Source organism: Pectobacterium odoriferum (assembly GCF_009931295.1).
Classification (GTDB): Bacteria; Pseudomonadota; Gammaproteobacteria; order Enterobacterales; family Enterobacteriaceae; genus Pectobacterium; species Pectobacterium odoriferum.
Genome location: NZ_CP034938.1, coordinates 1326445 through 1384115, shown reverse-complemented (window position 1 = coordinate 1384115; position 57671 = coordinate 1326445). Strand labels below are relative to the sequence as shown.

The 57671-nt window shown below is 51.1% G+C and carries 53 protein-coding genes (2 of these 53 only partly in view); 21 read left to right on the top strand and 32 right to left on the bottom strand.

Going from position 1 to position 57671, the window contains the following annotated elements:
* The 4 genes from glnK to EO763_RS06075 all read right to left on the bottom strand — a co-directional run.
* Positions 1-147: the 5' portion of a P-II family nitrogen regulator gene (gene glnK / locus EO763_RS06090; RefSeq protein ID WP_002208627.1), read on the bottom strand. 192 nt of this gene lie to the left of the window's left edge; the window shows 147 of its 339 coding nt (coding positions 1-147); its start codon is at positions 145-147; its stop codon lies beyond the left edge, outside the window.
* 358 nt (positions 148-505) lie between these two features.
* Complete coding sequence (locus tag EO763_RS06085; RefSeq protein ID WP_161528407.1) at positions 506-2284, bottom strand: SmdB family multidrug efflux ABC transporter permease/ATP-binding protein; 1779 nt, start codon at positions 2282-2284, stop codon at positions 506-508.
* The gene (locus tag EO763_RS06080; protein ID WP_161528406.1) at positions 2277-4046 is read right to left on the bottom strand and encodes a SmdA family multidrug ABC transporter permease/ATP-binding protein; all 1770 of its coding nucleotides are present in this window, start codon (positions 4044-4046) and stop codon (positions 2277-2279) included. The genes EO763_RS06085 and EO763_RS06080 overlap by 8 nt, the downstream gene beginning before the upstream one ends.
* A 78-nt stretch (positions 4047-4124) precedes the next feature.
* Positions 4125-4586: an Lrp/AsnC family transcriptional regulator gene (locus EO763_RS06075; protein WP_010282169.1), complete on the bottom strand. Its 462-nt coding sequence runs from the start codon at positions 4584-4586 to the stop codon at positions 4125-4127.
* 267 nt (positions 4587-4853) lie between these two features.
* Between EO763_RS06075 and EO763_RS06070 the strand changes: the two genes are divergently transcribed.
* From EO763_RS06070 to queC, 3 genes are all read left to right on the top strand, one after another.
* Entirely contained in the window at positions 4854-5297 is a 444-nt protein-coding gene (locus EO763_RS06070; RefSeq protein ID WP_039490505.1) for a hypothetical protein, read from the top strand.
* Positions 5298-5453: 156 nt separating this feature from the next.
* Positions 5454-6530, top strand: a complete 1077-nt coding sequence (locus EO763_RS06065; RefSeq protein ID WP_161528405.1) for a PLP-dependent cysteine synthase family protein — start codon at positions 5454-5456, stop codon at positions 6528-6530.
* A gap of 99 nt (positions 6531-6629) precedes the next feature.
* Entirely contained in the window at positions 6630-7325 is a 696-nt protein-coding gene (queC, locus tag EO763_RS06060; protein WP_109224981.1) for a 7-cyano-7-deazaguanine synthase QueC, read from the top strand.
* Positions 7326-7421: 96 nt separating this feature from the next.
* Here queC and EO763_RS06055 read toward each other — a convergent pair whose 3' ends face one another.
* The 9 genes from EO763_RS06055 to bolA form a co-directional block, all read right to left on the bottom strand.
* A complete protein-coding gene (locus EO763_RS06055) occupies positions 7422-7820 on the bottom strand; it encodes an acyl-CoA thioesterase (protein ID WP_039490499.1) in 399 nt (132 codons plus the stop codon).
* A gap of 105 nt (positions 7821-7925) precedes the next feature.
* A complete protein-coding gene (locus EO763_RS06050) occupies positions 7926-8291 on the bottom strand; it encodes a helix-hairpin-helix domain-containing protein (RefSeq protein WP_125232436.1) in 366 nt (121 codons plus the stop codon).
* Positions 8292-8429: 138 nt separating this feature from the next.
* Positions 8430-10310, bottom strand: coding sequence for a peptidylprolyl isomerase (ppiD, locus tag EO763_RS06045; RefSeq protein WP_161528404.1), 1881 nt, complete (start codon positions 10308-10310; stop codon positions 8430-8432).
* 394 nt (positions 10311-10704) lie between these two features.
* Positions 10705-10977 (bottom strand): nucleoid-associated protein HU-beta, encoded by a 273-nt coding sequence (gene hupB, locus EO763_RS06040; protein ID WP_005976031.1) that lies wholly within the window; start codon positions 10975-10977, stop codon positions 10705-10707.
* A gap of 321 nt (positions 10978-11298) precedes the next feature.
* Positions 11299-13680, bottom strand: a complete 2382-nt coding sequence (lon, locus tag EO763_RS06035; protein WP_039472374.1) for an endopeptidase La — start codon at positions 13678-13680, stop codon at positions 11299-11301.
* A gap of 192 nt (positions 13681-13872) precedes the next feature.
* Positions 13873-15147, bottom strand: a complete 1275-nt coding sequence (clpX, locus tag EO763_RS06030; protein ID WP_161528403.1) for an ATP-dependent protease ATP-binding subunit ClpX — start codon at positions 15145-15147, stop codon at positions 13873-13875.
* 163 nt (positions 15148-15310) lie between these two features.
* On the bottom strand, positions 15311-15934 hold the full coding sequence (gene clpP, locus EO763_RS06025) for an ATP-dependent Clp endopeptidase proteolytic subunit ClpP (protein WP_010282141.1): 624 nt from the start codon (positions 15932-15934) through the stop codon (positions 15311-15313).
* 541 nt (positions 15935-16475) lie between these two features.
* Positions 16476-17780, bottom strand: a complete 1305-nt coding sequence (tig, locus tag EO763_RS06020) for a trigger factor (RefSeq protein ID WP_161528402.1) — start codon at positions 17778-17780, stop codon at positions 16476-16478.
* Between the two features lie 316 nt (positions 17781-18096).
* Positions 18097-18411: a transcriptional regulator BolA gene (gene bolA / locus EO763_RS06015; protein ID WP_161528401.1), complete on the bottom strand. Its 315-nt coding sequence runs from the start codon at positions 18409-18411 to the stop codon at positions 18097-18099.
* 380 nt (positions 18412-18791) lie between these two features.
* On the opposite strand from bolA, the gene EO763_RS06010 reads away from it, so the two are divergent.
* The 8 genes from EO763_RS06010 (at position 18792) to EO763_RS05975 (ending at position 27668) form a co-directional block, all read left to right on the top strand.
* Positions 18792-19370, top strand: coding sequence for a lipoprotein (locus EO763_RS06010; protein WP_010304166.1), 579 nt, complete (start codon positions 18792-18794; stop codon positions 19368-19370).
* Positions 19371-19429: 59 nt separating this feature from the next.
* Complete coding sequence (gene ampG / locus EO763_RS06005; RefSeq protein ID WP_161528400.1) at positions 19430-20917, top strand: muropeptide MFS transporter AmpG; 1488 nt, start codon at positions 19430-19432, stop codon at positions 20915-20917.
* A gap of 423 nt (positions 20918-21340) precedes the next feature.
* Positions 21341-22303 (top strand): cytochrome o ubiquinol oxidase subunit II, encoded by a 963-nt coding sequence (gene cyoA, locus EO763_RS06000; protein ID WP_039490487.1) that lies wholly within the window; start codon positions 21341-21343, stop codon positions 22301-22303.
* A gap of 4 nt (positions 22304-22307) precedes the next feature.
* Entirely contained in the window at positions 22308-24299 is a 1992-nt protein-coding gene (cyoB, locus tag EO763_RS05995; protein WP_161528399.1) for a cytochrome o ubiquinol oxidase subunit I, read from the top strand.
* Entirely contained in the window at positions 24289-24903 is a 615-nt protein-coding gene (locus EO763_RS05990; RefSeq protein ID WP_161528398.1) for a cytochrome o ubiquinol oxidase subunit III, read from the top strand. Before cyoB ends, EO763_RS05990 begins: the two co-directional genes overlap by 11 nt.
* Complete coding sequence (locus EO763_RS05985; RefSeq protein WP_010282099.1) at positions 24903-25235, top strand: cytochrome o ubiquinol oxidase subunit IV; 333 nt, start codon at positions 24903-24905, stop codon at positions 25233-25235. Before EO763_RS05990 ends, EO763_RS05985 begins: the two co-directional genes overlap by 1 nt.
* A gap of 14 nt (positions 25236-25249) precedes the next feature.
* On the top strand, positions 25250-26140 hold the full coding sequence (cyoE, locus tag EO763_RS05980; protein WP_161528397.1) for a heme o synthase: 891 nt from the start codon (positions 25250-25252) through the stop codon (positions 26138-26140).
* A gap of 163 nt (positions 26141-26303) precedes the next feature.
* Positions 26304-27668, top strand: coding sequence for an MFS transporter (locus EO763_RS05975; protein ID WP_161528396.1), 1365 nt, complete (start codon positions 26304-26306; stop codon positions 27666-27668).
* A 55-nt stretch (positions 27669-27723) separates the two neighbouring features.
* On the opposite strand, the gene EO763_RS05970 is transcribed toward EO763_RS05975, so the two are convergent.
* On the bottom strand, positions 27724-28215 hold the full coding sequence (locus EO763_RS05970; RefSeq protein WP_010299103.1) for a YajQ family cyclic di-GMP-binding protein: 492 nt from the start codon (positions 28213-28215) through the stop codon (positions 27724-27726).
* A 189-nt stretch (positions 28216-28404) separates the two neighbouring features.
* Between EO763_RS05970 and panE the strand changes: the two genes are divergently transcribed.
* Positions 28405-29313 (top strand): 2-dehydropantoate 2-reductase, encoded by a 909-nt coding sequence (panE, locus tag EO763_RS05965; protein ID WP_161528395.1) that lies wholly within the window; start codon positions 28405-28407, stop codon positions 29311-29313.
* Positions 29276-29866, top strand: a complete 591-nt coding sequence (gene yajL / locus EO763_RS05960) for a protein deglycase YajL (protein WP_161528394.1) — start codon at positions 29276-29278, stop codon at positions 29864-29866. Before panE ends, yajL begins: the two co-directional genes overlap by 38 nt.
* Positions 29867-29902: 36 nt before the next feature.
* On the opposite strand, the gene thiI is transcribed toward yajL, so the two are convergent.
* Positions 29903-31351 (bottom strand): tRNA uracil 4-sulfurtransferase ThiI, encoded by a 1449-nt coding sequence (gene thiI, locus EO763_RS05955; protein ID WP_039514067.1) that lies wholly within the window; start codon positions 31349-31351, stop codon positions 29903-29905.
* A gap of 252 nt (positions 31352-31603) precedes the next feature.
* Here thiI and xseB point away from each other — a divergent pair, with 252 nt between their 5' ends.
* From xseB to dxs, 3 genes are read left to right on the top strand one after another with little or no spacing between them, the layout of a single operon-like run.
* The gene (gene xseB, locus EO763_RS05950; RefSeq protein ID WP_010282080.1) at positions 31604-31852 is read left to right on the top strand and encodes an exodeoxyribonuclease VII small subunit; all 249 of its coding nucleotides are present in this window, start codon (positions 31604-31606) and stop codon (positions 31850-31852) included.
* The gene (gene ispA / locus EO763_RS05945) at positions 31849-32760 is read left to right on the top strand and encodes a (2E,6E)-farnesyl diphosphate synthase (RefSeq protein WP_161528393.1); all 912 of its coding nucleotides are present in this window, start codon (positions 31849-31851) and stop codon (positions 32758-32760) included. Before xseB ends, ispA begins: the two co-directional genes overlap by 4 nt.
* A gap of 18 nt (positions 32761-32778) precedes the next feature.
* The gene (gene dxs / locus EO763_RS05940) at positions 32779-34644 is read left to right on the top strand and encodes a 1-deoxy-D-xylulose-5-phosphate synthase (protein ID WP_161528392.1); all 1866 of its coding nucleotides are present in this window, start codon (positions 32779-32781) and stop codon (positions 34642-34644) included.
* A gap of 68 nt (positions 34645-34712) precedes the next feature.
* Here dxs and pgpA read toward each other — a convergent pair whose 3' ends face one another.
* From pgpA to nrdR, 6 genes are all read right to left on the bottom strand, one after another.
* Positions 34713-35249, bottom strand: coding sequence for a phosphatidylglycerophosphatase A (gene pgpA / locus EO763_RS05935; RefSeq protein WP_161528391.1), 537 nt, complete (start codon positions 35247-35249; stop codon positions 34713-34715).
* The gene (gene thiL, locus EO763_RS05930) at positions 35224-36204 is read right to left on the bottom strand and encodes a thiamine-phosphate kinase (protein ID WP_161528390.1); all 981 of its coding nucleotides are present in this window, start codon (positions 36202-36204) and stop codon (positions 35224-35226) included. The genes pgpA and thiL overlap by 26 nt, the downstream gene beginning before the upstream one ends.
* Positions 36205-36272: 68 nt before the next feature.
* Complete coding sequence (gene nusB / locus EO763_RS05925; RefSeq protein WP_010282066.1) at positions 36273-36692, bottom strand: transcription antitermination factor NusB; 420 nt, start codon at positions 36690-36692, stop codon at positions 36273-36275.
* 24 nt (positions 36693-36716) lie between these two features.
* Positions 36717-37193: a 6,7-dimethyl-8-ribityllumazine synthase gene (ribH, locus tag EO763_RS05920; RefSeq protein WP_044206528.1), complete on the bottom strand. Its 477-nt coding sequence runs from the start codon at positions 37191-37193 to the stop codon at positions 36717-36719.
* A gap of 111 nt (positions 37194-37304) precedes the next feature.
* Positions 37305-38441: a bifunctional diaminohydroxyphosphoribosylaminopyrimidine deaminase/5-amino-6-(5-phosphoribosylamino)uracil reductase RibD gene (gene ribD / locus EO763_RS05915; protein WP_161528389.1), complete on the bottom strand. Its 1137-nt coding sequence runs from the start codon at positions 38439-38441 to the stop codon at positions 37305-37307.
* Positions 38442-38476: 35 nt separating this feature from the next.
* Entirely contained in the window at positions 38477-38926 is a 450-nt protein-coding gene (nrdR, locus tag EO763_RS05910; RefSeq protein ID WP_005975999.1) for a transcriptional regulator NrdR, read from the bottom strand.
* Between the two features lie 217 nt (positions 38927-39143).
* Here nrdR and EO763_RS05905 point away from each other — a divergent pair, with 217 nt between their 5' ends.
* Entirely contained in the window at positions 39144-39713 is a 570-nt protein-coding gene (locus EO763_RS05905; RefSeq protein WP_161528388.1) for a SadB/YajI family lipoprotein, read from the top strand.
* Positions 39714-39785: 72 nt separating this feature from the next.
* On the opposite strand, the gene secF is transcribed toward EO763_RS05905, so the two are convergent.
* The 5 genes from secF to queA all read right to left on the bottom strand — a co-directional run bounded on the left by secF (position 39786) and on the right by queA (position 45413).
* Positions 39786-40697 carry a protein translocase subunit SecF gene (gene secF / locus EO763_RS05900; protein WP_048329214.1) on the bottom strand — a complete coding sequence of 304 codons (912 nt, stop codon included), beginning with the start codon at positions 40695-40697 and terminating at the stop codon, positions 39786-39788.
* Positions 40698-40769: 72 nt separating this feature from the next.
* The gene (gene secD, locus EO763_RS05895; RefSeq protein WP_161528387.1) at positions 40770-42617 is read right to left on the bottom strand and encodes a protein translocase subunit SecD; all 1848 of its coding nucleotides are present in this window, start codon (positions 42615-42617) and stop codon (positions 40770-40772) included.
* Positions 42618-42644: 27 nt separating this feature from the next.
* Positions 42645-42977, bottom strand: a complete 333-nt coding sequence (gene yajC / locus EO763_RS05890; RefSeq protein ID WP_010282033.1) for a preprotein translocase subunit YajC — start codon at positions 42975-42977, stop codon at positions 42645-42647.
* Between the two features lie 126 nt (positions 42978-43103).
* Entirely contained in the window at positions 43104-44249 is a 1146-nt protein-coding gene (gene tgt, locus EO763_RS05885) for a tRNA guanosine(34) transglycosylase Tgt (RefSeq protein WP_161528386.1), read from the bottom strand.
* A 96-nt stretch (positions 44250-44345) separates the two neighbouring features.
* A complete protein-coding gene (gene queA, locus EO763_RS05880; RefSeq protein ID WP_039490465.1) occupies positions 44346-45413 on the bottom strand; it encodes a tRNA preQ1(34) S-adenosylmethionine ribosyltransferase-isomerase QueA in 1068 nt (355 codons plus the stop codon).
* Positions 45414-45604: 191 nt separating this feature from the next.
* Between queA and EO763_RS05875 the strand changes: the two genes are divergently transcribed.
* From EO763_RS05875 to EO763_RS05865, 3 genes are all read left to right on the top strand, one after another.
* Positions 45605-46186: an acyl carrier protein phosphodiesterase gene (locus EO763_RS05875; protein ID WP_161528385.1), complete on the top strand. Its 582-nt coding sequence runs from the start codon at positions 45605-45607 to the stop codon at positions 46184-46186.
* A gap of 334 nt (positions 46187-46520) precedes the next feature.
* Complete coding sequence (locus EO763_RS05870; RefSeq protein ID WP_010299049.1) at positions 46521-47123, top strand: peroxiredoxin C; 603 nt, start codon at positions 46521-46523, stop codon at positions 47121-47123.
* A 233-nt stretch (positions 47124-47356) separates the two neighbouring features.
* Positions 47357-48631, top strand: a complete 1275-nt coding sequence (locus EO763_RS05865; protein ID WP_161528384.1) for a mechanosensitive ion channel family protein — start codon at positions 47357-47359, stop codon at positions 48629-48631.
* Between the two features lie 58 nt (positions 48632-48689).
* Here the strand turns inward: EO763_RS05865 and proY are convergent, their stop codons facing one another.
* The 6 genes from proY to phoB form a co-directional block, all read right to left on the bottom strand.
* Positions 48690-50066: a proline-specific permease ProY gene (proY, locus tag EO763_RS05860; RefSeq protein ID WP_010299043.1), complete on the bottom strand. Its 1377-nt coding sequence runs from the start codon at positions 50064-50066 to the stop codon at positions 48690-48692.
* Between the two features lie 140 nt (positions 50067-50206).
* Positions 50207-51526 carry a branched-chain amino acid transport system II carrier protein gene (brnQ, locus tag EO763_RS05855; RefSeq protein ID WP_161528383.1) on the bottom strand — a complete coding sequence of 440 codons (1320 nt, stop codon included), beginning with the start codon at positions 51524-51526 and terminating at the stop codon, positions 50207-50209.
* 604 nt (positions 51527-52130) lie between these two features.
* On the bottom strand, positions 52131-53237 hold the full coding sequence (locus tag EO763_RS05850) for a cobalamin-independent methionine synthase II family protein (protein WP_161528382.1): 1107 nt from the start codon (positions 53235-53237) through the stop codon (positions 52131-52133).
* A gap of 242 nt (positions 53238-53479) precedes the next feature.
* Positions 53480-54418, bottom strand: a complete 939-nt coding sequence (locus EO763_RS05845) for a PstS family phosphate ABC transporter substrate-binding protein (protein WP_039490460.1) — start codon at positions 54416-54418, stop codon at positions 53480-53482.
* Between the two features lie 15 nt (positions 54419-54433).
* The gene (gene phoR, locus EO763_RS05840) at positions 54434-55756 is read right to left on the bottom strand and encodes a phosphate regulon sensor histidine kinase PhoR (RefSeq protein ID WP_161528381.1); all 1323 of its coding nucleotides are present in this window, start codon (positions 55754-55756) and stop codon (positions 54434-54436) included.
* A 27-nt stretch (positions 55757-55783) separates the two neighbouring features.
* Entirely contained in the window at positions 55784-56473 is a 690-nt protein-coding gene (gene phoB, locus EO763_RS05835; RefSeq protein WP_005975981.1) for a phosphate response regulator transcription factor PhoB, read from the bottom strand.
* A 294-nt stretch (positions 56474-56767) separates the two neighbouring features.
* Here phoB and sbcD point away from each other — a divergent pair, with 294 nt between their 5' ends.
* Positions 56768-57671 carry the 5' portion of an exonuclease subunit SbcD gene (gene sbcD, locus EO763_RS05830; protein ID WP_161528380.1) on the top strand. The gene runs 323 nt beyond the window's last position, so only the first 904 of its 1227 coding nucleotides appear in the window; it begins with the start codon at positions 56768-56770; the stop codon falls past the right edge of the window.

Sequence of the window (57671 nt, the reverse complement as noted above, 5' to 3'; positions counted from 1 at the left end):
CGCGCCGCGATATAGCTCCGCGTGCCCTTTCTGACGACCAAATCCTTTCACCTCAGTGACGGTGAGTCCCTGGATGCCGACAGAAGATAACGCTTCACGTACATCTTCCAGCTTGAATGGTTTTATCACCACAGTAACCAGTTTCATTTATCTTCCCCCTAGCCATTACATTCAGGCTTTCGCCCGTCACTTGTTCGATTACATGCTCTATGAAGTAGGTCTACGTCATGACTAAAGCAAAGGGTGTGCCATAAATGATTTATCTGGCATAAATCAGGAAAGAGAACGCGATTAACGATAAGAAAGGGCAAAAAAAAACAGTATGGGAAAGAAATCCAGGAAGATTCGGGCAAGAATTGCACCAGCGTAGTGCATGAAGAGTGTTTTTAGTGCAACTCGGGGGAAACCAGAATCACGATGCTTATTGATGGTGCGAAGCCATGAATAGACTGTCAGTCTGCACCACACAAGGCGGTGCAGACCGGGATACTATCTCAGGTAAGTCTCAGTGCGCAGGGCAAGGCTCAGTGCTAATGGCTGCAAGATCCTCTCCGGCAAGTTGCAACTGATACATTTGATAATAGCGCCCCTGCTGTTGCAGCAGTTGATCATGTGTACCCCGTTCAACGGTTTGCCCATGATGGAGCACCATAATCGTGTCGGCCTCAACGATAGTGGAAAGCCGATGGGCGATGATAATCAAGGTCGTCTGTTCCCTGATAATGCGTAGCGCCTTTTGCACCGCCTGCTCTGTACCTGAATCAATATTCGCCGTCGCTTCATCGAGAATCAGGATCTTAGGCGTTTGCACCAGTACCCGTGCGATCGCCAACAGCTGCTTTTGTCCGGTAGACAGGTTATTCCCCTGCTCACCAATACGCGTATGCAATCCTTCAGGGAAAGCCCGAACCAGCTCGGCAAGCTGTACCACTTCCAACACGCGCCAGACGGCCTCTTCGCTGATATCGCGCCCCAGCGTCACATTCACAAACATGGATTCCGCCAGCACAACCGGATCCTGTTGCACCATTGCCACATTTTGGCGCAACACCGCATGAGAGAGCGTCGACAGCGAGCGGCCATCAAGCCGAATCTCGCCCTCATCCGGCGCGTAATACCCCATAAGCAAACTGGCTAGCGTACTTTTCCCACTGCCGGTATGCCCAACCAGCGCGACGAACCCACGCTCCGGGATCGTCAGAGAAATATTCTGTAGCACGCGTTTTTCTGTACCATATGAGAAAGAAACCTCATCAATATCGACGCGCCCAGTCGCCAGAGGACGCTCGTCATCGCCGTAGCACTGCTTTTTGCCATCCATCAGTTCAAAGATACGTTCACCGGCGACGACCGCCTGCTGCAACATGGATTGCTGGGTTGTCAGTTCAATCAATGGTTCATTCAGACGGCCCAAATAGTTGATAAACGCGTACAAGACCCCAACGCCCACCGACCCAATTGAGCTGAAACCGAATTGGATTAACAAGCCACACAGCACCATCGCGGCAAACAGGCTCAGCAGCGGCCGCAACAGGAAACCTTCCAGACGCAAGGCCTTCATCCGCGCTTCATAATGCTCATGGCTGGCGGCACCCAATTTTTTGCCAAAGCGAGCCTGCTGGCGAAACTGCTGAATGACGCCCATACCATTAATCACTTCGTTGAAACCATCATTAATGTCGGCCAGATAGCTCCGCACCTTGCGCACAATCGGCGTACTAAAACGATGGTACAGCACCATGACCGTCGCGACCGCAGGGAAAATCATCAGTGCAACCAGCGCCATCTCCCAGTTCAGGCTGAACATCGCCACCAGCATCGCCCCAACCAGCGCCGCACTACGTAATACCGTTGACACCACCATGACGTACAGGTCTTTTACCACCTCAGTGTCATTGGTGACGCGTGAAATCAGTTGCCCAACAGGTTGCGTATCAAATGTACTCAGTGGCTGGCGCAACGCCGCGTCCATCACATCAATACGCAGTTGCTGAACGACACCGACCGCGACCCGATTAAACAGCAGCGTCTGAAAATAGTGCAGCGAGGCCGCCAGAATTTGCAGCAGGATATAGGCCATTGCCAAGCCAGCCGCAATCGCCAGCGGAAACTGGCCTTTTGCTACCAAGTCGTCAATAAAATAGCTCACCAACACGGGGCCTGAGACTTCAGCGATTGCGGCAATCCACAGCATCAGGATGCCCTGTAGGAGCGGTTTTCGCCAGGGTGAACCATAGGCCAGGAGACGTTTCAGGGTTGGCCAAAACTGTTGAGGGCTATTCATTTTTCGTTCCTTCCAACTGCGGCACATCATCCAGCGCCGCCTCCAGCTGTTGATAACGGTACATATCCCGATACCAGCCAGGTTGTGCCGCCAGCGTCCGGTGTGTGCCACGCTGCACCGTTTGTCCTTGCTGCAACACCACGATTTCATTCGCTTCGGTTAGCGCTGACAGGCGATGTGCGCTGATGATCAGCGTCCGTTTTTCGCCCCACGTTTTAAGATTCTGTAAAATCTGGTGCTCCGTTCGCCCATCAACCGCAGACAGCGCATCATCCAGCACCAGAATTTCAGCATCCAGCAATAAAGCACGGGCAATCGCGATCCGCTGTTTTTGACCGCCTGATAACATCACGCCGCGCTCTCCGACTTCAGTCTGGTAACCCTGAGGCAAACGCAGAATGTCGTCATGAACGCTGGCAAGCCGTGCCGCCTGTTCAATCTCTTGTTGGGTAGCATCAGGCCGACCCAGTGCGATGTTTCGTGCCACCGTATCGGAAAACAAAAAGGGCATTTGCCCCACAACGGCAAAACGGCTTCGCAGTTCATCCAATCGAATGGCGTTCAATGGGCGATCGTGATAACGAATCTCTCCCGATTGGGTATCGAAATGACGCAATATCAACGCCAGCAGCGTACTTTTCCCCGATCCTGTCGGCCCACATAACCCCAGCATATTACCCGGTGCCAGCGTAAACTGAATATGTTGTAAAGCATCACGAGTATTATCCGGGTAGCGAAACGCGGAGATGTTCACGTCCAGCACGCCCCGCTCGGCAGGCAAGGATTCCTCACCGTCTTTCACCACGAGATCTTCCGCAAGCAGTTGTCGAATTCGGCTATATGCCGCGCTACCACGCTCAACAATATTAAACATCCAGGCCAGCGCCAGCATTGGCCAGATCATCAACCCCAGATACATGACGAAGCTGGTCAACAAACCTAACGTCAGCGAACCGTTAATCACCATCCAACTGCCGCCGCCAATCGCCAGCAAATTCGAAAGCCCGACGGCAATATAAATAGTGGGATCGAAGCGGGCATCAACGCGAGCGACGTGCATATTTTTGGCGCCGGCATCCGCCGCAACCTGCGCAAAACGCGCGGACTGATAGTTTTCCAGCCCAAAGGCTTTAATCATCCGAATGCTGGTCAAACCTTCCTGCGCCTGATCGTTAAGCGAGGAAAACGCCGCCTGTGCGGATTTAAAGCGGTTATGCAGTTGGGTGCCGTAGCGTTTGATGAAAATCGCCATGACCGGCATCGGAAGCAGCGCCAGCAGGGTCAGTTCCCAACTAATTTGCGTACACATGACAACCAGCACGGCGCAGCCCATCACCATTGAATCGACCAGCGTCAACACGCCTTCTCCGGCGGCAAAGACCACGCGATCGACATCGTTAGTCGCTCGCGCCATCAGATCGCCAGTACGGTGACGTTGGTAAAACGCCGGATGCTGGCGACTCAGTTGACGGTAAAAATCCTCTCGTAGCTCAACCGCCAACTGGTATGACGCACCAAACAGGAACACGCGCCACACATAGCGCAGCAGATAGACCATGACGGCAGTCAGCAGCATCACGCCAATCCACTTCATCATTTCGGCCATCGACATGCCGTGCTGCGTCACACCATCGACAATCACGCCGACCAGTTTAGGGGGTAACAATTGCAGAATGGCAATTGCAATCAATAGCGCAATAGCCCCCAGATAGCGCCGCCATTCGCGGCGAAAATACCAACTCAGTTGAGCAAACAGTCTCACGCGGTTTTCATTCCAATAGCCAGACGGGTCATGACAGACTCAGAAAGGTGATTATACAAAAGACGGATATACGATGAATCACAGGGATAAGGGCAATGCCGTGGTATGTTTGATTCGTTCCATAGCAAAACTAGATGTTACATCGACCAGCCCAGGAATACCATTCACCAACCGCTTATAGAAGTCATCATAGCTTTTCATATCAGCAACCTGAACTTGCATCAGGTAGTCGTACTCACCAGCCATGCGATAGAAAGCCAGCACCTCCGGCATGTCAGACACTACGCGGGTGAAGGTCTGATACCAGTCACGGTTGTGCTGCTGCGTCTTCAATAAGACAAACGCCGTCAGCCCTAACCCAAGACGTTCATTATCCAACAGCGCTACCCGAGCCCGGATGATCCCTTCCTCTTCCAGACGCTTCAGTCGTTTCCAGCATGGTGTAGATGTCAGATTAACCGCCTCGGCCAGCGTCTGTAGCGAAAGCGTGCAATCCTGTTGCAACATATTCAGCAGTGTGCGATCAATTTTATCCAGCATAGCGCTACCTCATGGAAAACTTTTCCCTACTTTCCCCCATTAAGAGAAAAAAGCAATATTCTTCCCGCCCCAAATTGCCTTCAATATTCGCTGACAACATCAGCAAACCACATCACCATTCGATAATGAAAAAACATAACAAATTGTATAGTATCGAATTTAATTGCCTTTCACGAAAGGTGATACGACAAACTGGCAGACTGATTTCTACAATTCATTATGTATCAGCCAGTGATATATTTTATGCCAACCAGGAGTGGCGAAACGATGACAAAAGATAAAAATAATAAATTCAGTATGATAGGTATGATTTTGGGCGCAATCGGATTAGTCGTTGCCGTATCCTATTTTTGGACTGGACCACTGACACCTGAAGTACCGATTGAAGAACGAATAGCAGAGAAGATTGTTTCCATCCGTGATACCACGTTGGATAGATTAATGGGAAAAGTTGCCCCCACACCACCACAGCAATCTTCATTCAATGAAGAGCGGTTAGTGATTGCAGCAACATCCGTATTAGGTTGCCTTGCGATAATTTTCGCTGTTTTCGGCTTCGCTCGCCGTGAATCCACCAGACCAAGCATGAGCGCAGCCATGCTCGGTATCGCCGTGATCGCATTCCCTTTTATCATTAGTGCCATCAATATGGCGTTCGCTTTAATGGCCCTCGTTGCGCTGGCAGCCGCCATCGCCATGTTTTTTGGGTAAGCATCCCTCAGCCCGGCAAATGGAAAATATTCCCCAAAAACCAGAAATAAAGAGTAAATAATTTCTTTAAATTGGTCATGAAGAGATAAAAAGATAACCTTTTTATCCTGAAAACTCGTTACTCTATTCGCATCACTGCCTAACCGAGTTTTTATCATGACCAATGCCTGGGTTAAAAATGCCATCAGCGCTATCGAAGCAGATTTTCAGCGCTCAGCTGATACGCATCTTATCCGACTGACCCTGCCGGACTACCCCGGTATCTATTTTTATCTCAAAGATGAAAGCACCCACCCCAGCGGTAGCCTGAAACATCGCCTGGCTCGTTCCTTATTTCTCTACGGGCTGTGCAACGGTTGGATTAAAGAAGGCACGCCAATTATCGAAGCGTCATCCGGCAGCACTGCCGTGTCAGAAGCCTATTTTGCACGTTTACTTGGCCTGCCATTTATCGCCGTCATGCCTTCCTGTACCGCAAAAAGAAAAATCGAGCAAATCGCTTTCTATGGCGGGCGCTGCCATTTTGTTGAACAGGCAGGACAAATCTATGCCGCATCCGAACAGCTCGCACAAGAGATGAACGGCCATTATATGGATCAGTTCACCTACGCGGAGCGCGCCACCGACTGGCGCGGCAACAACAATATTGCCGACAGCATTTACCGCCAAATGGCACGTGAACCGCATACCGTACCGGATTACATCGTGATGAGCGCAGGAACTGGCGGTACGTCAGCCACGCTCGGACGCTACATTCGCTATCAGGGGCTGGATACGCAACTAGTCGTCGTCGATCCAGAACACTCCGTCTTCTACGATTGTTACCAACAGCGGGATCGCTCCATCACTGGCCCATGCGGTAGCCGAATAGAAGGTATTGGTCGTCCTCGTGCTGAGCCTTCTTTTATTCCTGACGTCATTGATAGCATGATCAAAGTACCGGATGCCGCCAGCATCGCAACGCTGTACTGGCTGGAAAGCGTGTTAGGCCGTAAAGCAGGAGCCTCTACCGGTACCAACGTCTGGGGTATGCTGCAACTGGCCAAGGAGATGGTGAACCGGGGTCAAAAAGGCGCGATTGTGACCCTGCTATGCGACAGCGGCGAACGCTATCTGGACACCTACTACAACAGCAGTTGGGTAGAAAAAAATATCGGCGACATAAGCCCCTACCTTGATGCCCTGAACACCCCAAAAATATCACCTCTCATACCGGAACTCAGCCCGGTGTAAGGCTGGTGTATTCAGCGCACAGCCGCAGCGCTGAATACGGGCTATTTTTCAGGTAACATAGCGGCTTTACATCACACCCCGCATTAAGGTGAATGAAGAATGAAGCGTGCTGTTGTCGTTTTTAGCGGTGGACAAGATTCCACAACCTGCCTGATTCAGGCTCTGCAAGATTATGATGACGTCCACTGCATCACCTTCGATTATGGGCAACGTCACCGTGCTGAAATTGATGTCGCTCGGGAACTCAGCCAGAAACTGGGGGCAACGGCGCATAAGGTTCTGGACGTCGGTTTACTGAATGAACTCGCCACCAGCAGCCTGACGCGTGACAGTATTCCAGTCCCCGATTACGACGCCAATGCACAGGGCATCCCCAACACCTTTGTTCCAGGAAGAAATATTCTCTTCCTGACGCTCGCCTCTATCTACGCCTATCAGGTTGGTGCGGAAGCCGTCATTACCGGCGTGTGTGAGACCGATTTTTCCGGTTACCCAGATTGTCGCGATGAATTCGTCAAGGCACTGAATCAGGCTATTGTTTTAGGTATTGCCCGCGATATCCGTTTTGAAACCCCGCTGATGTGGCTTAATAAGGCCGAAACCTGGGCGCTGGCGGATCATTACCAGCAACTCGATACCGTTCGTTACCACACGCTAACCTGCTATAACGGCATCAAGGGTGATGGGTGTGGTCAGTGTGCCGCCTGCCATTTACGAGCAAACGGGCTTGCGCAGTATCAAAATGATTCCGTGGCTGTCATGGCATCGCTGAAGCAGAAAGCAGGATTACGCTGATATTTCACGCCACCATTCAGAAACCGACACGCAGAAACATCACACAATCTAAAAACAGCAGGCCACGCCTTACAGGTAGTGGCCTGTTGCTTCATATTAACGGCGAATCTCGTTTAAGTGTTCCAGTAGTTCTCCCTCCAATGGCAGTGCTTTTTGCGTTGATAAATCGATGCAGACAAACGTCAGCGTGGCATCCGCCACATCGCTTTCATCAGACACTCGGGTTATTTTCTGACTGATCACGCCACTTTTCGTATTCATCTGTAGCAGTTCGCTATCAATACGCAGCACGTCACCGAGAACGGCAGGCTTGCGATAGTTGATATTGATGTTCACCACAACGAAAGCAATCTTGTTGCTATGCATCCAGCCAAAAGCAGGCAATGTTTCCAGCCATTGCCAACGCGCCTCTTCCAAAAACTCCAGATAGCGCGCGTTATTAACGTGCTGATAAACATCAATGTGATAACCACGAACGGTAATGAAAGTCTGCATGGCGGTAATACTCCTGTGACAACACCAACAACTGGTATGACCTGATAATTAGCCTAGCAGAGGTTCGCAGCCCAGAGGAAGTGCTCGACTGGGCTGCGACTGATATCACAGTTTTAAACGAGAGAGATTTCGCTCAACCAACGCCGCCCCAATTCCTGGGACCTCTGTTAATTGATCGATCTGGGTAAAAGGACCATTTTGCTCACGATAGTTAACGATCGCTTCCGCTTTTTTAAGGCCGACACCGTTCATTATTTCCGCCAAATCAGCAGCGTTTGCTGCATTAATGCTTACCTTATCCTCGTCACCATCAGGAAGCGTTGCTTTTTCCGCTTTCTGATCTGCTGGCCCAGACTTTACCGCTGTTGCCGTACTGTCGGCAGCTTTAGGTGCCGCCTGACCCAGTAATGGCAACCCAGACAAACTCATTCCGATGATTAAGCACAGTGCTTTTATTCCTGATTTTTTCATGCTGTTTCCTCCTTGTGTGTGACAGCACGGCTACCTTGCCGCAGACCCATCAACACCGCAAACAGCAGAATTTAAATGTGGAAAAGGCCGCGAAAGCGGCCTTTTGTTGTTGCAACGATTTGCAAATTTTTGCGGAGCTTATTGCTGTTCTTGCGCCGCATTGCCCATCTTGATTTTCGCTTCACTACGCAAGCTGGACAGCAGAGAATCAAACAGCGCGCCCAGAGAACCTTGCTGAACCTGGCTGGCAAACTGTGTTTTCTGCTCATCGTTTAGCTGATGTGGCGTCACACTATCCAGCGCGACCAGCACAACATTACCGGTTTGATCCTGAGTAATCGCATAAGATGGCTTATCTTTCTCTGGATGTGGCATAGCAAAGATTGCTTCGGCCGTTGCATCACCCTGAGAGATAGAAGACATCGTTTTTGCTTCACCAAAACTCAGACCTGCCGTTTTAAGCGCATCGTCTTTACCTTGCTTCAGCTCAGCCAGAATTTTTTCAGCATCTACACGAGTCTGCTGTTCAGCCTTCTGACGTTTCAACACCTCAACGATCTCAGTACGCACCTGATCCAGAGGGCGAGTACTTTCAGGCTTGTGCTCAGTGATACGCAGAACGAAAGCACGATCGCCGTCGACGTTAATCACATCGGAGTTGTTGCCCGCAGCACCGTTTTCGCCCAACAGCGCACCGCTAAAGATAGCCTGCGTTACTGGCTGGAAGTTCAGCGCGGCAGGAACCTGCTCACGAGTAAACCAGTCAGTCTGCGTTACTTTCACACCGGCGGCTTCTTCTGCTGAAGCCAGAGACTCGTTGTCGTTGCTGGCTGCTTCGCTAACTTTTTGTTGCAGCGCATAGAACCCATCCTGCGCTTTTTCATGCTTCACTTTATCAGCGATTTCAGCACGCACTTCGCTCAACGGTTTGATCTGCTGCGGCTGAACATCATCCAGGCGCACAATCAAATAACCAACAGAGGATTTAATCGCTTCGGAAATCTGACCTTTCTCTGTCAGTTTTGCCTGTTTAAGCTCATCAATCATGCTGTTTTCGTCCATCCAACCCAGATCGCCACCGTTGCGACGCGAGATGATGTCCGTTGATTTTTCTTTCGCCAGCGCAGAAAAATCACCACCTTGCTTCAGCGAATCCAGAACAGACGTTGCATCGGCCTCATTCTTCACCTGAATAACGCTGAATTTTTTGCGCTCAGGTTGGGAATAGTCGCTCTTGTTCTGTTCGTAGAAATCGTTGATGGCAGCATCGTCTACTTTCACGCCGTCCATGATGCTTGCCGCATCCAGCGTGATATAGCTGACTTTGAATTCTTCTGGTGCGATGAAATTCCCTTTGTTTTGATCGTAATAACTCTGGACTTCATCGTCAGCAACCGTCTGAGCTTTCGCCTTGGCAGCAATATCAATGGTTGCGACACGGACAACGCGATCTTGTGCAGCCAGTTTCACCAGATTATCGATCTCCTGCGGCAGCAGAAACGCTGTATTGCCAAAACCGCGAATCAGCTGCTGTGAAGTCAGTTGCTTACGCAGCATCAAAGCATACATATCCGGCGTTACGCCAAGGCGACGAACCTGATCCAGATACTTTTCATTATCAAAACGGTTGTTTGTCTGAAACGAAGGAACGTCAAAGATCGCCTGTTTGATTTGCTCATCACTGATGTTCAGTCCCAGCTTGTTGGCATACTGATCCAGCAAGGTTTCATCAATGAGTTGGGAGAGTGCCTGCTTACGCAATTGTTGCATGTAGCCGTCATTACTCGCCAGAAGAGAGAAATTCTCACCCAAGGCTTCCTGCTGACGACTGCGTTCGTTCTGTACCGCCTGCTCAAGCTGTGCGCGGGTAATTTCTTGCCCGTTCACCTTTGCAGCGTAATCTCCTGAACCACCAATAAGATAATCACCAACGCCAGTTAGAACGAATGATGCGATGATCAAAGCAAGAATAATTTTGAGCACGACGTTATTCGCGGCCGTACGTAAATTGTCCATCATAATGTGACAACACTCCGCTGTAGAATGGATAAAACTCCCTGCGCTGGCCGGAGCCATGCATCCTTGCGATTGCTATAGCCCAATACAAGGCTAGGGCGCACTTAAGCTTATTGCCCGCCACGTTCTGCCATGTGTCGGGCATGTATATACCCGTCATACTTCAAGTTGCATGTGCGTTGGCTACGTCAGTCACCCGAATCACTTACTTAAGTAAGCTCATCGGGACTCCCTCTCTTGCCGCCTTCACGCAACTCGAATTATTTAGGGTAAAATCCTATATAAATAAAAGGCACATCATAAAATGATGCGCCTCGTATCTTACCCTACCAATATCATTGCGTCAGGTATTGTTTGGCACCCAAAGTGGTTATCCGCCAAACCTGTGACGTAATAATCAGTTAACGGCGTCTTTCAGCGTTTTACCAGCACGGAATCCTGGTACTTTCGCCGCAGGGATACTGATTTCTTTACCCGTTTGCGGGTTACGGCCGGTACGAGCAGCACGTTCACGCACTGAAAAAGTACCAAAACCAACCAAAGCAACATCATCCCCTTCTTTCAGGGATTCGGTAACGGAACCAATAATTGCATCTAACACACGCCCTGCTGCCGCTTTGGAAATATCAGCATCTGCGGCAATTTTGTCGATCAATTGTGACTTGTTCACTCTGTCATCCCCTCTGGAATTCTCTTATCGCGCTTCAATGTCCCAAGACGCGAGACGTAACTTATACCCGTCATACTTCAAGCTGCATGTGCGTTGGCTTTCCTCGCTCACCCCAGTCACTTACTGATGTAAGCTCCAGGGACTCTCTGCGTCGCCGTCTTCCTGCAACTCGAATTATTTAGTGTATATTATCAATACTGTCATGCTTAGCCAGTTACAGCTAAAACTAACAGTGCTCTAACTTAGCGGTACAAAAAAAAGCTGGCAAGCACGATTTCACTCACCAGCCCTGATTTTCTCAAGGGTTTTTGCGACAGGTCACTATTTTGCCTTGGCTTTGGTCTTGGCTTTAGGCGTCGAGACCACTTGCATGCCAGAAGGCGAATTCTGCAACGCGAACGCTAACACTTCCTCAATACGTTTCACCGGATGGATTTCCAGATCGGCAATCACGTTCTGCGGGATATCCTCTAGATCGCGCTTGTTGTCATCTGGAATCAATACCGTCTTGATACCACCACGGTGTGCGGCCAGCAGCTTCTCTTTCAGACCACCAATCGGCAGCACCAGACCACGCAGGGTAATTTCCCCTGTCATCGCCACATCGGCACGCACCGGGTTCCCAGTCAAACAAGAAACCAGCGCGGTACACATAGCGATACCCGCACTCGGACCGTCTTTTGGCGTCGCACCTTCTGGAACGTGAACGTGGATATCACGTTTCTCGTAAAAATCAGCATTGATGCCTAATTTTTCCGCTCTGGCACGAACGACGGTAAGCGCAGCCTGAATCGACTCCTGCATGACCTCACCCAACGAACCGGTATAAGTCAGCTTACCTTTGCCCGGCACGCAGGCCGTTTCAATCGTCAGCAGATCGCCACCAACTTCCGTCCAGGCCAGTCCGGTCACCTGCCCTACGCGATTTTCATCGTCCGCACGGCCATAGTCAAAGCGCTGTACCCCAAGGAAATCCTTAAGGTTATCGCCCGAAATCTGGATATGCTTAGTAGATTTATCCATCAACAGCGTTTTTACTGCTTTACGGCACAGCTTGGAGATTTCACGCTCGAGGCTACGCACGCCAGCTTCACGTGTGTAATAACGGATAATGCCAACAATCGCACTGTCTTCTACCGACAGTTCGCCATTTTTCAGCGCATTACGTTCGATCTGTTTCGGCAGCAGATGCTGTTTGGCGATATTCAATTTTTCGTCTTCGGTATAGCCGGAAAGACGAATGACTTCCATACGGTCAAGCAGCGGTGCTGGGATGTTCATGGAGTTAGACGTCGCAACAAACATCACATCGGACAGATCGTAGTCGACTTCCAGATAGTGATCGTTAAACGCCACGTTTTGCTCAGGATCGAGCACTTCCAGCAAGGCAGAAGCCGGATCGCCACGCATGTCAGAAGACATCTTGTCGATCTCATCCAGCAGGAATAGCGGGTTTTTCACACCAACTTTCGCCATTTTTTGGATCAGTTTGCCCGGCATGGAACCGATATAGGTACGACGATGCCCGCGGATCTCCGCTTCGTCACGCACGCCACCCAGCGCCATGCGCACATACTGACGTCCGGTCGCTTTGGCGATGGATTGACCGAGCGAGGTTTTACCCACGCCAGGCGGCCCCACCAGACACAGAATCGGCCCTCTGATTTTGCTGACACGGCTCTGTACTGCGAGATATTCGAGGATACGTTCTTTCACGCGATCCAGACCATAATGGTCGGTATCCAGCATTTCCTGCGCTTTCAGCAAGTCTTTCTTCACTTTGCTGCGCGCATTCCACGGCACCTGCACCATCCAGTCGATATAGCTGCGCACTACCGTCGCTTCTGCCGACATCGGTGACATCATTTTCAGCTTTTGCAACTCGGCTTCGGCTTTCTCACGCGCGTCTTTCGGCATTTTCGCCGCTTCAATCTTGCGCTTTAATGCTTCGTGTTCATCCGGAGCATCATCCATCTCACCCAGCTCTTTCTGAATGGCTTTCATTTGCTCATTCAGATAGTACTCACGCTGGCTTTTCTCCATTTGCTTCTTAACGCGGCCACGAATCCGTTTTTCTACCTGCAATAGGTCGATTTCGGATTCCATCATCGCCATCAGGTACTCCAAACGTTCAGTGATATCGAACATTTCAAGTACAGACTGCTTATCAGCCAATTTCAGGGGCATGTGCGCAGCAATGGTATCGGCTAAACGCGCAGCGTCATCAATGCTGTTCAGAGACGTCAGCACTTCTGGTGGAATCTTCTTGTTTAGCTTGATGTATCCCTCAAACTGATTGATCGCCGTGCGCATGAGTACTTCCTGCTCACGTTCATCAATCGCTGGGGAATCAAGATATTCTGCGTGTGCAGCGAAATGCTCACCGCTGTCAGAAAGCGTCGTAATACGCGCACGCTGTAACCCCTCGACCAGCACTTTTACCGTGCCGTCCGGCAGTTTCAGCATTTGAAGAATTGAGGCTACCGTCCCTACCGAGAAAAGATCGTTAATACTTGGCTCATCCGTTGAGGCTTCTTTCTGTGCCACCAGCATGATCTTCTTATCATGATCCATTGCGGCTTCAAGGCACCGAATCGATTTCTCACGACCAACAAACAACGGAATGACCATGTGCGGATAAACCACCACATCGCGCAATGGCAATACGGGGATTTCTATGCGTTCGGAACGCTCAGGGTTCATAGAGCTCTCTCTTAGTTTCGTTTCCGCCAGGTTATGGGAATCTCGTGAAACGCGGTTTTCACGGGTTTCATCAAATAGGTATTTGAGTATATGGGGATAAATGTCTCACATTCAACGACCAGCATGCGTGTAAAAAAACAAATGGGGGATAAATCCCCCATTTTTATTTTTTGATACAGCCAAATTGATTAATTATTCGCCGGAAGCCTGCTGTGTCTCGGGTTTGCCATAGATCAGCAATGGTTCGGACTGGCCCGCAATAACGGATTCATCAATGACGACTTTATCCACGCTTTCCAGCGATGGCAGGTCATACATGGTATCCAGCAGAGCAGCTTCAACGATAGAACGCAGACCACGTGCACCGGTTTTACGCACCATCGCTTTCTTGGCAATCGCCGTCAACGCTTCATCGCGGAATTCCAGCTCGACGCCTTCCAAATTGAACAACGCCTGATACTGTTTGGTCAGCGCATTCTTCGGCTCACGCAGAATCTGAATCAGCGCGTCTTCGCTCAGTTCTCTCAGCGTCGCAACGACTGGCAGACGACCGATAAACTCAGGAATCAAACCGAATTTAATCAAGTCCCCCGGTTCCACATTGCTTAACAGCTCGCCTTCTGTTGCTTTGTCAGCCGATCCTTTAACCGTTGCATTAAAGCCGATACCGCGACCTGTATCAGTACGCTGCTCGATCACCTTGTCCAGACCCGCGAACGCACCGCCGCAGATAAAGAGGATCTTGGAAGTATCAACCTGCAAGAACTCCTGCTGCGGATGCTTACGGCCACCCTGCGGTGGAACCGCTGCGATAGTGCCTTCGATCAGCTTCAGCAGAGCCTGCTGAACGCCTTCACCAGATACATCGCGGGTGATCGATGGGTTGTCTGATTTACGAGAAATCTTGTCGATTTCATCGATGTAGACAATGCCACGCTGCGCTTTCTGCACATCGTAATCGCACTTCTGCAACAGCTTCTGAATGATGTTTTCAACGTCTTCACCAACGTAACCCGCTTCAGTCAGCGTGGTCGCATCCGCCATGGTGAACGGAACATCCAAGAAACGCGCCAGCGTTTCAGCCAGCAGCGTTTTACCACTACCTGTCGGACCGATCAGCAGAATGTTACTTTTACCCAGTTCGATCCCGTTACTGCTGTCACCATTACGCAAGCGTTTATAGTGGTTATACACCGCAACGGCCAACACCTTCTTGGCCTGTTCTTGACCAATGACGTAATCGTCAAGGTGGCGGCGAATTTCGTGTGGCGTCGGCAACGCACTGCGCTCACGGTGTGGCGCCACTTCTTTAATCTCTTCGCGAATAATGTCGTTACACAAGTCAACACATTCATCGCAGATATACACCGACGGCCCGGCAATCAGCTTACGCACTTCATGCTGGCTTTTGCCGCAAAAAGAGCAGTACAGTAACTTTCCTGAACCGTCTTTGCGCTTATCTGTCATGAGTTAAACCTCTTTTTCGTCTTTTGCCCGCAGGCCAACCACAGCGATACCGCTACAACGAACGCCGATACTTATAGCCAATACGCGTAAAATAACCTCGCACAACAGACTATCGGTCGAACACTGATCTTTAGCTACACCAGACCGCTAATATGGCGAATTATTACCCACGGTTAGTGAATACGGAGTCTACCAAACCGTAGTCTACTGCCTCACTGGCAGAGAGGAAACGATCGCGCTCGGTGTCTCTCTCTATCGCTTCGAGAGGCTGACCCGTATGTTTCGCCATCAGCTCGTTCATTTTGGCTTTCACTTTCAGTATTTCTTTGGCATGGATTTCAATATCCGTTGCCTGCCCTTGGAAACCACCCAATGGCTGGTGAATCATGACGCGCGAGTTAGGTAGGCAAATACGTTTGCCTTTGGCTCCCGCCGTCAACAGGAACGCGCCCATGGAACAGGCCTGTCCCATACAGATCGTGCTGACATCCGGCTTGATAAACTGCATGGTGTCGTAAATGGACATACCGGCAGTAATGACGCCACCTGGAGAGTTAATGTACAGATAAATATCTTTTTCTGGGTTTTCAGCTTCCAGAAACAGCATCTGTGCCACAACCAGATTCGCCATGTGATCTTCCACCTGACCAGTCAGGAAGATTATCCGTTCTTTTAGCAGACGGGAATAGATATCGTAAGAACGTTCCCCACGCGAGGTCTGTTCAACCACCATCGGCACTAATGCCATATGAGGTGCTTGTCTTTCTTGTTCGCCACTGTATGACATTCACGTCTCCTAGATAAAATGCGTCCGGCACTCTTAGCGTTGTTCAATCATTGCGCGGTTCAATCATAGTATTACTCAATTCTACTAGAGATAGAGAGGGATGACTATTGAACCCTGCCCCGCCCCAGTTGAACAACCCATCCGGCCGAGAATCCTTACCTGCTGTGCCCACTTTTCCTCTTCAGTGAGTGGGGGCACACGCATTGTATTTCAAGCTTACACTATCAATCGTTCTCTATTAAAGAGCCAATTATTTTATTCTTAACACGTTATCGGCACGGCAACGCAGTGGTTTAACTCGTTGCCTGACCTAGAAAATTCTCTACCTGACTTAATAGTAGTGCAATTTCAGGCGACCATTTCTCATCGATTCACTGACGCAAGCGGAGGCGCTAGACGTCAGGTTAAGTTCCACCTAAACGATAATTATCGATATCAAGATCGCGTAAGGCTATAAGCAAAAAGCCCGCGCCATAAGGCACGGGCTTTTGATAGGGAAGCCTCCCCGCTACGCAATAAACGATGTTGATATCAACAGGGTTTATGCCGTAGTCGTTTGGTTCATCAGTTCGTTGAAGCTTACTGATTTCTCAACAACTTTCGCTTTAGCAAGCACGGTTTCTACCGCTTGTTCTTCCAGAGCAACGTTACGCATGTTGTTCAGCAGCTCTTTGTTTTTGCTGTAGAACTCGATAACTTCCTGCGGATCTTCGTAAGCAGAAGCCATCTCTTCGATCAGTGCATTAACACGCGCTTCGTCAGCTTTCAGCTCATTGCTGCTGATGACTTCGCCCAGCAACAGACCGATAACAACGCGGCGTTTAGCTTGCTCTTCGAACAGCTCACGCGGTAATTCCTGCGCTTGCTTCTCGTTGCCGCCAAAACGCTGCGCAGCCTGACGACGCAGAACGTCGATTTCGCCATCGATCAGTGCAACTGGCACGTCGATTTCGTTGGCGTTGATCAGTCCGTCCAGAACCTGAGTTTTAACACGGTTACGCACCGCGCCTTTCAGCTCACGTTCCATATTTTTACGAACTTCAGCACGCAGACCTTCCTGAGACCCATCAGCCACGCCGAAACGTTTGATGAATTCTTCAGTCAGTTCAGGCAGCTCACGCTCTTCAACTTTCTTCAGGACGATAGCGAACTGAGCCGCTTTTCCTTTCAGATTTTCAGCGTGGTAATCTTCTGGGAAGTTCACGTTGATAGTGAATTCTTCACCCGCTTTGTGCCCAACGATGCCATCTTCAAAGCCTGGGATCATGCGATTCTGGCCCATTGCCAGAACGAAGTCGGACGCTTTTCCGCCTTCAAAGACTTCACCGTCGATAGAGCCAGTGAAATCGATCGTTGCACGATCTTCCGCTGCCGCAGCGCGGTCGGTTTCTTTCCAGGTTGCCTGTTGCTTACGCAGCGTGTCCAGCATAGTATCAACGTCAGCATCAGTCACTTCAACAATCGGTTTTTCAACTTCGATCGCATCCAGACCTTTCAGTTCGATTTCCGGGTACACGTCAAACTCAACAGAGTAAGTGAAGTCGCCGCCTACAGCATATTCGCCAGGGATATAGTTAGGCGCGCCAACCGGATTAATTTTTTCTTTGATGATAGCGTCAACAAAGTTGCGCTGCATCAGGTCACCCAATACGTCCTGACGCACGGAGGCACCATAACGCTGAGCAACAACATTCATCGGCACTTTGCCTTTACGAAAACCGTCAATACGTACTTTTTTGGCCGCGTTGACCAGCTCGCTCTTCACCGCACTCTCAATGATGTCAGCAGCAACGGTAATCGTTACGCGACGTCCCAGACCTTGAGTGGTTTCAACTGAAACTTGCATCTTGTTACCTCAAAAAATCACAGTGATCGGTCAACCCCAAAACTATTCTCGCGACGAAAACTCTCACGACAGCAGGGCTGATTCAGCGCTGGCACCAAGGCGCACAGGCTTAAATAAACCTCGCAGAACCGGGAAATTGCCAACCCCGTCCCTGTAGTCAGAAGCGTCCCGAATACATTCAGGAAAAAATAGACGCAGCATTATAGCGATATAGAGGGGATGAGTCGAGAACGGCGGGCAGACTATTACAGCAACGAATTCACACTTTTGTCAGTAACCCGCCCTGAATATGTCAGGAACGGGCCATATTAATGACTTAAGAGAGGATGCCAGCACCACCGCAAGGCGGTGAAGAAGGAACGGCCTTTTGCAAACTGGTCCACTCTTTTGTCGTATATGTATGTAGCGCTAACGCATGCACCGACCCCTCCAGCTCCGCTGCCAGTACGGCATAGACAGCACGATGCCGGCCAATCACGCGTTCGCCCGCGAATTTATCGCTGACCAGTACAACTTTAAAATGACTTTCTGCGCCCGCAGGCACGTTGTGACGATAGCTCTCATCAGTCACGTCTAAATGAGCGGGTTCAAAACCTACACGCAGCTTTTCTTCTATCGTTTCACGCATCATACGACTACCCTTTCGGCTTGGGGAAAATTTGATATCAACGCGACATTGCTGCCATTCACCGATGCCCGAATCACTTACTTAACGGGATTCCCTATCTTTCCACTTTCATACAACTCGAATGATTTAGGGTATAACCTTAACGTTTTTCAACCTGTTATGCGTAAAGGCGGCATAACAAATGAAGAAAAGAGGTCGCGAAGGGTTGAGATATCATCGGCGGTCTTGATGTGATAAAAACGGTTTTTCCAGGTCAACGGCATGAAAAAGATGAATTTCAGGACAATTTACCTGCTATCGGCTCTTTTTCCTGCCTGTGGCGATGATATGATATCAACAATATTTGTCAGCTCACCACACTAATCATTACTGAGAAAATACGAATGTTAAAAAAATTATTTTTCCCTCTTCTGGCCGTCATTCTGCTTGCAGGATGTGCAGCAAAAAGCAACACGCTGAACATCACACCAAAAATTAGCGTACCTTCCCAAGATCCGACCCTGATGGGCGTAACGATTAGCATCAATGGTGCAGATCAGCGTGCCGATCAAGCTCTGGCGAAAGTGAATCGCGACGGCCAATTGATTACGCTGACGCCTTCTCGCGACCTGCGCTTCCTATTGCAAGAAGCGCTGGAGAAACAAATGACCGCGCGTGGTTACATGATCGGTACTGGCGGCCCAGTAGCCTTGCAGATCGTGGTGAACCACCTGTACGCCGATGTCTCCGAAGGGAACCTGCGCTACAACATCACGACCAAAGCGGATATCTCCATCATTTCTCAGGCAGCAAATGGCAATAAACAGGTGAAAAACTACCGCTCAACTTACAACGTTCAGGGTGCGTTTACTGCCAATAATGAAAACATTACCAATGCCGTTAACACGGTGTTAGGCGATGTCATTAACGACATGGCACAAGACACGACTGTAAGTAGCTTTATCAAAGAAAACGCCCGTTAATTTCTGTACGCCGCTTCCCTTGCTTCTGAATGCTCACGGAGCAAGGGAAAGGATTCTTCATGTTTAGTCGCATCATTGCTTTGTTCAGCCAACGTAATTCGCTTTTTATGCTGTTACTTGGCTTCGCTTCCGGTTTACCACTGGCATTGACATCCGGCACATTACAAGCTTGGATGACCGTCGAGAATGTCGATCTGAAAACCATTGGTTTCTTCTCTTTGGTGGGTCAAGCCTACGTATTCAAGTTTCTGTGGTCCCCCCTGATGGATCGCTATACCCCGCCGTTCCTTGGCCGGCGCCGGGGCTGGCTGATTCTCAGTCAGCTTCTGCTGATTGCCGCCATTATTGGTATGGGGTTTATGAATCCGGCAAGCGATCTCTGGTGGCTGGCCGCACTAGCGGTTCTGGTCGCGTTCTGCTCCGCTTCTCAGGATATTGTTTTTGATGCCTATAAGACGGATTTACTTCCTCCTGGAGAACGTGGCACAGGTGCAGCGACTTCGGTATTAGGTTACCGTCTGGCGATGCTGGTTTCTGGTGGGCTGGCGCTGTGGATGGCCGATCGCTATTTCGGCTGGCAGGCCACCTATTGGTCAATGGCAGGATTAATGTTGATCGGTGTGTTCGCGACTCTGTTCGCACCGGAACCACTGAATAGCCAGCCAGCGCCACGCAGTATGGAACAGGCGATTGTAGCCCCTCTACGCGACTTCTTCGCACGTAACAACGCCTGGCTCATTCTTTTGCTTATCGTGCTATACAAGCTCGGTGACGCCTTTGCGATCAGTTTGACGACAACCTTCCTGATACGCGGCGTTGGCTTCAATGCTGGTGATGTCGGGCTGGTGAATAAAACACTTGGGCTATTCGCCACCATCGTTGGGGCAATTTACGGCGGATTATTGATGCAGCGGCTCTCGTTGTTCAGAGCGCTGATGCTGTTTGGTATTCTTCAGGCCGTGTCCAACGCGGGATATTGGCTGCTGGCTATTACAGATAAAAGTCTGTTCACCATGGCCAGCGCGGTTTTTCTGGAAAATCTCTGCGGTGGCATGGGAACGGCTGCGTTTGTCGCACTATTGATGACGCTGTGTAATAAATCATTCTCGGCCACACAGTTTGCCCTGCTTTCTGCCCTTGCGGCCGTCGGACGGGTTTACGTTGGCCCTATCGCTGGCTGGTTTGTCGAATCCTATGGCTGGGCATGGTTCTATCTGTTCTCGATTTTTGCCGCATTGCCAGGTCTGGCCATCCTGCTGCTCTGCCGTGAAACACTGGAATTTACCCAGAAAACCGACACCTTTCAGTTACGGACACGTTTCCAGAATTACTACAAGAAGGCCTTACATGTGTTGGGATTAGGTGTGATCGTGCTGGCATTGTGGCTTATGCTGCTGATCAGTAATGCGCTGGAATGGTCCTCACTGCCTCTGCTAGCAGAATACCTGCTCGCCGCAGGCGGCACGCTCGCCCTGTTGGGCATTTTCTTGGGCAGTTTGTTGGATTACCTGTCACTCAGACGGGCGTCAAAATCGTCAGTACGCTAGCTAATATTCGTTCAGGCAGTGCTCATCTGCTGCCTGAACCTATTACACCGTTCCTTTATTTAATTATTTTTCTCATAATATCTTGCTACAGGGAATTTTATTTCCTCGTAAAATCCCCCAAAACTAATTTCATTTGTCATCAAAAACGCAGGTTGAGCAAAAATTTCACCAAACTAAAAATAGAAAATAAGCGTTACGATGAGTTGTAATTTCTTATTATCCTTCCATACTCTTATCTGGGTAGCCTCTTAATTTGCTGTTTTTCAATATCATTTTTATTTTGGCTATCTTTGTGACATTAAGGGCAAAAAACAGCAACAAACGGCTGACATAACCTTAATCATGTTTACAGTGCAGTAACCTTCCCGTAAAATGCCCGCTCGCGTAAAATGACAATAGAGCCCTTGTTATTGAGGTCGCTAGATGAGACTCAAGAAATACAATACAATTTTTGGGATGCTGTCTTTATTTGCAGCCACTGCTTTGCTGAGCGGTTGCGATATGGCGCTGATGAACCCCAAAGGAGAGATCGGGTTAGAGCAAAGATCGTTAATACTGACTGCCATCGGGCTGATGTTGATCGTTGTGATTCCCGTTATCGTTATGACGATAGCTTTTGCCTGGAAGTTTCGTGCTTCCAATGAAAAGGCAAAATATACCCCGAACTGGTCACACTCCAATAAGATAGAAGCTGTAGTTTGGACTGTACCAATTATCATTATCGTCATTCTTGGCACGATTACCTGGAAGACGACCCACTCGCTTGATCCCTATAAGCCACTGGTGTCAGACGTCAAACCTATCAATGTCGAAGTTGTTTCGCTTGATTGGAAATGGCTGTTTGTTTACCCGGATCTAGGTATCGCGACGGTTAACGAACTGGCTTTCCCTGCCAACGTGCCTGTTGCGTTCAAGATTACATCCGACTCCGTGATGAACTCCTTCTTCATCCCTCGTCTTGGTGGACAAATCTATGCCATGGCCGGAATGCAGACGAAGCTCCACTTGATTGCTAACGAACCGGGCAAATATGACGGTATCTCTGGCGGCTATAGTGGTAAAGGCTTCTCTGGTATGAAGTTCACCGCGATTGCCACACCAACTCAACAAGAGTTCGACCAGTGGGTTGCGAACGTTCGGTCGTCCCCTAAGACACTGAATACCATGGATGAATTCAACACGTTGGCTAAGCCAAGTGAATTTCATCCTGTCGAATACTTCTCCAGTGTCCAGCCGGATTTGTTTAATAATATTATTCGCAAATTCACAGGCAACGACATGAACATGCAACATCATGGTGAAGGCATGAAGCACGACGAAAACATGCAACACGGTGAGGGTATGAACATGGGCGAGCATGGCTCGCACAAAGGAGCCGAGGGATAATACGATGTTCGGAAAACTTACACTCGATGCGGTTCCGTATCACGAACCCATTATTATGGTCACCGTGGCGGCGATCATCGTTGGCGGCCTTGCGCTGCTGGCGGCAATAACCTATTTCGGTAAGTGGAAATGGCTGTGGGCCGAATGGTTCACCTCTGTCGACCACAAGAAAATCGGTATCATGTACATCATCGTCGGTTTGGTGATGATGATACGTGGTTTTGCCGATGCCATTATGATGCGTGGCCAGCAGGTGCTGGCTTCTGCCGGGCAAGAAGGCTTTCTAAACGCTCACCACTACGATCAGATTTTCACCGCGCACGGTGTCATCATGATCTTCTTCGTAGCGACGCCGTTTGTTGTTGGCCTGATGAACCTTGCGGTTCCTTTGCAGATCGGTGCGCGTGACGTTGCTTTCCCCTTCCTGAACTCCCTCAGCTTCTGGCTGTTTGTCGCAGGCGTTATCTTGATCAACCTTTCTCTCGGGGTTGGTGAGTTCGCACAGACGGGTTGGGTGGCGTATCCACCGCTTTCAGGGAAGGAGTACAGTCCCGGCGTCGGGGTCGATTACTGGATATGGAGTCTACAGATATCCGGTGTAGGTACCACGCTGACGGGTGTTAACTTCTTCGCCACCATTCTGAAGATGCGCGCGCCTGGCATGACGCTGATGAAAATGCCAGTATTTACCTGGACGGCACTGTGTACCAACGTGCTGATCATTGCCGCATTCCCAATCTTGACCGTTACCATTGCGCTGCTGACGCTTGACCGTTACCTCGGCACCCATTTCTTTACCAATGATATGGGTGGCAACATGATGATGTACATCAACCTGATTTGGGCATGGGGTCATCCTGAGGTTTACATTCTGGTACTGCCAGTCTTCGGTATTTACTCCGAAGTGGTTGCGACCTTCTGTAAAAAACGGCTGTTTGGCTACACCTCACTGGTGTGGGCAACGATTGCGATTACGGTTCTGTCCTTCATCGTTTGGTTGCACCACTTCTTTACCATGGGGTCCGGCGCGAACGTCAACGCCTTCTTTGGTATAGCCACCATGATTATTTCAATCCCGACTGGGGTTAAAATCTTCAACTGGCTGTTCACCATGTATCAAGGCCGTATCGAATCCAACTCCGCGATGCTGTGGACCACGGGCTTCATCATCACCTTCACCATCGGTGGGATGACCGGGGTTCTGCTGGCTGTACCGGGCGCGAACTTTGTCCTGCACAACAGCCTGTTCCTGATTGCTCACTTCCATAACGTGATCATCGGCGGCGTGGTGTTCGGTTGCTTCGCAGGTATTACTTACTGGTTCCCGAAAGCCTTTGGCTTCACCCTGAACGAAACCTGGGGTAAGCGCGCGTTCTGGTTCTGGATTATCGGCTTCTTCGTTGCCTTCATGCCGCTGTACGTCCTCGGCTTCATGGGGATGACGCGCCGTCTGAGCCAGCAAATCAACCCTGAGTTCCACGCCTTGCTGGTTGTGGCCTCCATCGGTGCAGTGTTGATTGGTATCGGTGTACTGTGTCAGGTTATGCAGTTCTACGTCAGTATCCGTGACCGTCACCAGAACCGCGATCTGACGGGCGATCCGTGGGGTGGGCGTACGCTGGAGTGGGCAACCTCTTCTCCTGCACCGTTCTATAACTTTGCTATCGTGCCACACATCAACGATCGTGACGCATTCTGGGAAGCGAAAGAGAAAGGTGAAGCTTACAAGCGCCCTGCCAGCTATGAAGAGATTCACATGCCGAAGAACACCGGCGCCGGTGTGATTATCTCCGCATTCAGCCTGGTATTCGGTTTTGCCATGATCTGGCATATCTGGTGGCTTGCCATCATCGGCTTCGCTGGCATGATTGTGACCTGGATTGTGCATAGCTTTAATCAAGACGTGGATTATTACGTGCCGGTTAAAGAAATTGAGCAAATTGAGAATCAGAATTTTGATCAACTCAGTAAGGCAGGCGTGAAACATGTCAACTGAAACTCTGACTAACCACAATACTGCCCATGCCGAGCATGGGCACCACGACACAGGCGCGACCAAGGTATTCGGCTTCTGGGTCTACCTGATGAGCGACCTGATTATTTTCGGGTCACTCTTCGCAACCTATGCAGTACTGGTTAACGGTACTGCGGGCGGCCCGACCGGGAAAGAGCTTTTCCAACTGCCTTTCGTGCTGGTGGAAACGTTCGCGCTGTTGTTCAGTAGTATTACCTACGGCATGGCGATGATCGCCATGAACAAGGGCAACAAATCCCAGGTTAATGCCTGGCTGGGCGTGACCTTCCTGTTCGGTCTGGTGTTTATCGGGATGGAAATCTATGAATTCCATCACCTGATCGCTGAAGGCTATGGCCCAGATCGCAGCGCGTTCCTGTCTGCCTTCTTTGCACTGGTCGGTACCCACGGGATTCACGTAACAGGCGGTCTGATTTGGTTGGTCATCATGATGATTCAGGTCTCTAAACGTGGCCTGACTGCAACCAACAAAACACGTCTGATGTGCCTGAGCCTGTTCTGGCACTTCCTCGACGTGGTATGGATCTGTGTCTTCACCGTTGTTTATCTGCTGGGGGCGATGTAATGAGTCATTCAACAACCGATCATTCAGGTGCCAGCCACGGCAGCGTTAAGTCATACGTGATAGGTTTTGTTCTGTCTGTAATTTTGACAGTGATTCCTTTCAGTATGGTTATGAGCGGCACTGCCTCGCATAGCGCCATCCTTTTCACGGTGGTGGGATGTGCCGTGGTTCAGATTCTGGTACATCTGGTGTACTTCCTGCACCTGAATACGTCCTCAGAAGAGCGCTGGAACGTGGTGGCTCTTGTGTTTGCCGTCCTGATTATCGCTATTGTCGTCGTGGGCTCCATCTGGATTATGATGAGCGCACACCACAATATGATGATCCAGTAACAGAGCCGTAAAAGATGATTAAGCAATACCTGCAAGTTACTAAACCAGGAATTATTTTCGGAAATCTGATTTCCGTTATCGGTGGATTTCTCCTTGCGGCCCAAGGCCGCATTGATTATCCCCTGTTTTTCGCCACCCTCGTGGGTGTGTCGTTAGTCGTTGCATCTGGCTGCGTGTTTAACAACGTCATTGACCGCGACATCGACAAGAAAATGGAGAGAACCAAAAATCGGGTTCTGGTAAAGGGACTGATTTCGCTGAAGGTAACGCTGGTTTACGCATCGCTGTTAGGTATTGCGGGCTTTGCTCTGCTCTACATCGCGGCTAACCCGCTGGCCATGTGGCTGGCGGTAATGGGCTTCGTCGTGTATGTCGGTGTGTATAGCCTGTACATGAAGCGGCATTCTGTTTATGGCACGCTGATTGGCAGCCTGTCCGGCGCGGCACCACCGGTTATCGGTTACTGTGCCGTCAGCAACCAGTTCGATGCTGGCGCGTTGATTCTGCTGCTGATCTTTAGCCTGTGGCAGATGCCGCATTCCTACGCGATTGCGATTTTCCGTTTCAAGGATTATCAGGCCGCCAACATTCCGGTACTGCCTGTTGTGAAAGGCATCTCCGTTGCGAAACACCACATCACGCTGTACATCGTGGCGTTTGCAGTAGCGACTCTGATGCTGTCTCTCGGCGGCTATGCTGGCTACAAATATCTGATCGTTGCCGCAGCAGTTAGCGTCTGGTGGTTGGGTATGGCGCTGTCAGGCTATAAAAATGCGATTGATGACCGCGTGTGGGCAAGAAAACTGTTTGTTTTCTCCATTGTCGCGATTACGTCACTGAGCGTCATGATGTCTGTGGATTCAATGGCACCAGCGCATGAAATCCTGCTGACCTACCTGCGTTAAATGCATTAAGAAAGATATTCATTAAGCAAAACAGGTGGCTCGTCCACCTGTTTCTTCTCCTGCCTTCCCCCGCCTCTCGCTCGCCAAATCACGTAACAAACCTATCGTTTACTGTTTGGTCAATAACGCACTAAAATAGCGCCAATTGTTTTCCGAGGTACACATGAACGATAATAAAATGACCCCTGGCGAATTACGCGCCACATGGGGCTTGGGAGCCGTTTTTTCACTACGCATGCTTGGCATGTTCATGGTGTTGCCTGTCCTGACGACTTACGGCATGGCCTTACAGGGTGCCAGTGAAGCGCTGATTGGTATTGCGATTGGTATCTATGGCCTGATGCAGGCTATTTTCCAGATTCCCTTCGGTCTGGCCTCCGACCGCATCGGCAGAAAACCCCTGATCGTCGGGGGGCTGTTGATTTTTGCTCTCGGTAGCATCATCGCCGCACTGAGCGATTCTATCTGGGGTATTATCCTTGGCCGGGCACTACAAGGCGCGGGGGCAATCTCCGCTGCCGTTATGGCGCTGCTTTCTGACCTGACGCGTGAGCAGAACCGAACGAAAGCCATGGCGTTTATCGGTGTTAGCTTCGGCGTCACCTTTGCTATCGCGATGGTCGTTGGGCCTATCGTTACCCATGCCTTCGGTTTACAGGCGCTCTTCTGGGGCATTGCCCTTCTGTCACTCGCAGGTATTGTCATTACTCTGACGCTGATTCCTTCCGCACCTGAGCACGTTCTGAATCGAGAATCGGCGATGGTGCGCGGCAGTTTCCGCAAAGTACTCAGCAATAGCCGCCTGCTGAAACTGAACATCGGCATTATGTGTCTACATATTTTATTGATGTCGAGCTTCGTCGCCCTGCCGCGCGTAATGGAATCTGCGGGGCTGGCACCGCAGGAGCATTGGAAAGTCTATCTGACCACGATGCTGATCTCTTTTGCCGGCGTCGTGCCTTTTATCATTTATGCTGAAGTGAAAAGACGAATGAGGCAGGTCTTCATCGGCTGTATCGTGGTGCTGATCGCCGCAGAGGTTGTCTTATGGGCGGCGGGTAACCATCTTTGGCAAATTATCATCGGCATACAGCTATTCTTTCTGGCCTTCAACGTTATGGAAGCACTACTACCATCGCTGATTAGCAAGGAATCACCTGCGGGATATAAAGGCACCGCGATGGGCGTTTACTCCACCACGCAGTTTATCGGTGTGGCAATTGGCGGGAGCCTCGGCGGCGGGCTGTTTGAGCTTTATGGTGCTTCTGCCGTGTTTATGGCTGGTGCAGCCATTTCAGCCGTCTGGCTACTCGTCAGCTTCACCATGCAAGAACCGCCTTATCTCAGCAGCCTGAGAATTACCCTGCCTGATTTAGCGCTGCGCGATAGTGAATTAGAACAGAAAATACGTACTCAACCCGGCGTTGCAGAAGTTGTGGTCGTGCCGGATGAACAGAGTGCCTATGTGAAGATCGATAATAAGAAAACCAATCGGCAGCAGTTAGAACAGTTGGTAGGACAGAACTAAATAGAAAGGCCAGCTTACGCTGGCCTTTCTGTTCATCGGCGGCTGACTAAAAGTATCAATCGCGGAAGTTGGTAAACTGGAACGGTTGCCCCAGATTCCCGCCGCGAATCAACGCCATCACACCCTGCAAATCATCGCGTGATTTACCGGTGACGCGAACCTGTTCACCCTGAATCTGCGCCTGCACTTTCAGTTTGCTGTCTTTGATCAGCTTGACGATTTTCTTCGCCTGCGTAGTCTCAATGCCCTGCTTCAGCTTCGCTTCCACGCTGTACGTTTTACCGCTATGCTCGAACTCTTCTGGGACTTCTAACGCACCGCCTTCAATCCCGCGTTTCAGCAACTTTTCGCGCATGATATCAATCAGCTGTTGCACCTGAAAATCAGACTCGCTAGCCACTTTGATACTCTGTGATTTCTCATTCAGTTCAAAGCTGGCCGGAACATTACGAAAATCCCAACGGGTGCTCAGATCGCGCGTCGCATTTTCCACCGCGTTACGGACTTCCTGCATATCAATTTCCGAAACAATATCGAAAGATGGCATAATTCGCTCTCCTGACAAATTTGGCTGGCGAGCATAATAACCGCTCTTCTGCGATAAGCAAGATGCCAGATACAATCCCGATTTTTTACGCGGCATCAGGTAAACAGGCCGAATAACACAAGATCGTGACATGAATGATAGCCTATGATGGCAGAACGACAGCGCCCGCATCAAATAAGGGAGACGCACATGAAAATCACCGTTCTTGGCTGTGGCACGCTGGGCCAACTTTGGCTCGCCGCGTTACATCAGCAAGGGCATGATGTCCAGGGATGGCTGCGTATTCCGCAACCGTATTGTCCAGTCAATGTCACCCAGTTGGACGGTCAGCACTGTAATCTCAACCTGACGGCGAACGATCCCGATCATCTTGCCCAAAGCGAACTTCTGCTGGTGACGCTAAAAGCCTGGCAGGTTTCCGATGCCGTTACCGTGCTGTTGCCGCAGCTCAATCCGCATTGCACGATTCTGCTTTTACACAACGGGATGGGTACACGAGAAGAATTGCCGTCGCTGCAGCAGCCACTGGTACTCGGTATCACCACCCACGCCGCCCGACGCGACGTAAATAACGTCGTACACGTTGCGGCAGGCACAACGCATATCGGCACGTTTAATGGCGACAGTAGCCAAAGCCATTTAGCTGAAGTACTGCATCAGGCCTTGCCGGATGTGGCCTGGCACACCAACATTAGTGCCACCTGCTGGCTGAAGTTGGCAGCTAACTGCGTCATCAACCCGCTCACGGTGAAATATCACTGTACCAATGGCGAGCTTTCTGCGTACCCAGAACTGATTGCATCGCTTTGTCAGGAAGTGACCAGCGTCATGGAACGTGAAGGCTTCCATACATCGCGAGATAGCCTGCTGCTCTACGTGAATCAGATTATTCAGAACACCGCAGCAAACACCTCATCGATGTTGCAGGACATCCTCGCTCAGCGACATACCGAAATTGACTACATTACCGGGTATTTACTGCACCGTGCGCGTCTCCACGGTCTGATACTCCCCGAAAATGCCCGTCTGTTTGACTACATTAAGCACAAGGAAAATGATTATGACCGCATCGGCACTGGTGTGTCTGGCACCTGGTAGTGAAGAAACTGAAGCCGTCACGACCATCGATTTGCTTGTCCGAGCGGGTATTCAGGTCACGCTTGCCAGCGTAGCCAGCGATGGCAATCTGGAAATCGTCTGCTCACGCGGGGTAAGGCTGCTGGCGGATGCCCCACTGGCTACCGTTGCCGATCGGCCTTTCGATGTGCTGGTGTTACCGGGCGGCCTGCAAGGTGCGGAGTGCTTCCGCGATAGCCCAATACTGGTGGAATGCATTCGGCAAGCGCATCTGGACGGGAAAATTGTCGCTGCGATGTGTGCAACGCCTGCGCTGGTGCTGGAATATCATCAGCTGTTTCCCGTCGGAAACATGACGGGCTATCCTGCGTTTAAGGATAAGATTGCACCAGAAAAATGGATGGAAAAGCGCGTCGTCTACGATCCACGTGTGAATCTGTTAACCACGCAAGGGCCGGGTACCAGCATGGATTTCGCACTGAAGATCATTGATTTACTGCTGGGAAAAGAAAAAGCCGCAGAAGTCGCCGCACAGCTCATCCTGCCGCCGGGAATTCATAATTATCGCGATTAAGACTGACGAAAAAGGCGCTTGCGCGCCTTATTTCTATTACGGACGGTATACCTTCACATTGCTGAAACCTTGCTCACGCAGGTACAGCGCCTGCAAGCGGCTCATCACGCCACGCTCGCAGTAAAGCAGATAGGTTTTGCTCTGATCCAAATCGCCAAACTGCGTACCCAGCTTGTAGAACGGTAAGGATTTGATTTCGATCTGATCCAGCTCAAGCGGCTTATCGTCCTGTTCATCCGGCGCACGGATATCCAGCAGCACGTCGGTTGGCGCAAACGACGCGACCGTTTCGACTTCAACCACGTCTTGTTTGGTCTGCTCGGCGATCTCACGGATATCAATATTCCGGGCTTCACTCACCACGCGATCCAGGATAGCAAAATCAAAGTGGCCTTCTTCGGCCTCGATCTTCGCTTTTACCGCCTTCACCGTCGGGCTTTTGGAGATCACACCACAGTATTCCGGCATCGTTTTGGCGAAATCTTCCGTCCCCAGTTCACGAGCCTGTTTGATAATGTGTTCTTTATCGTGAGAAATCAGCGGGCGCAGAATCAGGGTATCAGAGGCGTTATCGATCAAACGCAGGTTGGTCAGCGTCTGGCTGGACACCTGCCCTAACGCTTCACCAGTCACCAACGCCTGAACACCGTAACGCTCAGCAACTTTGGAGGCCGCTCGCACCATCATGCGCTTCAGCACGACGCCCATCTGGCCGTCGTCGACCTTCTCGAGAATTTCACCCACGACAGGATCGAAATCGATAGCAATAAAACGCACCCGATGCGAGCTACCAAAGCGGTTCCACAGATAGTGTGCTACCTGTTTCACCCCAATCTCATGGGCTGCACCACCAAGGTTGAAGAAGCAGTAATGCACACGGCATCCGCGACGCATCAACATATAGCTGGAGACACCAGAGTCGAAACCACCGGAAATCAGTGACAGCACATCTTCCTGCGTACCGATCGGGAAGCCGCCGATACCTTCATAGCGCCCTTTAATCAGCAACAGACGGTCCTGCTCGATTTCCAGATGCACGGTGACCTGCGGTGCAGTGAGATTGACTCGTGCCGTTTCAATGTGCTGGTTCAAACCGCCGCCGACGTAGCGTTCTACGTCCTGTGAGCTGAATTCATGCTTACCGCGACGTTTCACTCGCACGCAAAACGTCTTGCCTTCCAACCGCTCACGGTACAGCGCCAGCGCTTGTTCAAAGATATTGTGCACGTCGGTGTAGGCGTGATCTTCAACTTCCAGAATATGGTGAATGCCGGGAATTCTCGTCAGCGCATCACGAATCGCCTCACGCTGGCTTTCGTCTTTGGCCCGAACTTCGATATGATCCCAGTGACGGACAACCGCCAGCGTTTCATCATAGTGTTTTAATACGTTGCGAATGTTTCCGGTTAGAATCTTGATAAAGCGCAACCGCACAGATTGGCTCTTGATGGTGATTTCCGGGAACAATTTAATGATAAACTTCATGGTGGCTGTCGTTACTTGGTCAGAAAGGCGTAAATAAATTTACCCTGAGCACTAAAATCACGTTATCGGTAAAATCAGCCAGAACAGAGATGATTTTACCAATAGCATCCAGGGCGCGGAGTATATCATTATATGAAGATATACTGTGCGCTTTAACCGTATAATTGTTGCGCATCCACGGATGACCACACGCAACACCACGCTCTGCCGCCACAAGCCAACGGCGTATAACACCAGGATTCTGAAACCACTATGCCTAAGAAGACCGAGCAGCCAGTCAGCTTTGAAAGCTCGCTGAACGAACTGGAAAAAATCGTTACCCGCCTCGAATCAGGCGAACTGCCGCTGGACGATGCGCTAAATGAGTTTGAGCATGGCATCCAGCTCGCTCGCCAGGGTCAGCAAAAACTGCAACAGGCGGAACAGCGCGTACAAATCCTGCTGAGCGACGATCCCGAAGCGCCGCTGTCACCGTTTACGCCGGATAACGACTCGCTATGACCGATTTCAGCACGCAACTGAATGCACATTACCAACGCACTAACCGGATGTTGGGGCATTTCATCGCCAGCCTCCCCTTTCAGAGTAGTCCACTGGTCAATGCGATGGAGTATGGCTCACTCTTAGGAGGCAAACGCCTGCGTCCGTTTCTGGTTTATACTACGGGTGAACTGTTTGGCATGTCGTTAGAGAGTCTGGATGCCCCTGCTGCGGCAGTCGAATGTATCCATGCTTATTCATTGATTCATGACGATCTGCCTGCAATGGACGACGACGATTTACGCCGTGGACAGCCAACCTGCCACATCAAGTTTGGTGAAGCTAATGCCATTCTGGCGGGGGATGCACTGCAAACGCTGGCATTCTCCATTCTGGCCGACGCGCCAATGCCGCAGGTTTCTGACCACGATCGACTGGCGATGATTTCAGAATTGGCTCACGCCAGTGGCGTAGCAGGCATGTGCGGTGGTCAGGCTTTTGATCTGGAAGCGGAGGGCCATAAGGTCGATCTGGCCGCGTTAGAGCGGATTCACCGCCACAAAACCGGTGCATTGATTCGTGCCGCTGTCCGACTAGGCGCACTGGCAGCCGGCGAAACAGGCCGCGCCGCTTTGCCCCATCTGGATCGCTACGCTAGCGCAATTGGGCTCGCTTTTCAGGTTCAAGACGATATTCTCGATGTTGTTGGCGACAGCGCGACAACAGGCAAACGTCAGGGTGCAGACCAGCAGTTAGGTAAAAGCACCTATCCCAGCTTACTGGGGTTAGATAATGCACGAAAAAAAGCACAGGAGCTCTATCAGGAATCACTGGCATCGCTTGACGATCTCGTCGCATCCAGCCCGATTCCGCTGAATATTGCTCCACTACAAGCGCTGGCGAATTTCATCGTTGAACGCGATAAGTAATTACCTAATGAGTCTCTAATGAGTTTTGATACCGCGAAGTACCCTACATTGGCGTTAGTGGAAACACCGGATGAACTTCGGTTGTTGCCGAAAGAGAGCCTGCCAAAGCTGTGCGATGAGCTGCGCCAATATCTGCTGGACAGCGTCAGCCGTTCAAGCGGCCATTTTGCTTCAGGGTTAGGGACGGTTGAATTAACGGTTGCACTGCATTACGTCTATAACACCCCTTTCGATCATCTGGTATGGGATGTTGGCCATCAGGCTTATCCGCACAAGATCCTGACGGGTCGCCGCGATCGTATTTCAACGATCCGTCAAAAAGGCGGCTTGCACCCTTTTCCATGGCGTGATGAAAGCGAATATGACGTATTAAGCGTCGGCCATTCATCCACCTCAATCAGTGCCGGACTGGGCATGGCCGTTGCGGCCGAGCGTGAAGGCAAAAGCCGTCGTACCGTTTGTGTGATCGGCGACGGCGCGATTACCGCAGGCATGGCCTTTGAGGCGATGAACCACGCAGGCGACATCAAATCCGATCTGTTGGTGGTGCTGAACGACAATGAAATGTCGATTTCGGAAAACGTCGGCGCACTGAACAACCATCTGGCGCAGCTGCTATCCGGCAAGCTCTACGCCAGCCTGCGCGAAGGCGGTAAAAAAGTCTTATCCGGCCTGCCGCCCATCAAAGAGCTGGTGAAACGCACCGAAGAACACCTTAAAGGCATGGTCGTGCCGGGCACGCTATTTGAGGAACTGGGTTTTAACTATATCGGCCCGGTTGACGGTCATGACGTTCAGGCGCTGGCGCATACGCTAAAGAACATGCGTAATCTGAAAGGCCCGCAGCTTCTACACATCATGACGAAGAAAGGCAAAGGTTACGCCCCTGCCGAGCAGGATCCTATCAGTTGGCACGCGGTACCGAAATTCGATCCGGCCAGCGGCACGCTACCGAAAAGCAAAGAAGGCGCACAACCTACTTATTCCAAAATCTTCGGTCAATGGCTACAGGAAACGGCCGCCAAAGATAGCAAACTCATGGCAATCACGCCTGCAATGCGCGAAGGCTCGGGCATGGTGCAATTTTCCCGCGACTATCCGCAGCAATATTTTGACGTAGCGATTGCCGAACAGCATGCCGTAACGTTTGCTGCCGGTCTGGCTGTCGGTGGCTATCATCCGGTTGTCGCCATTTACTCGACTTTCCTGCAACGCGCTTACGATCAGGTCATCCACGATGTGGCGATCCAGAATCTACCGGTTCTGTTTGCTATCGATCGCGGCGGTATTGTTGGTGCCGATGGACAAACGCATCAGGGTGCGTTCGATCTCTCTTTCTTACGCTGTATCCCGAACATGATCATCATGACGCCCAGCGATGAAAATGAGTGTCGTCAGATGCTGCACACGGGTTATCACTACCAGAAAGGCCCGACGGCGGTGCGCTATCCGCGGGGAAATGGTACGGGTACGGAGCTGACGCCACTATCGGAGCTGCCAATCGGCAAAGGCGTGGTGCGTCGTCAGGGCGAAACGATCGCGATTCTGAACTTCGGTACACTATTGCCGGAAGCTCAGGCTGCGGCAGAAAAGTTAAACGCCACCCTCGTCGACATGCGCTTTGTGAAACCGCTGGATGAAGCGTTACTCGAAGAGTTGGCACAGTCTCACGGTACGTTTGTGACGCTGGAAGAGAATGCGGTTATGGGCGGTGCGGGGAGCGGTGTGAATGAATTCCTGATGGCGAAACGCCTTGCCGTCTCGGTGCTGAACATTGGGCTACCGGACGTCTTCATCCCACAAGGTTCTCAGGAAGAAATCCGTGTCGATCTGGGTCTGGATGCCGCGGGTATCGAGCGCAGAATCACGCAGTGGATGGAATAAGCAACTCACGATAACCGGGGCACATGGCCCCGGTTCAATAATGTCAGTCGTTCAATAACAGAGTGACGTCAGAATATCGGCCAGTGATAGCCGATAAAATAGATAATCCCCGCCGAGATCACCCCCGCGACAATATCGTCGATCATAATGCCCATGCCGCCATGCACGTTGCGATCGAACCAACGAATCGGCCAGGGTTTCCAAATATCCAGACAGCGGAAGACGACAAATCCTGCCGCCACCCATTGCCACTTATCCACCGGAATCGCCATCAGGGTAATCCACATGCCGACAAACTCGTCCCAGACGATACTGCCGTGATCGTGAACGCCCATATCTTTCGCTGTCTGATGGCACAGGTAAACACCGATACAAATGCTCAGCATGACCAACAGCGAATACAATTCAAGCGGCAGGAACGACATGAGGTACCACAGTGGAATCGCCGCCAATGACCCTACCGTACCCGGCATCCAGGGCGACAGACCGCTGCCAAACCCTGTTGCCAGCAGGTGCCACGGGTTACTCAGCTGTAAGCGGCGTTTTGCCACTTCAGCGCCTTTCGTCTTATTCGCGGAATCAGTTTTGCTCGCTAAAATGGTCATACCCCTTCCAGTTCAGCTCGGTCGCTTTATTATCCTTGAAAAAGCGTAACCCTTCAGATGAAGGCCCGATTTGCCCGATACAGGTGTAGTCCGCGCCGAGATGCCCCAAGGCCAGTTCCAGCGCACCTCGGTTAATTTCCGGCACGGTAAAGCACAGCTCATAATCTTCGCCGCCAGATAGCGACCAACGCAGCGCCTGCTCTTCATCGACGCAGCCCCGCAGCCAATCAGATTGTGGGATCGCATCCAGATTAATACGCGCGCCGCACTCGCTGGCTTTAAGTATATGCTGTAGATCGGAGATGAGGCCGTCGGAAAGATCGATAGCCGAACTGGCCAGATCGCGCAACGCCTGCCCTTGTAGAATTCTCGGCTGAGGACGGAGGTGACGTTGGATCAATCTCTGACGCGTCTCTTCATCATCAACGTGCAGTGTATTCTGGAGGATAGCCAGACCCGCCGCACTGTCGCCTAATGAACCGGTAACATAAATCCAGTCACCAATTCTGGCCCCCCGACGCGTCAATGCCCGACCTGCTGGTACCAGACCGTGGATAGTCAGCGTCAGGGTCAGTGGGCCGCGCGTCGTATCGCCCCCCACCAACTGCATGCCATAATAATCAAGCAGCTCAAACAAGCTGTCGCTGTACGCGGATAGCCACTGGCTATTGCTTTTAGGTAGGGTAATGGCCAGAGAAAGCCAGGCAGGATCGGCGCCCATCGCAGCTAGATCGCTTAAATTGACCGCCAGAGATTTGTAACCCAGATCGGCGGGATCGATCTCAGGTAAGAAATGAACGCCAGATACCAGCGTGTCGGTACTCACCGCCAGCATCTGCTTATCTGCTACCGTCAGTAACGCACAGTCATCACCGATGCCTAACTCGACATCGCGACGTGAACTTCGGACCCGATTAAAATAGCGGGCAATAAGGTCAAACTCGCCTTCAACCATAACCTTTCCAGCCAGCCTATCATTCAAAAGCGATCAGGGCCGGATATCCGGCCCTGATTCGATTCATTTTACTTCTTGCCTTTCCGTACACTCGGAGCAGCTTTGTCCAGCACGCCATTCACAAACTTATGGCTATCTTCAGCACCGAAGATTTTAGCCAGTTCGATGGCCTCGTTAATCGCCACCTTGTAAGGAACGTCTTCGCGCTTGCTCAGCTCAAACATCGCCAAACGCAAAATCGCTTTTTCAACCTGACCCAATTCCTCAATTTGACGAGACAGGAAAGGTGCCATCAGTTGATCAAGCTTCTCAGCCTGAGTGGCAACACCCGCCAGCAATTCACGGAAATAGGTAATGTCGACATCTTTGACATCCTGCTCGCTCAGGAATTGGTGTTCAACATCGGCAATATCATTTTTAGATAACTGCCAGGAGTAAAGCGCTTGAACCGCACATTCACGAGCGCGGCGACGAGCAGCAGGTTTCACGGAATTCCCCTTACTTAATCAGGCTTACTTAATCGCTTTCAATACATTAATCATTTCTAGCGCGGTCAAGGCAGCTTCAGCACCTTTGTTCCCCGCTTTCGTACCAGCACGCTCAATCGCCTGCTCAATGCTTTCCGTCGTTAGAACGCCGAAAGCGACAGGGATTTCACTGTCCATCGCAACAGAGGACAGGCCTGAGCTACACTCGCCAGCAACAAATTCAAAATGCGCTGTTCCGCCACGGATGACCGTTCCCAGAGCAATGACGGCATCATATCCGCCATTTTTCGTGCTTTTGGTCAGTGCACGAACCGTTAATGGCAGTTCGTAAGCACCCGGCACCCAGACAACGGTGATGTTTTCTTCTTTAACCTGACCGATGCGTTTCAATGCATCAATTGCACCGTCCAGCAGGCTGTCGTTAATAAAATGGTTAAAACGCGCAATCGCAATCGCCACACGGGCATCAGGAGTAGCAACAACACCTTCGATAACGTTCATAGCTTTCCTTGTATCTGGTCTTTATGGCCCGCTAGGGGGGCGGATTCTATCATAATTTTTGTTGGCACGTATCCGGTTTTGTCGGACCTGCACCAGGTATTTACATACACATCAGAATTTAGGTTTCAGGCACAATCGCAAATCTGGGCCAATCTGGCGAACGTCTGCGATATCAAATTCCGGTGCCTGAGACAGTTGATCCAGCCCAGGCAAGAGGCACAGTGAACGGGCATTTTCACCCAACAGTTTGGGGGCAAGATAAACGATAAGTTCATCAACAACGCCAGCATTAAGCAGCGCTCCGGCCAGACTTGCTCCGGCTTCGACCCAAACGGAGTTAATCTGCCGTCTCCCCAGCACCATCATCAGCGCCACCAGATCAACGCCGCCATTGTGCTGCGGTAGCATCACTTGTTCAACGCCCTGCGGCCACGCTTGTTCATCTGCCTGCACGCGAGCGAGCCAGGTTTCCCCCAGTTGGTTAACAATCCGATGCTGCGGCGTGACGCGTTGCTGACTGTCTACAATCACCCGCACGGGCTGCCTGATATCCGCTTCTGAATAGCGTTTCTGGACATCGGCACCCAGCTCTGACCAGCGGACGGTGAGAGAAGGATCGTCAGCTAACACCGTCGCACTACTGCTCAGAATCGCTGCGCTCTCCGCACGAAAACGCTGCACATCCTGCCGCGCCTGTGGTGAGGTGATCCACTGACTCTCTCCCGACGCCATCGCAGTACGCCCATCCAAAGATGCCGCCATTTTGAGCTGCACGTAAGGAAAGCCTGTCCGCATACGTTTCAGGAAACCTACATTCACCTTTTCTGCTTCAGCCATCATCAAGCCATGGCTAACGGCAATCCCTGCTTGCTGTAGGCGATGCAAGCCACGACCCGCCACCTGTGGATTCGGATCCTGCATCGCAGCAACCACGCGGGAAACACCAGCAGTAATCAATGCATCAGCGCAAGGCGGCGTTCGGCCATGATGGCTACAGGGTTCCAACGTAACATAGGCCGTCGCACCACGTGCACGTTCCCCCGCCATTCTCAGCGCATGCACCTCTGCGTGGGGTTCACCAGCACGAAAATGATAGCCTTCACCCACAATTTCGCCATCACGCACGATCACGCAGCCAACATTGGGGTTGGGTGCTGTCGTGAAGCAGCCACGGCGCGCCAGCTCTAACGCGCGCGCCATGTATAATTCATCCTGCGGCAAGTGGCCGTTTTCCTGAAAAGCGCTCATTCCCGAACCTCTTATCTCTGTCGCGTTGACGCGACTTAATCCTGCAAACGCGCAATCTCTTCGCCAAATTCGCGAATATCTTCAAAACTGCGATACACCGATGCAAAGCGGATATAAGCCACTTTATCCAGCTTTCTCAACGCTTCCATCACCAGATTCCCGACCATCTTGGTGGTAACCTCGCGTTCTCCGGTCGCTCGAAGATGAGATTTAATGTGATTAATCGCCATTTCGACGTCATCAGAACTGACTGGCCTTTTTTCCAGCGCTTTCAGCATACCGCTACGCAATTTATCTTCATTAAAAGGCTCGCGCACTTCATTGCTTTTGATGACTCGCGGCATCACCAGTTCAGCCACTTCAAACGTGGTGAAGCGTTCATGACAAACCAGACACTGCCGACGACGACGTACTTGCGAACCTTCGCCGACCAGACGGGAATCAATGACTTTGGTATCAACAGCGGAACAAAACGGGCAATGCATGATGTGTCCTGACCAGTAATCCTTAACGTAGCGACAGTTTACCCTGAATTAACGGACTAACCAAAACTCCTGATCCACGTTGCGAAGGGTTTCGCATCTCTTCCGGTAATAGGATGAAAAAAGCTGTCTCACCTATGACTTAGGCTTAATCGCAGCTAAACTCAGCAATAGGGATCAACGGATCAATGAATAAAACATCGAAAGGGGAACCACAGATATGAGAACCCGATATCGCGTACTGACCTTCCTGCCAGCGCTTCTTTTGCTCGCAGGGTGTGCTGAACAGCGCCAGATGCCCAAATTGCAGAATCAGATAGGTCAGCTCAATCAGCAATTACAAACGCTGACCGATCAGGCCACGGCACTAGAGCGACAAAATGCGTTGAATTCTCAGTCTACTTCCGGCGTTTATTTACTGCCTGCCGCGCAAACCAGCACCGTGCTGGAAAGCAGTATTGGCAGACTCAACGTCTCGTTACGCAATATCGAGACTGAAGCTAACGGAACAAGCGCGTTGCTGCACATTCGCACGCTTGATGCAAAGGGGCTACCAGCCTTTGGCGCACAGCTTGACTGGGGACGACTCGACCCTGTGAGCGGGAAACCTTTAACGGGCGACACGCAAACACAGTCGTTTGTCGTCTCCCCCACGCTATTACCAAAAACCGAAGCGATTATTGAATTGCGCCTGAGCGGCCTGTCGCCGGAAGAACTCGGCTTTGTTCGTTTGCATCAGGTTCAGGAAATACAGAGTCCGCCGCCTGTTGCCGCAACCGAGTCCCCCTAGTAAACATATTTCCCAGCGCTAAGATGCAAAAAACCCCGCAATGCGGGGTTTTTTATGTTTACAGTCAGCAGATTAAGGCAGGATAGACGGTTGGTCCGCCCCTTCCTTTTCCACTTTCTGAACGATCAGGTGTTCACGCTTCATACCCAGTTTCAGCGCCAGAGCGGAAGAAACATAGATAGAAGAGATCGTACCAATGATCACACCGATAAACATCGTCAACGAGAAGCCATGCAACAATGCGCCACCGAAGACCATGAGGATCACAATCATCGCCAGCGTGGTCGCAGATGTGATGATGGTACGATGCAACGTCTGCGTCAGAGAAATGTTGGTAATCTCGTAAGGTGTGCCACGACGAACCTTGCGGAAGTTCTCACGAATACGGTCAGATACCACGATCTTATCGTTAAGTGAATAACCAATTACCGACATCAGTGACGCAATGATCGTGAGGTCAATCTCAATAGAGAACAGAGACAGCAGCCCCATCGTTATGATCGTATCGTGCGCCAAAGCCAGTACGGCACTCATCGCCAGACGCCATTCAAAACGAAGACCGATATAAATGAGGATAGCAATCAGCGCAGACATCAGCGCCAATGCGCCCGCCTGTGCCAAATCGCTCCCCACGCTCGGCCCGACAAACTCAATACGTTTCACCGTTGCATGCTGCTGGAAAGTATCATTCACCACCTTCAGCACTTTGTTGCCGAGCGCTTCGTTCTCGCTGCCAGAAACCGGTGGCATACGCACCATCACGTCACGGCTGCTACCGAAATTCTGCACCTGCGGCTCTGAAAACCCAGAGGTCTCTAATGAACTACGCAGGACATCGAGATCGATCGGTTTCTCAAGGCTAATCTCAATAACCGTACCACCGGTAAAGTCGAGCCCCCAGTTGAAACCACGCACACCCATAACCACGATAGAAGCGATGATCAGCAGACCGGAAATGGCAAATGCCAATGTGTCCCAGCGCATGAAATCATAGACTTTACGCCCATGATTGAGTTGTTCAATGTTGTATTCCTGTTCCTGTGCCACAACGCACTCCTAGATAGACAGCTTGTTGATACGCTTACCGCCGTAAAGCAGGTTAACGATGGCACGAGTACCGACGATCGCCGTAAACATTGAGGTCGCAATCCCAATCGCAGTCGTGATAGCAAACCCTTTGATAGAACCGGTACCAACCGCATACAGGATGATAACTTTAATCAACGTCGTGACGTTCGCATCAACAATCGAACTGAACGCACCTTTGTAGCCCTCATGAATGGCCTGTTGCACGGAGCGACCATTACTGAGTTCTTCCTTGATACGTTCGTTAATGAGTACGTTAGCATCGACTGCAACCGCCAGCGTAAGCACGATACCCGCGATACCCGGCATGGTCAGCGTTGCCCCTGGTAGCAGCGACATCACGCCGACAATCAACACGAGGTTAGCAACCAATGCACTGGTCGCGATGACACCAAACTTCTTGTAGAAGAAGACCATAAAGAGGATCGATGCGATCAAGCCCCACAAACAGGCTTCCAGCCCCTGAGTGATGTTTTGCATCCCCAGCGTTGGCCCAATCGTACGTTCTTCAACAATCTGGATCGGCGCAATCAGCGCACCCGCACGCAGCAGCAGAGAAAGCTGACGCGCTTCGTTAGGGTTATCAATGCCGGTAATACGGAAGCTGTTACCCAGTCGTGACTGAATCGTCGCTACGTTGATCACTTCTTCGTGTTTTTCCAATATCGAACGGCCAGTCGCATCTTTCTTGCCGCTGTCTTTGTATTCCACAAAGAGCGTCGCCATCAGCTTGCCGATACTGTCTTTGGTGAAGTTGGACATGGTGTTGCCACCCGCGCTGTCCAGAGAAATATTCACCTGAGGCTGGTTATATTCATCCGTACTCGATGTCGAATCGGTAATATGATCGCCCGTCAGAATCACGCGTTTGAACAACACCACCGGTGAGCCGTCACGCATGTTCTTCACTTCAGAATCGCCCGGCACGCGGCCGTTCGCCGCTGCGGTCGCATCAGCATTACTGTTGACCAGACGGAATTCCAGCGTAGCGGTTGCACCAAGAATTTCTTTCGCGCGGGCCGTGTCCTGAATACCCGGTAACTCAACGACGATACGGTCAGCACCCTGACGTTGTACCAGTGGTTCAGCAACACCGAGTTGGTTCACACGGTTACGCAGAATATTGATGTTCTGCTGTACGGCGTATTCACGTGCTTCACGCAGACGTTCGTCAGACATCACTGCGCGTAGCAGGTTGCTTCCGCTGCCGCTGAGAACCAGATTGCGGTGACGAGTCGTCAGATAATTGAGGCCGTCATCACGCGTTTGAGCATCACGGAAACGAATTTCGACGCCGTAATTATCAATCTTGCGCACGGAGGCATAAGGAATGTTCTTCTCACGCAGATCGCTGCGCAAAGAGTCCATGGTTTGTTCTTGCAGTTTACCCAGCGCCGTATCCATATCCACTTCCATCAGGAAGTGAACGCCGCCGCGCAGGTCAAGCCCCAATTTCATCGGTTCAGCGCCCAACAACCGCAGCCAGGTTGGCGTAGCAGGTGCCAGGTTAAGTGCGACGACGAACTTTTCACCCAGCTCATTAACGAGCGCTTCACGCGCACGGAGCTGAATATCAGGGTTAGAGAAGCGAGCCAGAATTGCACCATTTTCCAATGCAATCGACTTACTGGTAATGTTCTGTTCTTTTAAAACATTCTGGATTTGGATCAGCGTCGTTTCGCTGGCGGCGGTTCCCCGCGCGCCAGTAACTTGTACCGCCGGATCCTCACCATATAGGTTAGGAAGTGCGTAGAGCAGGCCGACGAACAACACCACGACCAGCATCAGGTACTTCCACAAAGGATAACGATTTAACACGGCAGTTCCCTTCGGAAAAATCGGAAATTACAGGGCCTTAATCGTGCCCTTCGGCAGCACGGCAGCCACGAAATCACGTTTGATAACCACTTCATTGGTCTCGTTCAACGCAATCGCAATATAGCCAGTTTCGGACACTTTGGTTACGCGACCAACCAGACCACCGGTCGTTAATACTTCATCGCCCTTGCCGATAGAATCCATTAACTTTTTGTGTTCCTTGGCGCGTTTTTGCTGAGGACGCAGGATCATAAAATAGAAAATCAGACCAAAAACAGCCAGCATAATAACCAGCGAGTACGGGCTTCCCTGAGCCGGAGCGCCAGTTGCAGCTACAGCATCGGAAATGAAAAGACTCATGTAAATATCCTCTTCTTTGTCAAAAGATAAGCTATCAAAAAGATAGGTTATCAACCTTATAATCGTAAAAACGCTTCACAGCAAAATACAATTCATAACAAAATACAATGCATAGCAAACGGGCTATCAGCTACTTGCGGCAACGTCTTTTTCAGCAAGCGGCGGAATCGGTTTGCCTATGCGTTGGTAAAAATCCACCACAAAGTGCTCTAATTTACCCTCTTCAATGGCCTGACGTAAACCTGCCATTAAACGCTGATAATAACGCAAGTTATGAATGGTATTGAGTCGTGCTCCGAGTATTTCGTTGCAACGGTCAAGATGATGCAAGTAGGCGCGGCTATAATTGCGACACGTGTAGCAATCACAGTGTTCATCCAGCGAGCTGACGTCATCTTTATGCTTCGCATTACGGATTTTCACTACACCATCCGTCACGAAGAGATGCCCGTTGCGTGCGTTGCGCGTTGGCATCACGCAGTCAAACATATCGACACCGCGGCGGACACCTTCAACCAAATCTTCCGGTTTGCCAACGCCCATCAAATAGCGCGGTTTATCTTCTGGAATCTGCGGGCAAACGTGCTCCAGAATACGGTGCATATCTTCTTTTGGCTCACCGACAGCCAAACCGCCCACAGCGTACCCATCAAAGCCAATGTCTACCAGCCCTTTTACGGATACATCACGTAAATCTTCGTAAACACTTCCCTGAATAATACCGAACAGCGCATTTTTATTCTCCAGCTCATCAAAACGCTGACGGCTGCGTTTCGCCCAGCGTAGTGACATCTCCATAGAGCGCTTGGCGTAATCCCAATCGGCAGGATACGGCGTACACTCATCAAAGATCATGACGATATCGGAGCCGAGATCGTGCTGAATTTCCATCGATTTTTCCGGGCTTAGGAAAATCGAGTCCCCGTTGATCGGGTTACGAAAATGCACGCCCTGTTCGGTAATCTTGCGAATATCGCCGAGGCTGAACACCTGAAAACCGCCGGAGTCCGTCAGAATCGGGCCGTGCCACTGCATGAAGTCGTGCAGATCGCCATGCAGCTTCATGATTTCCTGACCGGGACGCAGCCACAGATGGAATGTATTGCCGAGCAAAATCTGTGCGCCAGTTTCTTTCACTTCTTCTGGCGTCATGCCTTTCACCGTGCCGTACGTCCCCACAGGCATAAAAGCCGGGGTTTCCACCACGCCACGTTCAAAAATCAATCTGCCGCGTCGCGCACGGCCGTCCGTTGCTTGTAATTCGTACTTCACTTAGCCTCCGGCATCAGAAAAACAGTCTGATGGTAATGATGTATTAACGCCTGACAGAGCGTGGTCTGTGACGTTCCTATTATGTGGAAAGCGGGTTTATCCCACTTTTTCCTGTTCGGCCATCGGGTTGTGCGTAATAAACATCGCATCACCGTAGCTGAAAAAACGATATTGCTCTGCCACCGCCTGACGGTAAGCAGACATCGTGTTCTGGTAACCGGCAAAGGCCGACACCAGCATGATTAACGTCGATTCGGGTAAATGGAAATTGGTCACCAGCGCATCAATAATGCGGTAGTGATAGCCCGGATAGATGAAAATTTTGGTATCGCCAAAGAACGGTTCGATAGCCGCCTTTTGGCTGGCCTGCGCAGCACTTTCCAGTGAACGTACTGAGGTGGTGCCAACGGCGATTACGCGGTTTCCTCGCGTCTTGCACGCGAGCACAGCATCAACGACGTCCTGCGGCACTTCGGCATATTCGGCGTGCATGATGTGATCTTCAATCGTATCGACGCGTACAGGCTGGAAAGTCCCCGCACCAACGTGCAGCGTAACGAACGCCATCTCGATGCCCTTCTCACGCAGCGCAGCCAGCATCGGCTCATCAAAATGCAAGCCCGCCGTCGGTGCCGCTACGGCACCCGGACGCTGGCTATACACCGTCTGATAAAGCTCGCGGTCGGCGTCTTCGTCAGGCCTGTCGATATAAGGCGGCAACGGCATGTGGCCGATATCATTCAGAATCGACAGGACATCGCGAGAATCATCGAAATGCAGCTCAAATAGCGCATCGTGTCGAGCGGCCATCGTAGCCTTGACGCTTTCGTCATCGCCCAGCAACAGTTCTGTGCCCGGCTTCGGCGCTTTTGACGCCCGAACGTGCGCCAATACCCGATGTTCATCCAACACGCGCTCTACCAGCACTTCCAGCTTGCCGCCGCTGGCTTTACGGCCAAACAAACGAGCGGGAATCACACGTGTGTTGTTGAACACAAGCAGATCGCCGGGATTCAGTTTATTCAGCAAATCGGTAAACACACCGTGCGTCAGATTTCCCGTCGGCCCGTCCAGCGATAGCAGGCGGCAACCACTGCGTTCCGCTTGTGGATAATGGGCAATCAATGATTCAGGAAGTTCAAACGAAAAATCAGCAACACGCATGGCAATTCACTTAGCTGTAATACATTAAAAATGGGCGGCCTAGTCTAGAGCCGCAAGCGCATGGCTGCAAGAAATAAGCATCTGAGTCGCGGAATGCATTATACCCAATAGATTTCGAGATACAGGAAGGCGGCAACCGAGGGCAGCCAACGAGCCTGTCACTCGAAAGATGAAGGGTATATACTACCGCAATGAATTTTCTCGCCCATCTCCATCTGGCCACGCTGGCCAACAGCTCCCTATTAGGTAATCTGATGGCGGATTTCGTGCGCGGCAACCCTCAGGACAGCTACGCTGACGAGATCGTCGCGGGTATTCGTCTGCATCGTCGTGTTGATTCACTGACCGACAGCCTGCCGGAAGTCAAACAGGCGCGTCAGTACTTCAGCGATGAATTCCGCCGCGTGTCGCCAATTACGTTGGATGTTCTGTGGGATCACTATCTTGCGCGTCACTGGCTACAGCTGGTGCCGGATACGCCCTTGCAAGCCTTTATTGATGATGCGCAATCACAAATCGAGCCGCATCTGGCAAACACACCTGAACGCTTTCAGAACCTGAACCACTATCTGTGGCCGGAACGCTGGATGACGCGTTACGCAGAGCTGCCGTTTATCGCCGATGTGCTGCACAGAATGTCAGTACGCCGCCCGAAACTGGCCGCGCTGTCCGGCTCTTTTCAGGATATCGAACAGCACTATCACCAATTTGAAACACTCTTCTGGCAGTTTTATCCACGGATGATGCAATTAGCGAAAGCGCGGCAGTTGTAAGATCGCGATTTTTCCGTTTTTCTACGCGACGTATACCCTAAATAATTCGAGTTGCGTGAAGGCGGCAAGCGCACGAATCCCCAGGAGCTTACTCAAGTAAGTGACTGGGGTGAGTAAGAGTAGCCAACGCACAAGCAGCTTGAAGTATGACGGGTATTGTCCTTTCCATCAAAAGGGTTAATCTAGCCTCTTGAAAGGAAATAGCGATGAGTTCAATAGACAGAAACTATCTCATTGATTGGTCTCTTTTCCTGTATTCATTCTGGCAGAATCCCTATACTGATCGCTGTTTTTTATATCATCCGATCATTAACCGCTATCTACAGGAGTAATTATGGTCCTGGTAACTCGTCAAGCCCCAGACTTCACCGCAGCTGCCGTTTTAGGCAGTGGCGAAATCGTCGAAAATTTCAACCTGAAGAAGCACATCAACGGTAAAGCTGCCGTGATCTTCTTCTGGCCGATGGACTTCACCTTCGTTTGTCCGTCAGAGCTGATTGCTTTCGATCACCGCTATGCCGAGTTCAAGAAACGCGGTGTAGAAGTGGTTGGCGTTTCCTTCGACTCCGAGTTTGTTCACAACGCATGGCGTAAAACCCCTGTGGACAAAGGCGGCATCGGCGAAGTGCAATACGCGATGGTTGCTGATATTAAGCGCGAAATCCAGAAGGCCTACGGCATTGAGCACCCAGAAGCTGGTGTTGCACTGCGTGGTTCTTTCCTGATCGACAAAAACGGTGTGGTTCGTCACCAGGTGGTGAACGATCTGCCGCTGGGTCGTAACATCGATGAAATGCTGCGTACCGTTGACGCCCTGCAATTCCACGAAGAGCACGGCGAAGTGTGTCCGGCACAGTGGGAAAAAGGAAAATCCGGTATGGGCGCGTCACCAGACGGCGTAGCGAAATACCTGTCTGAGAACGCAGACAAGCTGTAATTCCTCATCCTGCCGACATGGTAATATGATGACCAAGCCAGTTGCTATGCAGCTGGCTTTTTCTTTGTCCGCAATTTATCCCTCAGTCCTTCTTCACGTCTCACCACATCTCACCACATCTTCCCTGCGATATCTTAACTAATACAAAAGGTTGACTATAGGCGCTAAATCCTTAGCCTTAAAGCCACATCGTGTTAATGCACGACAAATTCATTGGAATAAAAGGAGAACGCATGCAACAAAATCTCGCGCTGTGGCTGAGAGAAGCTGGAATAGAACACGCTAGCATCATTGCGTTACTGATTGTTCTTGGGCTGATATTGCTCATTTCTGCCGTCATTCACCTGATTTTTCATCAGGTTGTGCTGAAAAGAATGGTACTGCGCTCACTCAATAAGCCCGGAAAAACCGAGGGGCATGGGTGGAAACAGGCGCTAACGCAACACAACTTATTTAACCGGCTGGCCTTCTTGCTACAAGGGGTGATCCTGAATATTCAGGTCTTTGTGTGGCTTCCCTCGCAGAGTGAAACCCGTGAAGCGCTCATCATCTGTTCCCAGGTGTGGATCATGGTTTTTGCGCTGCTGTCCCTGTTCTCGCTCCTCGATGTTCTGCTCAACGTTTCCGCCCGAACCAAAGTCGCCACCCAGTTGCCGCTGCGCGGTATATTCCAGGGTCTGAAACTGATCGCCACCATTGTTATCAGTATTATGGTGGTGTCGCTGCTCATCGGGAAATCGCCGCTGATTCTGATTAGTGGGTTAGGCGCAATGGCCGCCGTCCTAATGTTAGTGTTCAAAGATCCGATTATGGGATTGGTCGCGGGCATCCAACTCTCCGCCAACGACATGTTAACGTTGGGAGACTGGCTCGAAATGCCGAAATACGGCGCTGACGGGGCCGTTATCGATATCGGACTGACAACGGTAAAAGTGAGAAATTGGGACAATACCGTCACCACCATTCCCACCTACGCGTTAGTATCAGATTCTTTTAAGAACTGGCGTTCGATGTCGGAATCTGGGGGGCGGCGCATCAAGCGTAGTATCAATATTGATACCACCAGCGTGCATTTCATGACGGAAGACGAGCAGGCGCGATTGCTGCGCAGCAAGCTCCTGTCGCCTTATATTCAGAACAAGAAGAGCGAACTGGAGCAGCACAATGCACAGTCCGACTCCGACCTAACATCACCGCTGAACGGCCGTCGTCTGACGAATTTAGGCACGTTCCGCGCCTACCTTCAGGTATATCTACGCACCCATCCGGGTATTCATAAAGGGATGACGCTGATGGTACGGCAGCTTGCGCCAACGTCAGAAGGGTTACCGTTGGAAATTTATGCGTTTACCAACACGACCTCCTGGGTCGATTATGAAAGCATTCAGTCTGATATTTTCGACCATATCTTTGCGATCTTACCGGAGTTCGATCTCCGCGTTCATCAAATACCAACCGGTCACGATATGCGGGTCATGGCGCAGCAAATGACGGCCCCGAAAGCGTAATATTGGCTCAAAAAAAGCGCTCCAATGAGAGCGCTTCTTCTGATAGCAATCGACTAACTTAATTCTGTGCCGCTACCGCGTTCTGACGCTTCTTCTTCCAGACATAGCCCACTAAAAGCAGCAATATCCAAATGATGCCGACATACAGCGACACGCGCGTGTCCGGGAAGTAGCCAATCAAACCGATGATGAAGAACAGGAAGACGATACCGAACACGGAGGTCACGATGCCGCCGCGCAGTGGGAACGCCAGCGCCTTCACTTCATCCGGGCTCAGACGACGACGGAAGGCGATCTGAGAAAACAGAATCATGATCCACACCCACACCGTTGCAAAGGTTGCCAGTGAAGCAATCACCAGAAAAACTTTACCGGGCATAATGTAATTCAGGTACACCGCCACCAGCAGCGCCATCATCATTACAACCACCGTGACCCACGGGATACCACGTTTGGAAATGCGACTAAACACCTTCGGTGCATGCCCCTGCTCCGCCATTCCGTGCAGCATACGGCCCACGCCGAAAACATCGCTGTTAATCGCCGACAGCGACGCGGTAATCACGACAAAGTTCAGGATGCCTGCCGCCGCGGTAATCCCCATATGCTGGAACGTCAGCACGAACGGGCTCCCGTTGGTACCGACCTGATTCCACGGATAAATCGACATAATGACGAACAGCGTGCCGACATAGAACACCAGAATACGCCACGGCACAGAGTTTATCGCACGAGGGATAGACTTCTGCGGGTCTTTCGCCTCACCAGCCGTAATTCCGATAATCTCCACGCCACCATACGCAAACATCACCAGTTGCAGCGAGAGAATCATCCCCATCACACCGTTACTGAAGAATCCGCCATTACTCCAGAGGTTGTGGATACCGGTGGGTTCGCCCCCGTTGCCAATCCCCCAGATGATGATGCCGATCCCGGCAGCGATCATGATGATAATCGTGGCCACTTTGAAGAAAGAGAGCCAAAACTCCAGTTCACCAAAAGCTTTCACATTCATCAGGTTAATGGCACCAATGATGAGTACCACGCTCAGAACCCACACCCAGTGCGGCACGGCAGGGAACCAGACGCCCATGTAGATGCCAAATGCAGTCACATCGGCAATGGCGACAATCAGCATCTCAAAGCAGTAAGTCCAGCCGGTGATATACCCCGCCAATGGCCCGAGATAATCCTGCGCATAGCGGGAAAACGAGCTGGACTGCGGGTTATGCACCGACATTTCGCCCAGTGCGCGCATGATGATATACGCGACAACCCCACCAATCAGATAAGCCAGTAATACACTGGGGCCAGCCATTTGGATCGCACTCGCAGAACCATAAAATAGACCGGTTCCGATCGCCGAGCCAAGGGCGATAAAGCGGATATGCCGCGTGCTTAACCCACGCTTGAGCTTAGAGGATGGTTGTTCCATTGATAAGCAACCCTGTCTTATATAAGGAGAACATTACAAAAAGAAAAACCACAGGCAAAAACCTGTGGTGCAGAAACCCAACGTTGTGCTGGAGCAGTACGCTATCCCTACCGCCCCAGTGCAATCAGGCATTAACGATATTATTGGTGTACCGTAACTTCCTGACGACCACAAAGCCTGTCGTAAATCACCGCAACCAATAAAATCAGCAGTGACGGTGGCAGCCAGGCCAATCCTTGCTCGCTCAGCGGCAAGTTGAGGCTCCACTCTGGCAACAGCGATTTGAAGGCCGACGATTTTATACCATCAATCATGCCAAATAACAGACTGACTAACATAACGGGAGCCACAATACGTGAAGCGCTATTCCACCAACGCAGTGTAAAGCTCAATAAAACCAGAATGATACACGGTGGATAAATCGCCGTCAGTACGGGAATGGAAAGTTGAATCAGATGGCTCAGGCCCAGATTAGACACCACCATCGAGAACGTTCCCAGCACAAACACCAGCGTGCGGTAAGACAACGGCAGGTATTGCGCAAAGAATTCAGCACAGGCACAGGTTAGCCCCACCGCCGTCACCAGACACGCGATGAAGATTAACAACGCTAGGAAGCTGCTTCCCATGTTGCCGAACGTGTGTTTCACATAGGCATGGAGAATCTCTGCCCCATTCTGCGCCTGCGGTACCAGTTCTCCACTGACAGAACCGAGCTGGAACAGGCTCAGATAGACCAGCGTAAGGCCGATACCCGCAATTAACCCAGCCCATACGGTATAACGCGTCAGCAGCACGGAGCTAGTCACCCCACGCGAGCGCGCCGCATTAACGATCACGATACCAAAGACCATTGCGCCCAATGTATCCATCGTCAGATAGCCGTTGACGAAACCATTAGAGAACGGCAGTTGCTCATACGTTTCTGTCGCTGGGATAGGTGAACCAGCAGGCCACAGCACCGCAGCAATACCCAGTACCGCCAGAGCAATAATCTTTAACGGTGCCAGCACGTGGCCGACCGTATCCAGCAGTTTGCCCGGATACAGGGAAATCGCGATCACAATGGCAAAATAAATCAGGCTATAAATCAGCAACGGAGAGGCTTCGTTGCCAACCAAAGGCGCCAGGCCGACCTCAAACGACACCGTTGCCGTGCGCGGCGTTGCGAACAGTGGTCCAACAGCCAGATAGCACACGGTCGCCAGAACCACCCCGGCCTTTTTACCAATCGGCGAGCTCAGCGCGTCAACGCCACCGCCAACCCGGGCAAGGGCGATCACAGTCAACACCGGTAGACCCACCGCCGTCAGTAGAAAACCAATCGCTGCGGTCCAAACGTGCTCTCCCGCCAGCAATCCCACCATAGGCGGGAAAATAATATTTCCTGCCCCAACGAATAAAGCAAAGGTCATAAAACCTAATGCCACAATATCTTTGGAAGTTAAACGATGACTCATAGTTATGTCGTGTTGCCTGTATCAAATCGATAAAAAGAAAACGGTGTCGTTTATCGCCGCCAGAAGTCGTTCACAAAGGGCTAGCTCGAAGCATGGCGTCAACACTCTGGAGACACGAAAGATGGCGGTCATATACTCTAAATAATTCGAGTTTCAGGAAGGCGGCAAGAGAAGGAATCCCGATGAGCTTACTTGAGTAAGTGATTCGGGTGACTAAACGCAGCCAACGCACATGCAACTTGAAATATGACGAGTATAGAGGAGTTATTTTTTGCACAGCCATATTGGGTGCTAAGTAAAACGTTTATAGCGTAAAAAGACAAGCAGAGATCCAAAAACCAGAGCATCAAGCCTAACTATGCCAAAAAATAAGAATATAAATTGGTTTATCCTGATTTGCATAACACATGATTTGCGCATTTATCGATATTTCATTGCAATAAAACTGACAAAAATCGGTATAAAATGCGTTACTTGATCATAAAAAAAACATATTTCACAAAATCGTCGCGAACGGAAAGCTGGATAACGGCCACAAAAAAGGCCGGATCGTATGATCCAGCCTCTGTATACCTGTTGCAGAGATAGCGCTATCTCATCGGTATCACCACACGCGATTGGCGATATCCACGACAAGTTTCAGCTTATTCCACTGCTGCTCTTCCGTCAGGCTGTTGCCCTCTTCCGTTGAAGCAAAGCCACACTGCGGGCTCAGGCAAATTTGGTTGAGATTGACATATTTTGCCGCTTCCGCGATGCGCGCCTGCACAACTTCAGCCTCTTCCAGTTCACCGTTCTTCGTAGTGATCAGCCCCAGCACTACCTGCTGATGGCCTGGCTTCACAAAACGCAGCGGCTCAAACCCACCCGCTCTCTCGGTATCATATTCCAGAAAGAACGCATCAACCTTCACTTCACCGAACAGAATTTCTGCCACAGGCTCGTACCCGCCTTCAGAAATCCAGGTCGAACGGAAATTACCGCGACAAACATGTAAACCGATAACCAAATCCGCAGGCTTATCGGCCAGCGCTTTGTTCAGCACGTCAGCATAGGTCCGCGCCAACTGTGCAGGATCTTCACCACGTTCACGAATCTGGCGTTTTTGATCGTCAGAGCACAGGTAGGCCCACACGGTGTCATCCAGTTGCAGAAAGCGGCAGCCTGCATCATAAAATGCGTGGATCGCATCGCGCCAGGTTTGCGCGAGATCATCGAAGTAGTCAGCCAAATCGGGGTAAACCGTCGCATCAATCGCTTTTCGTCCACCACGGAAATGCATCACGCTAGGACTTGGAATCGTCATTTTAGCGACCGCATCGCCAGAAATGCTGTTCAGGTAGCGGAAATGATCGAGCATCGGGTGCTGAGGATTAAAGCCGACTTTATCCACGACACGAATCGCATGGGATTTGGTCTGAATACCGTTGAATTGAATACCGTGATCGGCTTCGTAGCGCTCCACACCGTGCAAATCGGCAAAGAAATCGAAGTGCCACCAGGCACGGCGCAGCTCACCATCCGTCACAACCTGCAAGCCCGCTTCACGCTGCTTTTCTACTACACGCAGAATCTCACGATCTTCAATGTTACGCAGCGCAGCATCATCAATCTCGCCGGCCTGATGCTGAAGACGTGCTGCCTTAATCGCTGCCGGACGCAAGAAACTGCCGACGGTATCGGCACGGAAAGGGGATAAGATGTTCGCCATATGTCGCTCCTGACATGTTGCCAGTACTATTCTTCAGGAAAGAAGCGTACTGACAGATAGTTTCAATATGAAATATTTGCCCAGAGGGATAATTACATTTAATTTTATTTAGCCATCTGGACGTCTAAATTTAAAACTATCCTGTCACGTGGCGAATCACAGGGCAATGGAAGAATTTTCACGTTACATGAAGAAAGTTCATCTAGCGTGAAAACATCGCAAATTCGTCGAGGAAAGAGGAATTATTCCGGCAGGCCAATCAGCTGGCGCGCCTGACGACGCGTTTCTTCCGGCAATGGCAAATAGCCATCCTGATTCACCAGCGCTTGCCCCGTTTCAGACAGCACACGCGCTAAAAATGCCGCCGTCAACGCTTCCAGTGGTTGGCTGGGCGCTTTGTTCACGTAGATATAGAGGTAACGGGTGTAGGGATACAAACCGCTGCGGATATTCTCAGTCGAGGGGGAAATGTAGTCGGTGCCTTGTGCAGCTAACGGCAGCATTTTCACGCCGCTGGTACGAAAGCCCACGCTGGCATAGCCGATGGCATCGGTCGACGCAGCAACGGCCTGCACAACGGACGCCGACCCCGGCAATTCATTAACTTGAGGAAGGAAATCGCCACGGCATAGCGCCTTTTGTTTAAAGAACCCATAGGTTCCCGACGCAGAGTTTCGCCCATAGCGCAGTAACGTGCGTTTTTCCCAACTGCCATGCAGGCCGAGATCGCCCCACTGTTTTATCGGCTGGTGGTTACCGCAGCGCTGCGTAATCGAAAAGATGGCGTCCAGTTGCGACAAGTTCAGCCCAGGTAGCGGGTTATCCTGATTGACCAACACAACCAGCGCATCCATTGCCACCGGCACCGCCAGCGGCGGATAGCCATAGTGCAGGACGAATGCCTCAATTTCGCTGGCCTTCATCGCTCTGCTCATCGGCCCAAGCTGCGCGGCTCCCGATGCCAGAGACGTCGGCGCAGAGGACGAACCTGCGGCCTGAATCTGTAAATTCACGTTTGGGTAATGCTGGCTGAAATCCGCCGCCCAAAAGGCCATCAGGTTAGCCAGCGTATCCGACCCCGCGCTGGAGAGGTTACCAGCCAACATCTGGCGAGGCTGTGCGGAGCAAAACGCGCTGAGCAGCAGTAAAAAAGCGCCCGCAATACGAGTAGCGGATGTCATGGATAGCGTTTTCCGTCAGGCTGAAGGTTTCACTGTATTTTCAGCCAGAGAGGCAGGGACAATCAACCGATTCGGCAGCGTAAAGACGAAACGTGAGCCCATCCCATCCTCACTCATGATCTCCAGACGGGAATCATGATGGCTGAGTGCATGCTTAACAATCGCCAGCCCCAGCCCGCTGCCGCCCGTTTGTCGTGAACGCGCCTTATCCACCCGATAAAAACGTTCCGTCAGGCGCGGCAAATGCTCGGCCGCAATTCCCGGCCCGTTATCGCTGACCTGAAATTGTGCGCCCTGTGGAATCTTCTGCCAGCAGACTTCGATACGCGTTCCCGCTGGCGTATGGTTGACCGCGTTATACACCAGATTGGATACCGCACTGCGCAGCTGTTCTTCATTACCAAACACGCGGAGGCTTTCGTTCACACGAAAAACGATCTCATGACGCCCCTGACTCAGCGTCTGCGCTTCACGCTGCAATACGCGCAGCATCAATGGAATATCGACTTTTTCATTCAGATCAATTGCCGTTGCCGCCTCAATACGGGACAAGGTCAGCAGCTGTTTGACCAGCCCGTCCATGCGTCGGGTCTGCTCCTGCATGGTGTTCAGCGCCTTCCCTCGCAGAGCCGCATCCAGCGTTTCTTCCTGCATCATTTCCAGATAGCCCTGCAACACCGTCAGCGGCGTACGCAGTTCATGGCTCACGTTAGCAAAAAAGTTACGCCTGGCGCCTTCAAGCTGGTGCATTTGCGTAATATCACGCACCACCATCAGTAGCTGCCCTTCGGAATACGGCATCACGCGGAATTCAACATGGTGAGAATTATTCAACTGTAGCGTGAGAGGACGGCTAAAATCCTGTCCTTTCATGTAATTCGTGAATTCGGGATAGCGCAATAAGTTGAGGATATTCTGACCGTTATCCTCCGGCCAGCGGAAACTCAGCAGGTGCTGCGCCAGATGATTACACCAGAAGATCGTTCCTTCTTCGGTAATGATCACCACGGCATCGGGCAAGGACTCGGCACCGCTGCGAAACCGTTTGATCAGGAGCGCCAGCTCACGACGTCGGCGTCGGTTACGCAACTGCATCTGATAGAGCCCGTAGAACAGCGGTTCCCAGCTCCAGCGGCCGGGCGGTGGCGTCATGCTGCGGTCGACCCACAGCCAATAAGAGAGTTTTAGCTGGTTATAAAAATTCCAGCACAGTAGGCCTAATACCGCGACCAGCAGAAACCAGGGCAGATAGCCAAAAATCAGCCCCAGCAGTAAGGCAGGCAAACAAAAAAAAGCCAGCTCCAATGCCAGCCTTTTCCATGATAAACGTTCTAGCACGTTAATATTTCTCCGGTTACGATCACCTCAGTAACGCGTTGAAAAACGGTAGCCCGTTCCCCGAACGGTTTGCACCATTTTGTCATGTCCGCTGGTTTCCAGCGCTTTACGCAGGCGACGAATATGGACGTCGACAGTACGATCTTCAACATAAACGTTAGTGCCCCAAACGTGATTCAGCAACTGTTCCCGGCTATAAACACGTTCAGGATGCGTCATAAAGAAATGCAGCAGTTTAAATTCTGTCGGTCCCATGTCCAACGCGTGCTCTTCGGTCGTCACGCGATGAGAGGAAGGATCGAGGCTCAGGCCACGCATTTCAATCACTTCTTCCACCGCCATCGGTGAAATTCGGCGCATCACGGCTTTGATACGCGCCACCAATTCTTTGGGTGAGAACGGTTTGGTAATGTAATCATCCGCCCCCACTTCAAGCCCGCGCACCCGGTCTTCTTCTTCGCCACGCGCGGTCAACATCATCACCGGAATATCACGCGTCAGCGCCTCACGCTTCATATGCTTGATGAATTGCAGGCCCGATCCTCCTGGCAGCATCCAGTCCAATAACACCAGTTCTGGGAACGGCTCCGACAGTTGCGTTACCGCACTATCATAGTCTTCAGCTTCAACGGGTTGATAGCCATTTTGTTCCAGTACAAAGCAGACCATTTCACGAATTGGTGCTTCATCTTCCACGACTAATATGCGTTTTGCCATTGTTAATCCTGTCGTTAATCATCGTCGCTGTTAGCAGGCGAAAGGCATTATGCGTCAGTTTTATGACAGATTTATGAAAAACACACGGCCCTCTCTGCACGATTGTTACAGCGCGTACATCCTATTTTTCGAGCCGCTTTCCAAACGTCTGATTCCACCGCGACAGCCGCCCCCCTGCTATATATAATCATGGCATTACGATGACAAAGCACTCTGGCGACGACACACCCTTTCACATAATAAATAATGATAACGTCATCCACCGCCACGCGGCATGAATATCGAGAGAACACGATGCGCATTATCCACACCGCCGATTGGCATTTAGGACAATATTTTTATACCAAAAGCCGCGCTGTTGAGCATCAGGCTTTTCTAAACTGGCTTATCGTTCAGGTGGAACAACATCAGGTCGATGCCATTATCGTTGCTGGCGATATTTTTGATAACGGCTCGCCCCCCAGCTATGCGCGGGAAATGTATTATAGCTTCGTGGTCGCGCTACAGCGCACAGGCTGCCAGCTCATCGTTCTCGGCGGCAACCACGATTCTGTCGCGATGCTAAACGAATCCCGCGAGCTGCTGGCCTGCCTGAACACACGGGTAATTGCCTGCGCCAGCGACGATCCTGCCCAACAGGTGATCCTGCTGGAAAACCGTCAGCGGCAGCCCGGCGCCCTGCTCTGCGCGATTCCGTTTTTACGTCCGCGCGATGTGTTAACCAGCAAAGCTGGGCAATCCGGGGATGAGAAACAGCTGGCGCTACAGGAAGCGATTACCGCGCACTACCAGCAGTGTTACCAACTGGCTTGCCAAAAGCGCGACAAACTAGGCCTGCCGCTGCCGATTATTGCAACCGGACACCTGACGACAATTGGCTCGACCGCCTCAGAATCCGTGCGCGATATCTATATTGGTACGCTCGATGCTTTCCCGGCTCAGGCTTTTCCTCCTGCGGATTATATCGCGCTAGGCCATATTCACCGCCCGCAGCGCGTGACGCAAAGCGAGCACATTCGCTACAGCGGTTCCCCCATCCCGTTGAGTTTTGATGAACTCAACAGCGAGAAGTCCATCTGTCTGGTGAGTTTTGCACCAGACACGCCAGCACAAGTAAAAACACTGCCTATTCCCGTCACTCAACCGATGCAACTGATTAAAGGCAGCCTGAGCGATATTGAACAACAGCTGGCAGCGT

What these genes read in the sequence shown, in the direction of transcription:
- EO763_RS06085 (WP_161528407.1), bottom strand. Translation starts at nt 2,284, where the DNA reads ATGAATAGCCCTCAACAGTTTTGGCCAACCCTGAAACGTCTCCTGGCC.
- EO763_RS06075 (WP_010282169.1), bottom strand. Translation starts at nt 4,586, where the DNA reads ATGCTGGATAAAATTGATCGCACACTGCTGAATATGTTGCAACAGGAT.
- EO763_RS06070 (WP_039490505.1), top strand. Translation starts at nt 4,854, where the DNA reads ATGACAAAAGATAAAAATAATAAATTCAGTATGATAGGTATGATTTTG.
- EO763_RS06065 (WP_161528405.1), top strand. Translation starts at nt 5,454, where the DNA reads ATGACCAATGCCTGGGTTAAAAATGCCATCAGCGCTATCGAAGCAGAT.
- queC (WP_109224981.1), top strand. Translation starts at nt 6,630, where the DNA reads ATGAAGCGTGCTGTTGTCGTTTTTAGCGGTGGACAAGATTCCACAACC.
- EO763_RS06055 (WP_039490499.1), bottom strand. Translation starts at nt 7,820, where the DNA reads ATGCAGACTTTCATTACCGTTCGTGGTTATCACATTGATGTTTATCAG.
- EO763_RS06050 (WP_125232436.1), bottom strand. Translation starts at nt 8,291, where the DNA reads ATGAAAAAATCAGGAATAAAAGCACTGTGCTTAATCATCGGAATGAGT.
- ppiD (WP_161528404.1), bottom strand. Translation starts at nt 10,310, where the DNA reads ATGATGGACAATTTACGTACGGCCGCGAATAACGTCGTGCTCAAAATT.
- lon (WP_039472374.1), bottom strand. Translation starts at nt 13,680, where the DNA reads ATGAACCCTGAGCGTTCCGAACGCATAGAAATCCCCGTATTGCCATTG.
- clpX (WP_161528403.1), bottom strand. Translation starts at nt 15,147, where the DNA reads ATGACAGATAAGCGCAAAGACGGTTCAGGAAAGTTACTGTACTGCTCT.
- clpP (WP_010282141.1), bottom strand. Translation starts at nt 15,934, where the DNA reads ATGTCATACAGTGGCGAACAAGAAAGACAAGCACCTCATATGGCATTA.
- tig (WP_161528402.1), bottom strand. Translation starts at nt 17,780, where the DNA reads ATGCAAGTTTCAGTTGAAACCACTCAAGGTCTGGGACGTCGCGTAACG.
- bolA (WP_161528401.1), bottom strand. Translation starts at nt 18,411, where the DNA reads ATGATGCGTGAAACGATAGAAGAAAAGCTGCGTGTAGGTTTTGAACCC.
- EO763_RS06010 (WP_010304166.1), top strand. Translation starts at nt 18,792, where the DNA reads ATGTTAAAAAAATTATTTTTCCCTCTTCTGGCCGTCATTCTGCTTGCA.
- ampG (WP_161528400.1), top strand. Translation starts at nt 19,430, where the DNA reads ATGTTTAGTCGCATCATTGCTTTGTTCAGCCAACGTAATTCGCTTTTT.
- cyoA (WP_039490487.1), top strand. Translation starts at nt 21,341, where the DNA reads ATGAGACTCAAGAAATACAATACAATTTTTGGGATGCTGTCTTTATTT.
- cyoB (WP_161528399.1), top strand. Translation starts at nt 22,308, where the DNA reads ATGTTCGGAAAACTTACACTCGATGCGGTTCCGTATCACGAACCCATT.
- EO763_RS05990 (WP_161528398.1), top strand. Translation starts at nt 24,289, where the DNA reads ATGTCAACTGAAACTCTGACTAACCACAATACTGCCCATGCCGAGCAT.
- EO763_RS05985 (WP_010282099.1), top strand. Translation starts at nt 24,903, where the DNA reads ATGAGTCATTCAACAACCGATCATTCAGGTGCCAGCCACGGCAGCGTT.
- cyoE (WP_161528397.1), top strand. Translation starts at nt 25,250, where the DNA reads ATGATTAAGCAATACCTGCAAGTTACTAAACCAGGAATTATTTTCGGA.
- EO763_RS05975 (WP_161528396.1), top strand. Translation starts at nt 26,304, where the DNA reads ATGAACGATAATAAAATGACCCCTGGCGAATTACGCGCCACATGGGGC.
- EO763_RS05970 (WP_010299103.1), bottom strand. Translation starts at nt 28,215, where the DNA reads ATGCCATCTTTCGATATTGTTTCGGAAATTGATATGCAGGAAGTCCGT.
- panE (WP_161528395.1), top strand. Translation starts at nt 28,405, where the DNA reads ATGAAAATCACCGTTCTTGGCTGTGGCACGCTGGGCCAACTTTGGCTC.
- yajL (WP_161528394.1), top strand. Translation starts at nt 29,276, where the DNA reads ATGACCGCATCGGCACTGGTGTGTCTGGCACCTGGTAGTGAAGAAACT.
- thiI (WP_039514067.1), bottom strand. Translation starts at nt 31,351, where the DNA reads ATGAAGTTTATCATTAAATTGTTCCCGGAAATCACCATCAAGAGCCAA.
- xseB (WP_010282080.1), top strand. Translation starts at nt 31,604, where the DNA reads ATGCCTAAGAAGACCGAGCAGCCAGTCAGCTTTGAAAGCTCGCTGAAC.
- ispA (WP_161528393.1), top strand. Translation starts at nt 31,849, where the DNA reads ATGACCGATTTCAGCACGCAACTGAATGCACATTACCAACGCACTAAC.
- dxs (WP_161528392.1), top strand. Translation starts at nt 32,779, where the DNA reads ATGAGTTTTGATACCGCGAAGTACCCTACATTGGCGTTAGTGGAAACA.
- pgpA (WP_161528391.1), bottom strand. Translation starts at nt 35,249, where the DNA reads ATGACCATTTTAGCGAGCAAAACTGATTCCGCGAATAAGACGAAAGGC.
- thiL (WP_161528390.1), bottom strand. Translation starts at nt 36,204, where the DNA reads ATGGTTGAAGGCGAGTTTGACCTTATTGCCCGCTATTTTAATCGGGTC.
- ribH (WP_044206528.1), bottom strand. Translation starts at nt 37,193, where the DNA reads ATGAACGTTATCGAAGGTGTTGTTGCTACTCCTGATGCCCGTGTGGCG.
- ribD (WP_161528389.1), bottom strand. Translation starts at nt 38,441, where the DNA reads ATGAGCGCTTTTCAGGAAAACGGCCACTTGCCGCAGGATGAATTATAC.
- nrdR (WP_005975999.1), bottom strand. Translation starts at nt 38,926, where the DNA reads ATGCATTGCCCGTTTTGTTCCGCTGTTGATACCAAAGTCATTGATTCC.
- EO763_RS05905 (WP_161528388.1), top strand. Translation starts at nt 39,144, where the DNA reads ATGAGAACCCGATATCGCGTACTGACCTTCCTGCCAGCGCTTCTTTTG.
- secF (WP_048329214.1), bottom strand. Translation starts at nt 40,697, where the DNA reads ATGCGCTGGGACACATTGGCATTTGCCATTTCCGGTCTGCTGATCATC.
- yajC (WP_010282033.1), bottom strand. Translation starts at nt 42,977, where the DNA reads ATGAGTCTTTTCATTTCCGATGCTGTAGCTGCAACTGGCGCTCCGGCT.
- queA (WP_039490465.1), bottom strand. Translation starts at nt 45,413, where the DNA reads ATGCGTGTTGCTGATTTTTCGTTTGAACTTCCTGAATCATTGATTGCC.
- EO763_RS05875 (WP_161528385.1), top strand. Translation starts at nt 45,605, where the DNA reads ATGAATTTTCTCGCCCATCTCCATCTGGCCACGCTGGCCAACAGCTCC.
- EO763_RS05870 (WP_010299049.1), top strand. Translation starts at nt 46,521, where the DNA reads ATGGTCCTGGTAACTCGTCAAGCCCCAGACTTCACCGCAGCTGCCGTT.
- EO763_RS05865 (WP_161528384.1), top strand. Translation starts at nt 47,357, where the DNA reads ATGCAACAAAATCTCGCGCTGTGGCTGAGAGAAGCTGGAATAGAACAC.
- proY (WP_010299043.1), bottom strand. Translation starts at nt 50,066, where the DNA reads ATGGAACAACCATCCTCTAAGCTCAAGCGTGGGTTAAGCACGCGGCAT.
- brnQ (WP_161528383.1), bottom strand. Translation starts at nt 51,526, where the DNA reads ATGAGTCATCGTTTAACTTCCAAAGATATTGTGGCATTAGGTTTTATG.
- EO763_RS05850 (WP_161528382.1), bottom strand. Translation starts at nt 53,237, where the DNA reads ATGGCGAACATCTTATCCCCTTTCCGTGCCGATACCGTCGGCAGTTTC.
- EO763_RS05845 (WP_039490460.1), bottom strand. Translation starts at nt 54,418, where the DNA reads ATGACATCCGCTACTCGTATTGCGGGCGCTTTTTTACTGCTGCTCAGC.
- phoB (WP_005975981.1), bottom strand. Translation starts at nt 56,473, where the DNA reads ATGGCAAAACGCATATTAGTCGTGGAAGATGAAGCACCAATTCGTGAA.